Genomic DNA, 57671 nt, shown 5'->3' on the forward strand with positions numbered 1-57671 from the left:
TATCGACACAGGGATCCCCCAGCGTGAAAAGGTCCGATGACCGATCCGAGCGTTGGGCAAACAAAGGGCCGGGCCTGATCATGTCGCCGCTCATCGTGCGGTCACCACGGCAACCCGGGTGATACCCGCGCGCTCGATGGAGGCCATGGCCTTGGCCACTGCGCCATAGTTCACCGCGGTATCGGCCTGCAAACGCACGCGGGTTTCACTGTCGGTAGACTTGATCGTTGCCAGCTGCGCCTCCAACAGCCCGGCCTCGATCTCGTTCTTGTCGAGGAACAGCCTGCCGTCGCGGTCGACACTTACCGTCACCGGGTCCTTCTGCTGCAAAGGCGCCACGGCATCGGTCCTGGGCAAGGAAACCTTGATGGAGTTGGTCATCAGCGGTGCAGTGACCATGAACACCACCAATAGCACGAGCATGACGTCCACCAGCGGCGTGACATTCATCTCGCTGAGCACTTCGTCGCTGTCCTGGGTCGAGAAGGCCATTTCAGCTCGCCTCCTTGAAGATTCTTGCATTCTGCACAATCGGCTGCTGGCTGATGGTGAACACACTGCGCTGGGCCAGGCTGTAGAAGTCATGGGCGAAGTCGTCCATGTAAGCGATGGACAGCTTCAGACGACGCAGGAAGAAGTTGTAGATAAGCACCGCCGGCACAGCGACCGCGATGCCCACTCCGGTTGCCAGCAAAGCGTGGCCGATGGGCCCGGCGACCGTCTCAAGACTTGCGGAACCGGTCTGACCGATGACCTGCAAGGCATTCATGATTCCCCACACCGTCCCGAACAGGCCAATGAAGGGCGAGGTGCTGCCAATACTGGCAAGCACCGCAAGCCCGGCCTCGAGGTGCCGACGCTCTTTCTGAATCTGCTGTTTCAAATGCCTTTCGACGCGCTCGGAACGATCGATGGACTGCGCCAGTGCGCTTCGCGAATTTTCCTCCAGGTTCATTGCGTCGACACCAGAGGCGACGATACGCGCCAGACCGCCAGGTAGCTGGCTGGCCTGCTTGACCGCGGAAGACAGATCAGGCGACGCCCAGAACGCCTTTAGAAAGTGCCGGCTTTCACTTTTCTGCCTGCCGAACTGCACCACCTTGATCATCAACAGCGCCCAGGTGACAACGGAAAATGCGATCAACACCCACAGAGCGGCGGGGACGATCAGCGGAGTCAATGAGTCGAGCATGTAGGTTTCCTCTTGAATGAAAGGTTCAGGATCACTTGGGCAACTTGAAGTCGATGACTTGGGTCGCTGTTCCGGAAACTGGCGTATCCCCCCGCTTTGCCGGCAAAAACTTCCAGGTACGCACCGTTTCTACGGCTGCGCTGTCCAACAACTCATGACCGCTGGAGCGAGTAACACTTACCGAAGCCGCGCGGCCTTCCGCGGTGACGCTGATACGCAACTCCACCCGGCCTTCCCATAAGCGGCGTAGGGCCATCTGCGGATAAGCCGGTGCCGGATTGCCAAGGCCCGCAAGGCCAGAGACAGCGGCAGTTTCCTTAACCGGCGCCGGTGCGGGCGCCGGGTTCGGAGCTGGCGCTGTGCCAGGAGCCGCGGAAAGCGTGGAAGGCTGCGTCGGCTCAACATGTTTCGTCGCTGGCAGGGGTTTGGGCCTGGCTGGCTGTGCTTTCACTGGCTCCGGTCTGGGAGGTGTTGCCACTGCCTCGGCGTCTTCTGGAGCAGGTGACTGCACCGGCTGCTCGACCGGCTCTGGCGCCGGCTCGGGAGGCGGCGCAGGTGCTGGCACGGCCTCAGCGGCAAATTCGATGGACATCTCTTGAGGTTGGGCCGGTGTGATGCGCTCTTCGGACTGATAGCCCCACCACAACAACGCGCCGTGAACGACGATGGAAAGCAGCGCCATCAGGATGATCGTCCGTAGCAGCAAGCCGCTTGCCGGTACGTCCAGTACGGTCAGTCGAAACGGCACAGCAGCAGCCTCGTCGCCATGCGCGGGGAAAAGAGCTTCATCGTCCAGGACGAGGCTTGCAGAGTGGTTGGCCATGGGCAAATGCCTGTCTCCATGTTCACATCGAACGAACCGAATGCTCGTCGAACACGAACAGAGCACCGGGCACCTTGTTGACCAAAGGCAACGATCATACCAATTGGTACGTACCTTTATTGTCACAAGGCGAATATGCGAAATATGCCGATGCAATGTGACATTGCGGCTACAAAAGTCCCTTCATGAACATTATTTTCTTATAGAGGTACGTACCTATAAAAGAAAAAAGAAACAAACCGGTGCAACGCGAACGACCCATGCCCGCTTTTTGCCCAGGCAATCTGCGTTTTTATGAAATTTCAGGGAGATGAAGAGGCGGCAGAACTGCCGTGCAATGCGCCCGTGGCTGGCGCATTGGTTCGTACCTTGAGGGAGGTTGATGGCAGGGTGCGGTTGCTGGCGGCTCAGTTGCCGCCCCACTGCGTCACCTTGTTTTTGTAGCGATAGGAGGGCCCGTAGCGCATTTCGCAATACTCGATGGGCACCCGCCTTTCAGACATGGTGACGCGCTCGCACAGCAGCAGCGGCGCGCCCTTGTCCAGGTTCAGCAATTCGACGTCCTGCTCCGAGGCCAGTATCGAACCGATACTCTCCAGTGCGAGACTCGGCTGTATCTGCAGCTCCTCGACCAGCAAGCGATACAGCGAGCCCTTGCGCTCAAGCTGTTCACGGGTAAACCCCAGGCCCTTGGGCAGACACAGCCAGGAATCCTGGATACCAATAGGTTCGCCGTCGATCAGACGCACGCGCTTGACATGATGCAGGACAGTATCGGGTTTGATATTAAGGACACTGCCAATCGCCATACCCGCAGTTACCTTCTCGAAGACCAGCACTTTCTGCCCAGGCACACCGCCACGCTTCAAGGTGTCGAGGGTAAAACTGCCAATGGCCTTGGCCATGTCCCGCAAGGGCGCCGAGGTAATGAACGTCCCCCGGCCATGATCGCTGTAGATCATCCCCTCTTCATCCAGCAAACGAATCGCCTTGCGCACCGTGTCCCGGCTTACCTTGTAATGCAGGGCAAGCTCTCGCTCCGGCGCCAGTGGCTCCTGATCATTCAGTTCTCCCGACTCGATCTGCTGGCGCAGGGTCTCGGCCAGTTGCTTGTAGAGAGGTACTGCGACCTCGTTGCTCGGGATGGGATCCGTAAGGGGCAAGTTAACTCTTCCGTAATGACTGTTGGCGGACACAGCATGTTATATCTACCGAATTGGTACATACCAGTTAATCCAATTTTTCCCTATTAGGCAACTCGCGATGGCTGAACGCGCTAGCTGTGTATCCGAAAAATGCGCATGGAGATTGATTGCTCGCGCATCGCGCCTAGCCCCCCCGGAAAGCCGTTTCCTCAACAGATCGCCTTGTACCAAAGCGAGGGCTCGTCACCCGAAAAACACCTCATCAACCTCTCCAACCCCATCGGCCGGGCAAAGTAATACCCCTGCGCCTGCCCCGCCCCCATCTCCCGCAACAACTCCAAGGTCGCGGCATCCTCAACCCCTTCAGCCACCACACTCAAATCCAGCGATTCCGCCATCCGCACAATCGCCCGGACAATCGCCCGACTGCGGGAACTGCTGGTCAGCTCAAGAATGAATGACTTGTCGATCTTCAAGCCGCTGAAACGGTACTGGTGCACATAACTCAGGGAAGAAAACCCCGCCCCGAAGTCATCGAGCACCACCGACATGCCGTTGTCGGCCAGTTGCTGCATGGTGCGCCGGGCCATCGCCGGTTCGGCCACCAGCGCGCCTTCGGTCAGTTCCAGGCAGATCCGCGACGGCTCGACGCCGTGCCGCGCCAGCAGGGCCAGCACTTCACTGGCGAAGTCCGGGCGCGTCATGCTGTAGCTGGAGCAGTTGACGTGCACCGGCGGCCAGTTGGCGTGCTGGGGTTGGGCGAGGATCACGGCAATGCTGGTCAGCATGTACAGGTCCAGACGCCCGATCAGGCGCAGGCCCTCGAAGTCCGGCAGGAACTCACCCGGCGCGACCACCCGGCCACCCGGCTGGTGCCAGCGCACCAGCGCTTCCAGGGCCAGCAGTTCGCCGCTGTCGACGCTGACAATCGGCTGGAAATACGGTAGCAGTTCGTCGGTGCGCTTGAGAGCGTTGCGCAAGGCCCCTTCCCGCTCGACCTGGTCGGAGACCTCGCGGCGCACCTCCTGGTTGAACACCGCGTAGCTGTCGCGTCCGGCGCTCTTGACCCGGTACATCGCCGCGTCGGCATCGCGCAGCAGGTCCGCCGGTTCTTGGTGGAACTGGCTGTCGGCACTGACGATACCGATGCTGCAGGACGAAAACACTTCATGGCCATTGATGAAAAACGGCAGGTCGAAGGCCACCAGGATCCGTTCGGCGATGTCGATCACCACCTCCAGCGGCGCCTCGGGCGCCAGCACCGAAAATTCGTCGCCGCCCAGGCGCGCCAGCATATCGGTGTCGCGCAGGCAGCCACGCAGGCGGTCGGCGGCCTGCATCAGCAGCAGGTCGCCAAAGTGATGGCCGAGACTGTCATTGACCATCTTGAAGCGGTCGAGGTCGATGAACATCACCGCCAGGTGCCCGCCGTCGCTGTCGAACCGCGACCAGGCCTGGTTCAGGCGCTGTTGCAGGTAGGTGCGGTTGGCCAGTCCGGTCAGTGCATCGTGGGAGTTTTCGTGTTGCAGCTTGGCGTTGGCATGATCGAGTTCGCGGGTACGGTTCTGCACCCGGGCTTCGAGCATGAGATTGGCAGCGTGGATGGCTTCGGCGGCGGTACGGCGCGACAACGCGGTATCGATATGGCGCGACACGAAGGTCAGCAGTTCCTGGTCGCGCAGGGTGTAGCTCACCTGCGAGGTGTAGCTCTGGACGGCCAGCACGCCGCGCACCACATCGCCCTCGAACAACGGAATACCCAGCCAGGAGTACGAGCGGACGGACTTGTGGCCCAGGACGATTTCACCGTTCGCCGCCAGGCGATGGGCTTCGTCGACGTCGATCAGGCACGGGCGACGCTGGCGGATGATGTACTCGGTCAAGCCCAGGCGCCCGCGCCGTGCCGCCGGGCGGACCGTCTGGCGCTCATCGACGTAGTACGGAAAGGTCACTTCGCCGGTGGCGTCGTCGAACAGGGCGATGTAGAAGTTCTGCGCAAACAGCAGCTCGCCGACGATACCGTGCAGGGTTTGAAACAGCTCGGCCATGTCGCCGGGCTGACTCGACAGTTCGGCAATCTGGAACAGCGCGCTCTGCAGGTGCTCGGCGCGCTCGCGGTCGAGCACTTCCTGCCTCAGGGCATCGTTGAGGGTCGACAGCTCCTGGGTGCGACGCAGCACGGTCTCTTCCAGGTCCGCCCGGTGCAGGATGCGGTCAAGGGCCATGGCGACGTGGCGGGCCACCACCAGGAACAGCGCGCGGTCTTCGGCGCTGTAGATACGGGCAACGTCGTAGACCTGCATCGCCAGCATGCCAAACACCTCGTCCGAGGCGTTTTTCAGCGGTGCGCCCATCCAGAATTCGGGACGGTCGCCCACACAGTGAAAACGCCCCTCGGCCTGGGCTGTGAGAATGCCGGCGGAGTCGATCAGCAAGGGCTGGCCGCTGGTCAGCACCTGGCCGGTCAGGGACAGGTGCGACATGTCGAGGTATTCGTAGTTCTCGGACTCCAGGGCATCCACATCGATGATGTCGACATAGTACGGGTAGTCGATCTTGCCGCTGAGCGGGTCATACAGCGCGAGGTAGAAGTTCTCGGCGTCGATCAGGCTGGCCAGCAGCCGGTGAACGCCCACCAGGAACACCGAGCGGTCGCGGGTCGAACTGGCGAGGTAGGTGATTTCATAGAGCACACGCTGGGTGATCTGGGCACGGGCCAGGGTATTGGTCTGGACCTCGATGCCCAGGCGCTGGGCGAACTCGGCGAGCGCCGGCTCCGTGGACTCGCTGGCAGGCGCGAGCAACCAGCCCAGCACGCTTTCGCCCCTGCCGGTCGGCCAGCGGTGCAGCTGGCGGGCCTGACAAAAGGCCTCGAACTCGTCATTGGCGATGCTTGAAGGCCATGGCAGCGACGGGTCGCCCTGCCCGACCCGATGCAGCTGTTCACCGGCACGGTAAACCACCCAGGCGGTGGTATGGGTCCAGTGCCGTGCTGAGTCCAGCAGCTGTTCGATCGTATCTTCGTTGCCGACGTAGGCCATGCCAACCGTATCCGGAGTCCCTTGGAATTGAGAGGCGACAACATCGCAATCGTTCGATTGCCTCGGGGAATCGGTCAACGGACGGACACTCATCAACGCTCCCTGAGCCAAAAACTGGCGATAGTCACTGACTGATTACTAGCAATGTGCTTCTCAAGTAAAGCCTATAGCGTTTTTTTTCAATCGTTTATTCGCTTTGCTGGCAAGCCTGGCTGAAGCGCGGGCACATTAATGGCATAATGCCTCCATTCAATAGACAACAGGACGTCCCATGCACGCGTTGAAAGCCCTTTTCCTGACCAGCATTCTCGTCATTGCCGGTTGCGCCACCCAGCCCTCCCTGCCACCGCCGGAATTTCCGGGGCTCGATCAGTCCAGCAAAATCACCGTTCAGGACTTGCGCCCCCACAGCGAGGGTGAAAAGGAAATCTTCAGCCTGCTGATCACCAGCAGTGCCTATGCCATTTATCGTGTCGCGGACGACGCGACCAAACCGACAGGCCCGCGACTGCTGGCCCACCGCGCCTATGAGAAATTTCCGGAGTTGAGCAACCAACCGACGATCAAGGTGCTGCACTTCGTGACCTACGCCAACCTGCAGTCGCAACTGCGCAAGACTTCGCTGCTGGCCGGGTTCACCGGTCCCATCGGCGTGGCGCTGCTGGCGGACAAGGAGTTTCCTGCCGGGGACGTACTGACCACCCAGATCGATGGTCAACAGTTGGAAAAAACCGCCGGTGATGAGGAATACACCCGTGCTTACTTCAGCGCCGAGGAAAACCCGAAAAAGTCGCCGGTGAACCTGATCTATATCGATACGGAAATGCTGGGCAAACGCGTGACCACCCGTTGCCTGGTTCCGCCCATCGCGTCCAAGCCGCACCTGTTCCTGGTCGAGGCATACGATATGTGCATCGCCAACCATCTGGCGCTGTATGGCAACGGTGGTGCGCCAAAGGACACGGCTGCCAAGTGATGGGGGTCAGCCCAGGCGCTCGCGCAGAAATTCGATAAACCGTTGGGTCTTGGCCGGGAGCAGTCGCGTCTCGGTCATGGCATACACCGTCATCGGGTTGCCCTGCCATTCGGGCAGCACGCGACACAGCAACGCCTTGTCCAACTCATCGGCAACCACCTCCTCGGGCATCAACACGATGCCCTGCCCCAGCGCCGCCAACCGTCGCAGCATGCCGACGCTGTTGACCCTATAGCGCCCCGCTGCCGCCACCGACCGCGTCTGGACGCCATCGCTCAGGGTCCACATTCCGCTCTTCTGAATATTCAGGCACTGATGCCGTTCAAGATCAGCCGGTGTGCCAGGCATGCCAAAGGCATCGAGATAAGCCGGCGAGGCATACAAACTGGACACCAGGGTAAGCAGAGGCCGGGCGATCAATTGGGAGTCTTCGGACTCGCCCATCCGGATCGCCACATCGAAGGGCTCGCTCACCAGGTCGACGCGACGGGAAGTCAGGTCGAAATCGAAACGTATCTCCGGATAGAGGCTGGCGAATTCGGCAATCAATGGTGCGAGATAAGTGATCGCAAAATCCACTGGAAAGGATACCCGCAGTACGCCTCGGGGTTGCGCCACGATGTCTCCCAGTTGCTCATGGGCCAGCCGAGCCTCGTCGACAATACGCTTGCAGCGCTCGAAGTAGATTTGCCCCGCTTCCGTCACCTCAACCCGGCGTGTGGTGCGATGCAGCAGGCGCAAACCGATGGCCTTCTCCAAGGCGCTGATACGCCGCGACAGCGTGGAGTTGGGCATGCCCAGCACCTCGGCTGCCCCGCGAAAGCCCTTGGCTTTCACGACTTCGACAAACAGTGCCATATCGTTGAGAAGTTCCACCCTATTGCTCCATATATGGATCAATCAAATCCATAAACCCATATTTATCCCAAAAACAATAGATCGGATGATGCGGCTACAGCAAGCGCCCTTTGCTGGTCGCCGTCGAATCATCGGTTGCGCGAACACCTGGGCCTTGTACCCGACACTCTTGAGGATCGCATTATGAGCCCACTGTTCACACCGATACGCGTTGGTAACAGCACCTTGCCGAACCGCCTGGTCATGGCACCCATGACCCGAAGCCGGGCAGCACCCGATGGCACACCGGGAGAGTTGGCCGCCGAATACTATGCCCAGCGGGCCAGCGTCGGGCTGATCGTAACCGAAGGCACCCAGCCATCGGAGGACGGTCAGGGCTATCTCACTACGCCGGGTATCCATAGCGACGCACAGACGGCGGGCTGGAAAGAGATCACCCGTGCCGTGCACGCCAAGGGCGGCCATGTGTTTATTCAGCTGATGCACGCCGGACGCATGTCCCATCCGGATAACACGCCCCATCACCGCCAAGGCGTGGCCCCGTCGGCCATTGCTCCGAATACGCCGATGTTCACCGTCAGCGGCATGCAGGATATTCCCGTGCCGCGGGCACTGAGTACCGAGGAAGTGCGCCAGACCGTGGCCGACTTTCGCCTCGCGGCGCGGCGGGCCATTGAGGCCGGGGCAGATGGAGTGGAAATTCACGGCGCCAACGCGTACCTGGTCCAACAGTTCCTTGCCGCCAGTGCAAACAGCCGCACGGATGAATACGGGGGATCCATAGAGAACCGCGCACGCTTTGCCATCGAGGTCGCGACCGCCATCGCCGAAGAAATCGGTGCCGACAAAACCGCCATCCGCCTCTCGCCCGGCATCACGATGTGGGGCATTGATGAAGGTGAAGAAGGCCCGGCACTGTACCGCTATCTGGTCGACGAGTTGAACAAACTGGGCCTGGCCTACCTGCACATCCTGCATGCAGGCAACGAAACGCTGCTGGCGGACATTCGCAAGCTATGGAAAAGCGTGCTGATACTGAACCGTCCGGGCCGGCCACGGGAGCAAATCGGCGCCGACCTGGCGACCGGACTGGCGGATATGGAAGCCTACGGTCAGATGATCCTGGCCAACCCGGACTTTGTCGAGCGATTGCAGGTCAATGCGCCTTTGAACAGCGCTGACAATACGACTTACTTCGGCGGCAATCAGAAGGGCTACACCGACTACCTCACGCTCGGCGCCTGAGGCAGTCCTATCAAAGGTAATCAGGCGTCAGGCGCGCCCATGTACTGGCTGAAGTTGTTGATATGGTCGTCGAGGTTGTCCTCGAGCATCATCCGGTACTGATTGCAGAAGTAGTTCAGCATCGCCTCGCGGGCCTGGGCCATCTCCTCGCCGGACTTGAAGCCGCGCGCGCTGACCCAGGCGTTGAAGCGGGTGGTGCCGAACATCATCGAGGCGTTGACCTTGCCAAAGTCGTCGAACCGCTTGAGTTGCTCGTTGGACAGATGGATATGCTCGTCCGCGCGGTCGTAGAACGAATCATCGGTGGTTTCTGACATTGCTGGAGATCTCGTTGCTCATTTTCATGATTGCCCGCTAACGGGAGACGCCCTGACACAGGCGGCTAAAAACACGGTGAAGGATAATCACCGCGCCTGATCACCGCACGTGCTTTCGGTTCTATGGGTCATCAACCTTTCGAAGGCGGGATGCCGGGGAACTGGAAGGTGTCGTCCACTTTTATAGCGCTGTAGACATTCTTGTTCTCGACCGACCTGTAGCGGAATTTCCCATTCTTCAGTTCGAGAATCTGGTAGGCATCTTCAAGATCAGCCAAGCCTGGCGGGGCCGGGATGAACTTGGAACCCTGGATCCAGCCCTTGGTGATGGTAAAGTAGATGTTCCCGGCCGTGCCCCAGAAACCTGCTTCCTGGGAGTCCTTCACCTTGCCCGTCTTGTCGATGACACGAAAGCTGACCACGTAGGTGCCATTGGCACGATGCTCGGCAATCTCCATGACATGCCCACCTTCAGTGGTCGGCGAGTCGCTGTACCATTTACCGACAATCAGCGGACGCTGTTTCTGCCGCAGCCCATGCCCGGCTTTGTCCAGCACAACAGGTCCTGGTTTGCTGCAACCGGCGAGACAGACCAGCGTCAGGGCAATACAGAGTGCTTTGATCAATCATGGCTCCTTGAAAAGAAATTCACGCGGCAGATCCGCCGCGCAGATTACTTGCCGAGATATCAAATAGCCACTCTCCTCAACCCTCGCAACACTAAGCCAGCAACAAATGCTCCGCAACTGTCCCCTCCCAAACCTTCTCCACCCGTCCGCTGAGGATCACCCCGCCGCTACCGTCCCATTTCACGTTCACGGTGCCGCCGTCACATTCCACGTCGACGCTGTCGTCCAGCAGCCCACGCCGAATGCCACCGACCACCGCTCCACAGCAGCACGAACCCGAGCCCTGTGGAATACCGCCGCCGCGCTCCCATATACGCAGGCGGATATGGCCGCGATCGATGACCTGGACGAAATGCACGTTGGTCTTTTTCGGGAACAACGGGTCGATTTCGATCTTCGAGCCCAGCGCGGCGATGTCGATAGCCGCGAGGTCCTCGACAAAGAAGGTGCAGTGGGGATTGCCCATGCTGCAGGCCACCGGCTCGCCCGCCAGCGGCAAGACCAGGGTATCCATTTCCCTGGCCAGCGGCACGTCCTGCCAATGCAGCGAAGGCTTGCCCATGTCCACCGAAACACCGCCGTCCGCCTGCCGCACGCAGCTCAGCAGCCCGCGGTTGGTTCGCAGCAGCACCGACGAGGTATTACCCTGGCGCATCAAGGTGTCGGCCACACCACGGGTGGCGCTGCCACAGGTGTCGAGAGGCGTGCCGTCGGGATTCCAGAACACGATGCGGGCGGCGGCATCCTCGCAGTCGAGCACGACGGCCAACTGGTTGAAACCGATACCCCGGTTGCGATCCCCCAGCCGTCGGGCCACGGCGGGCGTTATCGGGTCAGCCTCGCCGCGGCGGTCGATGATGACGAAGTCGTCGCCATGAGCATGCATCTTTACCAAGCTGAGGGGCATACGCTGTCCTGTTACCTATTCATCATTCTTGTGCAGATTCGCACGCGGGAAAAGCATACGTGCACGACGAACAGCCCGTCATCCTTCGGGCGCAAATTGCCGGTTGATTTCAAGGCCTCGACAACGAACACTTCACCCGCCGCCAATACCCTGGTCGCCCCTCCTTCCGGACGCCGTCGGGAACTCACAACAAGGTAGTTGTACTCATGGAATCCACGATACAACCTGGCGCTGTCACTGAAATGGGCAGTCGAATGATCAAGGTCGATCACGCCGGCGAGCACGGCGCGGTGAACATCTACGCAGGGCAAATCCTCATGGCTCACCTCACCGCTCGCAGCATGCTCCATGAACTCAGGGAGTTTCGCCGCCATGAACTCAAGCATCGCGCCCTCTTTGCAGCCGAGTTGCAACGCCGCGGACGCCCGCACTGTCGCAGCTACTGGCTCTGCGGTTTTGGCGGACTGATGCTGGGGTTGGTGACCGGACTGTTGGGACGCAAGGCCATCGCTGCCACCACCATCGCCGTGGAAAGCGTGGTGCTCAGGCACCTCGAACATCAGTTACAGGTGCTCCGCGACAGCGATCCATCAGCGGTCACGGCCATTTCCACCATCGTCGTCGAGGAACAGCAGCACCACGATCAGTCCACCGCCCACCTTGAATCAAGCGATCCGTGGTACAGGCTGTTGAAACCCGTTGTCTCGGCTTCCACCGAGGCCGTGATCTGGCTGGGCATGCGTCCGTAGATCCTCAAGCAACTGCACGAATACCCTCAGGTTCTGCGACACGGTGCCTCGCCGCCAGATCAGCCAGGTCTGCAGGAAACGGAATTTCTGCGACAACGGCCAGACGCTCACCGTGCTGCAACCGGGCATGCTTTCGAGCATGCTGCGGGGCATCAGCGCCAGGCCGGCGCCGGCGCTGACGCAGGCGAGCATACCGTGGTAGGACTCCATTTCGAAGATCTTGCCGGGCACCGCCGCGTCCTCGGTGAACCAGCTTTCGAAGTGATGGCGGTACGAGCAGTTGGCCCGGAACGCATAGATGCTCTCGCCGTTGACATCGCCGCCGCGGGTGATGGGCGCGTGGTGCAACGGCGCAATGATGACCATTTCCTCGTCGAACACCGGCACGCCTTCCAGGGTCGGGTGCAGGATCGGTCCGTCGACGAACGCCGCCACCAGCCGCCCGGACAGCACGCCCTCGATCATGGTCCCGGAAGGCCCGGTGGAAAGGTCCAGCTCGACCTTGGCGTATTGCTGGTTGTAGGCCGCCAGCAACGCCGGAATGCGCACCGCCGCCGTGCTTTCCAGCGAGCCGAGGGCGAACGGGCCCTGGGGTTCTTCACCGGACACGGTCAGGCGCGCCTCGGCCACCAGATCGAGAATGCGCCGGGTGTAGTCCAGGAAGCTCCAGCCCGCCGGCGACAGGCGCAGGCGACTTTTCTCGCGGATGAACAGCTCGACGCCCAGGTCCTGCTCCAGTTGCTTGATCCGCGTGGTCAGGTTCGACGGCACCCGGTGAATCAACTGCGCGGCGGCGCTGATGCTGCCCTGCTCGGCAACAGCCTTGAAAATCTCCAACTGGACCAGATCCAAGTCATTCTCCAATCGTGAACGTTTCACTCAGTATTATTCAGTTTCCAGAAAAGCAACAGCCCCGTACGCTGGATTCATTACCCACCCAGCAGGACGGTGCCATGACTACTGTGTCGAACCAGACCCACGCGCTCTCGATCAACCCGCTCAACGGCGAGCAGATCGGTCACTACCCCTATGAGTCGGCCGCGCAACTCGATGCCGCGCTCTCGCGTTCTGCCAAGGGCTTCGCCAGCTGGCGCCGCAAGTCCGTGGAACAGCGCGCGCAATTGTTGATCACCCTGGGCAAGGCGCTGCGCGACAACGCCACCGCAATGGCCGAGATGATCACCCGGGAAATGGGCAAGCCGATCACCCAGGCCCGTGGCGAAATCGAGAAATGCGCCCAGCTCTGCGACTGGTACGCCGCCCAGGGCCCGGCCATGCTCGCGCCGGAAGCGACCCTGGTGGACAACGGCAAGGCGCGGATCGAATACCGCCCGCTGGGTCCGATCCTTGCCGTGATGCCCTGGAACTTCCCGATCTGGCAGGTGCTGCGCGGTGCGGTGCCGACCCTGCTGGCCGGCAACACCTATGTGCTCAAGCACGCACCGAACGTGATGGGCTGCGCCTACCTGCTGCTCGATGCCTTCAAGCAGGCGGGCTTCCCCGAGGGTGCGTTCGAGGTGATCAACGTGACGCCGGACGGCGTGTCCAAGGCCATCGCCGACCCGCGCATTGCCGCCGTGACCCTGACCGGCAGCGTGCGTGCCGGCACCGCGATCGGCTCTCAGGCCGGTGCGGCCCTGAAGAAGTGCGTACTGGAACTGGGCGGTTCGGACCCGTTCATCGTGCTCAACGATGCCGACCTCGATGCGGCGGTCCGGGCCGCGGTGATCGGTCGCTACCAGAACACCGGGCAGGTCTGTGCGGCGGCCAAGCGCCTGATCATCGAGGAAGGGGTGGTGCAAGCTTTCACCGAGAAGTTCGTCGAGGCGACCCGTCGCTTGGTGGTCGGCGATCCGCTGCTGGCCGAGACCTATGTGGGTCCGATGGCGCGTTTCGATCTGCGTGACGAACTGGACCAGCAGGTCCAGGCCACCCTGGCCGAGGGCGCGACCCTGTTGCTGGGCGGCGGCAAGATCGCGGGGCATGGCAACTTCTATGAGCCGACCATCCTCGCCGATGTCACCGACCAGATGACCTCGTTCAAGCAGGAACTGTTCGGGCCGGTCGCCTCGATCATCACCGCGCGGGATGCCCGGCACGCCGTGGAACTGGCCAACGACAGCGACTTCGGCCTGACTTCGACGGTCTACACCGCCAATGTCGCGCTGGCGCAGCAGATCGCCGACGAACTGGAAACCGGTGGCGTGTTCATCAACGGCTACAGCGCTTCCGACCCACGGGTGGCCTTTGGCGGCGTGAAGAAAAGCGGCTTCGGTCGCGAGCTGTCGCACTTCGGCGTACGCGAGTTCTGCAACGCCCAGACCGTGTGGCTGGATCGCAACTGACGGCACGCGCGTACCGGTGGCGAACGGGCTTTGCCGTTCGCCACCCTGTTGATCTGGCGTGAACTCACGCCAGAACACCTCCCCTCCCCATCTGATCCGTATTTTTCTGCACTACCTGCCTCTGTATCGAGATCAGATTCCCCCCGACAATAAGCCTGCCACCCGGCCTCGGGCGGCGCTTCAAGGCAGAGTTCTCCAAGACTCTTTTTCCGCTGTACCGCAACCCTGTGATTCAGGAGGCCTGAAATGGGCAAGATGGCGCTTTTTCTGGGTGGTTTTCTCTTACTGACAATCGCAATCGGCCTGCTGGCCACCATCTCTCCGACCTGAGCCGACTGATACCGCTCATTGGATCGTTCCCGCGCTGTGGGAGCGGGCTTGCCCGCGAAGCTGTGACCTGTGACGCAGAGCGTCACGGGCTGCATTCCCACGCAGAGCGTGGGAACGATCTACTGAGCAAGTCATTGACGACAGGATCTTGCGGATCCCGAGGGGGCTGACTCAGGAACGTTCGTATCGCCTGTCGATGTTCTTCTGAAAGGTTGTGCATACCCGCCAGTGCCCGGGCAGCCGCGCGGGCCACCTCGAAACGCGGCCCCCCCTCGTCCGCCTGATAATCCCGACAATCCGAGAGCAGGGAAATCAGGCATTCCACTCCGTCCTGCCACTTGAAGTGGCCAATGACCTTCGCCAACTCCAGACGAACGTGCGCGCTTTTATCGCTGGCACCGTTGTAGAGCCAATATCTGTTCAACCCCAGGGGCTCGACCAGGCCGGCAAAAAAACTCACGGCATGCCTGCGTACATCGGCATGATCATGCTCCATGAGGCTCGGAAGATGCTTGCGCACACTCACGGCATCCATACGCCCGACGGCCTCTCTCAAGGCCTTGGCGACTGCAAGGTTTTCCAGGTAGTACATTTGCTCGATCAGCTCATGGGGATCGCCATTGCGCTGTGTCTCCAAGCTCAGCAGTTCTTCAACAATTTTCATCGGCTCAAGCTGGAGGAAATCATCGATATCGGGGATATCCAGGTCTTCGCAAATACCTTCGAGATCATGATCAGCCAGGATCAGGGACTGATCATAGGCACGTTTGAGCAGCTCAAGGCTCTCCCTCTCCAAGGCAGACACCTGCGAGGATTGTTCATCCAGGGTCATCGACCAGGCGGGGAGAATCAGATCATGGCGTGGGTGGCCCTCAATCCATTGATACCCTTCGTTCCGGCGGCGCATCTGGACGTAAGCCATGGTAAGACGATGAACCAGTTCCTCATCCTCATCCAGCATGGTCCTGAACAGGCGCTCAATCGACGCATCGTCAATGCCCTGGAAACTCTGCTCCTCGTAGTCACCCACCTCGTCCCGGTGTTCACGTAGCCCGTCCTCGATACCCTCAATCAGACTGAACATCTCATCATCGTAATGAAAAGCACCGGCCAGCGCCGCGCACTGGAAAAGCGCCAGTGTATTAGGTTGGTTGCGACCTGCCGGGGTCGCCCAGTGACAAGACTGTGCCCAAGCCTCCCCGAGGTCCCCACCCAGCCCGGCGAGCCAGGTAAAAAGCTGCGGACCGTCATAGACAATGTCGCCATCGATAAATCGATAACGTATCCATGAACTCAAGAGCGGCGGTATCAATGGCTCTCTTTCCAACTCTTCCCTGAACTCCGGACTCAGCACCGGTACACTCCAGTACTTCACCACTCGCCCGGATGCCACCGGCTTGAATGCCGTCAAATCGCGTAAGAACCGGGCAATGGAGCAACGCTGCGAACCCCATCTGATGACCCGCTCAAAATAGTAAACGAACTGAAAATCATTGGTGGTAGCAATGCACTGGCGCAGGAACTCATCGACCTTGTCCTGCTGAATACGATTCAGGCACAGCTGTTGGGGCCACCGACTGCTGATTGCTTCAAGCAGATTTATCAAGGCGTTGAGACAGGCCGGGTCATCGCACCACTGCGCATACAGGGCCTCCACGCACCGGCCCAAGGTCCGTTCCAATACAGCGGGACTGTCGGTAATCACTTCCTCAAAGGCCTCAATGACCTTACCGTGGGCACCGATCTCCTCTTTCTCATCCTCGTCCAGTGTTGAGATCAGGAAATGCTTTACGAAGCGCTCGAGATCAATGGAAAGCGGCGGGCTGAGGTCATCCAGGGCACGCCGGATCGTACTCAACCCCTCAAATGAAATACGTTGGTTCCGGCGAATCATCGCCCAGATCACCGTAGCGCACTCCACGCCGCGTTCCGGCCATCCCAGAACTTGCTGACGGACAATCTGGCGAATGCTGGAAACCTGTGCCTGATCGACCAGTTGTTCGATCAATGCAACCGACTCGTCCCCGCAAGCCAGCAAGCCTTTGCAGAAGCGATCGATTGCCAGGGGACTTTGTAGATCCTGGAGCAGCCCGGAACGATACCGCTCAGCGAACGGCAGCATCCATGCCTGGGCTTGCTCAAGCTTCTTTTCCAGGATGTTCCATTTGACGTCATCGCCATAATCGCTATCCGATACTTCACAGGTCAGCGAACGCCACGGTTCTTCATCCTCCCCGACCCGACTCTGACGAAGAATATCGGTACGCGAAGTGATGATGAACAGCTTGTCGGCAGAGGCACGCGCCAGCAACCGAGGGAGTTGAATAACCCATTTGTCCGCATCGGCTTCAAGCTTCGATTGCCCCCAGGGGTCGTCGAGATGAAAGACATACAAGCCCCTCTGCGCCAGATAGTGCTCGATTGCGGCAAGCCCTGCCGACTCCCTCACAACCTCATAGGGTCGCGGTCTTTCACGCAGGGCATGAACCATGTTTTTGGCAATCAACGATTTGCCGTAGCCTGGCGGTCCGATCAGCATCACCGCATGCAACGTGTCCAACAGCGACTCTGCTCGTGCCAAGGCAGGCGGTGCGATGAACTCGCGCAACTCCTGGTCGCGTACCGCTCCCCCGCCTTCACTGGTGATGACATCCCGAACATGATCACGCGTCAGGGGCTCCACCAGCCCTGCCATACGCCGCTCGACCAAGCGCTCCAACTTATCTATCGCCGCCGGCAGGTTCGAAATCGGTACCTTGCCCCTGGATTCAAGCAAGTCATGAATACGTGCCCGCAGGTCATTTTCAGTCAGATTCTGGATAAGCCCCCAACGACCGGTCAACGCCTGTTGTTCGGCCTCTATCTCTGTCAGCTTCGGAGGGAGGAACGAAGGGTCCAGTGCCTCATCGACATTTTTAAGCTCGGCTGCCGCCAGTTCCCCAGCGACACTGCAATTGGTAATAAAAATATAACGCCGGGAGGGATCCTCCAGCAGCAGTGCCTTTCCCCTGGGCCTGGTACCTGGCCCCGAGGCACTTCGTGCAACCCGGTCCTTGACCAGTTCCGAAAACGCGCTGGCCGTCCAATAGCCCTTTCCGCGGTTTTTTATCTGAATCAGTAGTTTATGGACGCCACCAATGCTGACTGTCGATTCCTCGTCATCGATGCAAGCCTCGACGTCTTCCTGCGAGACTGGCTCAACGATGATTTCGTTGCAGCCATCGACACGATTCAACAGCAGTTGCAACGCGATCCATACGGTGACTTTTTTCTGATAGATGAAGCCATGAAAAGCCGGATTGCCATCGCTCCCCTGAGCCCCCCTATCGTTGTAATCATCCATTATGCAATGCACCTTCAACCTTGAATCGATAAACGTCAGGGTATTTCCTGTTTGCGCAATTGTTACAGGCCACCTTCACGGAGGTCCAGTCGCTCACGCAGGAACTCACCAGCACTTTCGCAGGAGTCAGCGCGGTGCGATAGGAGACGCCTCAGCCCACGGCCGCCGGTAACCAGACCGAAACGCTCAGGCCGCGCTGCCGTACTTCATCGCTGTACCCCAGGCGGATACGCGCGCCGGTGCGCTCGGCAATGGCCTTGATGATCGACAGCCCGAGCCCCGAGCCGACCTCGGTATTGCCCAGGCTGCGGTAGAACGGGTCGAACACCCGCTCGCGCTCCTCGATGGCAATCCCCGGGCCGTTGTCCCGGACCTGCAACAGCACGCCGCCCTGCTCCGCGCTCACCGACAGGTCCACCCGCCCGCCTTGCGGGGTATAGCGGATGGCGTTGTCCACCAGGTTCCTGACCAGGGCCAGCAGGTCGATCTCGTTGAGCGACACCCGCATGTCCTGCTCGCCTTCCACGCCGACATCGATCTGCTTGAGTTCGGCCAGTGGCAGCAGGTCTTCCAGCACGCGGCGGTAGATGCCATGCACGGAGATCGGCGCGGCGGGGGTTGTCGACGTCGATTGCGCCGTGGCCAGCGCCAGCAACTGATCGATCAGGCTCTTGCCGCGCTCGATGCCCCGCTGCAACGGCACCAGCCGCTCGCGGGCGTCCGGCGACAGCTCGGCGGCGGCCAGGCGCTCGGCCTGCAGCGACAACGCGGTCAAGGGTGAACGCAGTTCGTGGGCGGCATCGGCGACAAAACGCCGCTGACTGTCCATCGAGCGGGCCACCCGGTCGAACAGGCGATTGATGGCGAGCACAAAGGAGCGGATTTCACTGGGCAGGTGTCGTTCGTCGATGGGATGCAGGTCCTGCTCGCTGCGCCGGTCGATGTCCTGCGCCAGGACCGCGATCGGACGAAACAGCTTGCGCACCAGGTCGGCCACCACCAGCAACAGTACCGGCAGCAGGATCAGAAAAGGCAGCAGGCCGCGCCAGGCACTTTCCCGGGCATCCTTGTCCCGTGCACCGGTTTCCTGGGCCACGGCGATGCGCTCGCCCGTGCCCAGGGTCTTGACCAGCACGCGAAACGGCTCGCCGCCGACGGTCAGGGTCGCCAGGCCATCGGACAGGCTCGTCGGCAATGGCAGCGGGCCGCCGTCATCGATATTGCCCGAAGCCCGGGCCCCATCGCGCAGGTACTGGACGACCACCCGCGACTCCTCGTCGTCGTCCCTGATCGACATACCGGGGGCCGACGGACTCAGGGTCATGTTCTGGCGCTCGACCAGCACGGCGACCTGGCGCAGGGTATTGTCCTGCAACTCCAGCGCTTCATCGAACGCCGAGACAAAGGCAAAAATACCCGCCACCACCGCAACGACCAGGATCGCCAGCGACAGGCCGACGGACAGCCTGAGCTGGACGGACTCGCTCAGACGCCTTTTGAAACCATCCATCCCATCCCCCTGACATTCTTGATCACCTGGCTGCCCAGCTTGCGCCGCAGCGCGTGGATCAGAAACTCCACGGCATTGCTTTCCACCTCGTTGCCCCAGCCATAGAGACGATCTTCGAGATCGGCACGGGAAAGAATCGCCCCCGGACGGATCAGCAGCGCCTGGAGCAGCGAAAACTCGCGATTCGACAGTTGCACCTCGGGGTGCTCCGCCGTACTGGCCTGCTTGGACACCAGGTCCAGGGTGACCAGGCCATTGCTCAGCAGCGACAAGGCACTGCCGCCCTTGCGCCGCAGTACCGCACGCATGCGTGCCAGCAATTCGGCCATTTCAAACGGCTTGAGCAGGAAGTCATCGGCACCGCCATCAAGGCCGCGCAGGCGTTGATCGAGGCTGTCGCGGGCGGTGATGATCAGCAACGGCACGGCATTGTCGGCGGAACGAATGCTGTCCAGCACCGCCAGGCCATCCTTGCCGGGCAAGCCCAGGTCCAGCAGCACCAGGTCGTAGTGCTGGGTGTCCAGGGTCGCCAGTGCGGTCAGGCCATTGTTGACCCAGTCGGCGGCATAGCCGGCATCCTTCAGGGCCCCCTGGATCACCTCCCCGATCATCGGGTCATCTTCGACCAGCAGTATGCGCATATCCCTCTCCGACCATCAGCAAGGCCCGGCACCCGCGACGCGGATGCCGAGCCTCTATTGAAGCATCTGTCGCCCGCCGCGTGCAGCGTTTTGACCTGGATGCATGCGGCGGGCGAGCTGGCTGGCGATCACTTGCCGCCTTGCAGGCTCGCGAAGGTCTTCAGCAGATCGGTCATGGCGACCTTGCAGTCGCTCTGCTTCGGCGAACCCGCGCGCAGGGCTTCAAGGGCATTGTCGATGGCCTTGTCCAGCAGGTGCCAGTCACTGGCGGCACGGGGCTTGATCCCGGCTTCGGCGGAGTCCCAGGCCAGCTCCAGGTCCTTGATCCGTGTTTTTGCACCGGCCAGGTCGTTCTGCTCGACCAACCCGGCAACCTGGCTGGCGATGCCCTGGAAGGCCGACAGATCGCCCAGCTTGGAGGGCGAGGCATGGCTCGAATCGGCCTGTGCATTGGCCGTGCCGGCCTTGGGGGTATCCGGCGATTTCGAGCAGGCGGTGGCCAGGCTCAACAAGGCGATGGCGCCGACAATGGCGGCTTTGCGAATAGCGCTACGAACGGTCAGCATGATGATTCCTTGATAATTGAAATGAGTGAGGTTGAAGACGGGGTCAGTCGGAAACCGGCTTGCGCTGGCCGACGCCGAGCTGGGCGACGATGACCAGCATCAGGATGACGCTGAGGAAGATCGCGCTGGTCCATGCCGCGCCCATGCCGAGGCCGCCATAGGTCTTGGCCTGGGTCAGCAGGTCCCCCAGGGAAGCACCGAACGGACGGGTCAGGATGTAGGCGATCCAGAAGGTCAGGACCGTATTGCCGCCCAGGCGCCAGGCGGCGAATGTGGCGCCGATCAGCACGGCGAAAATCACCGAGCCGAGGGTGAAACCCAGGCCCAGCGCCTCGGTCGCCAGGTCGCCGGCCGCCGTGCCCAGGGCAAAGGTGCAGAGCACGGTCGCCCAATAGAACAGCTCCCGGCGCGGGGTGACGATATCGGCAATCGACAGGCTGCGCTCCAGCCTGAACCAGACCAGGAAATTGATCGCCAGCAGCACGCTGAACACCGCCGTGCTGGCATACAGGCTGATACCCAGCTGGTCGGTGAGCACATCGGTGATCTGCGTACCGACGATGCTCACCAGCACCACGCTCAGCCAGTAGATCCAGGGGGTGTAGGCGCGGGTACGGAGTTGAGCGAACAACGCGATGGCCAGCAGCACGGCCATGCCGATACTGGTCAGGCCCTGGCCCAGCCCGGCATCGACGGCAAGGTAGTCGGCGGCGGTTTCGCCGACGGTGGTGGACATGATCTTGATGACCCAGAACGACAACGTCACTTCGGGGACTTTGTTGAGCCAGTCGGCTCCGGTTAGCGGCTTCATGTGAAGGTTATCTCCCTGGCAGCGCGGCAACTGGCGCTGGGGGGAGACTACCCGGGCAAACTTAGCCGGGACTGAGGCGCGGCGATTTGCCCGTCCGGGCGCTAGAGGCCGCCATCGTCACGCGCCAGGCTTTCGCGCAGGAACTCGATGAACGCCTGCACCGGCCGCGACGCCTGGCGGTGCTGCGGATACACCGCCGACAAGCGCAGTGGCTCGGGGCGCAGGGAGTCGAGCAAGGTCACCAGGCGGCCGTCGCGCAAGGCCGCGTCGACGATAAAGGTCGGCAGGTAGGCGATGCCCATGCCGGCGATGGCCGCATCCCTGAGCAATTCACCGTTGTTGACCCGCATGCGCCCCGTGACATTGACCACCACCGGCTTGCCCTGCCCCTCGAAACGCCACTGCACCTGACGGCCATGGCCATAGGGCAGGCAATCGTGGGCATGCAGGTCGTCGGGCTTGAGGGGTGTACCGCGTTCGGCCAGGTAGGCCGGGCTGGCGCAGTACACCCGGTCGATGGTGGCGATACGTCGGGCAATCAGGCTCGAGTCCTCCAGCACGCCGATGCGCAGCGCCAGGTCATAGCCCTCGCCGAGCAGATCCACCGGACGGTCGCTGAGGTCGACTTCGACAGTGACGTCACGGTAACGCTTGAGAAATGCCGGCAGCAGCGATCCCAGGTGAGCCAGGGCAAACGACAGGGGCGCACTCAGGCGAAGGGTCCCGCGCGGCTCGGCGGTCTGACCGGCGATGCCCTGCTCCATGTGCTCGACTTCGGCGAGCAGGCGCAAGGCGGATTCGTAGTAGCTCTGCCCCAGGGGCGTGACATCCAGGCGGCGGGTCGAGCGATTGAGCAGGCGCACCCCGAGGCGTTCCTCCAGTTGCATCAGGCGACGGCTGACGAACTGCTTGGACAGGCCCAGTTGATCCGCTGCCGCGGTGAAACTGCCCGAGTCCATGACCTGGCAGAACATACGCATGTCTTCGAAAGGGTTCATTGTCACGCTCGGGTTGACAGCAAGCCCCTTTATAACGACTTTTTCCTTTCCCCACATCTCATAATCGGTAACCACGAAACCTGTGGGGGCCTTAGCGCCGAGCCACTTCCTGTTCCCGACCACTGCAGGAGCCGGCTTGCCTGGACGCCGCATCGCAGCGATGAGGCCCTTGAGCCTTGTGCTGCCCGTGCGTACGCCATCGCCAGCAAGCCGGCTCCCACCGGTCGGTGCCTCACCGCCAGGTCCCGTGCGGCACCGACATGACCGTTACTTGGCTGTCAGCGCCGAGTAGCTGTTCATCAGGTTGCGGTAGTTAGGGATGCGCGGCGACAGCAGGTTCGCCAGGCCTTCCATGTCGTTGCGCCAGTCGCCTTGCAGCTCGCACGCCACCGAGAACCAGTTGACCAGTTGCGCACCGGCGGCGGTCATCCGCGCCCAGGCCGCCTGCTGCACGGTTTCGTTGAAGGTGCCCGAGGCATCGGTGACCACGAACACTTCAAAGCCTTCGGCCAGGGCCGACAAGGTCGGGAAGGTCACGCAGACATCGGTCACGACGCCGGCGATGATCAACTGCTTGCGGCCGGTAGCCTTTACCGCCTTGACGAAATCGGCGTTGTCCCAGGCATTGATCTGGCCTGGACGGGGAATGTACGGGGCGTCCGGGAACAGTTCCTTGAGCTCCGGCACCATCGGGCCGTTCGGGCCATTTTCGAAGCTGGTGGTGAGGATGGTCGGCAGTTTGAAGAACTTCGCCAGGTCGGCCAGGGCCAGGACATTGTTCTTGAACTCGTTCGGCGAAAAATCCTGCACCAGCGAGATCAGGCCGGTCTGGTGGTCGACCAGCAGGACCACCGCGTCGTCTTTGTTCAGGCGTTTGTAGGGAACGTTGCTCATGTGAAACTCCTTGGTGACGTGAGAGTACAGTGGGCGCCGGCCATACGGGTCCGGCGCCGATGGGGAATCAGAAGGCAAAACACGAGCAGCCGAATGCGCCCCAGAATCCCTGGAAGTCGCTGACCGGCGCATTCGACAGGCGCGCCCGCTCATGGCTGTGGGAGTGCACGGCGCAGGGACCGCTGCACTGGTGGACCTGGGCCTGCAGCGGCGAAGTCGGACGCCAGTGCCCCGGCACCTTGGCCACCGGTGACCAGTCCGGCAGCACCGGCAGGCCTGCCGGGCCGAGCTTCTCGAAGTCGCCGGTGGCGTAGACCACCTTGCCACCGACCACCGTCAGCACCGACTCGATCCACTTGATGGCCTCTTCCTCGACCTTGAAGTAGTCCGCGCTCAGCGCCGCCAGATCGGCCAGCTGGCCGACCTTGATCTGGCCCTTGCTGCCCTGCTCGGAGGAAAACCAGGCGCTGCCGTGGGTGAACAGTTCCAGGGCGGTCTGGCGCGACAGGCCTTCCTCATGCAGGGCCAGGCCGCCGACCGTGCGTCCACTGACCATCCAGTACAGCGAGGTCCACGGGTTGTAACTGGACACCCGCGTGGCATCGGTGCCCGCGCCTACCGGCACGCCTTCGGCGAGCATGCGCTTGATCGGCGGCGTGGCCTCGGCGGCCTTGGCGCCGTAGCGCTCGACGAAATATTCGCCCTGGAACGCCATGCGGTCCTGGATCGCGATGCCGCCGCCCAGGGCCCGCACCCGCTCGATGTTCTGCGGGGTGATGGTCTCGGCATGGTCGAAGAACCACGGCAGGCCGTTGAACGGGATATCGCGGTTGACCTTCTCGAACACGTCGAGCATGCGGCTGATGGATTCGTTGTAGGTGGCATGCAGGCGGAACGGCCAGCGCTGTTCCACCAGGTGGCGGACCACCGGCTCCAGCTCGGCTTCCATGCTCTGCGGCAGGTCCGGGCGCGGTTCGAGGAAATCCTCGAAGTCGGCGGCGGAGAACACCAGCATCTCCCCGGCACCGTTGTGCCGCAGGTAGTCGTCGCCCTGGTGCAGCTTGACGCTGCCGGTCCAGTTCTTGAAGTCGGCCAGTTCTTCCTTGGGCTTCTGGGTGAACAGGTTGTAGGCGATGCGCACCGTCAACTGCTGGTCCCTGGCCAACTGCTCGATCACCGCGTAGTCGTCGGGGTAGTTCTGGAAGCCGCCGCCGGCATCGATGGCGCTGGTCAGGCCGAGACGGTTGAGTTCGCGCATGAACTGGCGCGTCGAGTTGACCTGGTATTCCAGGGGCAGCTTGGGGCCCTTGGCGAGGGTCGAGTAGAGAATCATCGCGTTGGGGCGGGCCACCAGCATGCCGGTCGGTTCGCCGTTGGCATCGCGGACGATCTCGCCACCCGGCGGGTTCGGCGTGTCGCGGGTGTAGCCGGCCACGCGCAAGGCGGCCCGGTTGAGCAAGGCGCGGTCATACAGGTGCAGCACGAATACCGGGGTATCCGGCGCGGCCTGGTTCAGCTCCGCCAGGGTCGGCATGCGCTTCTCGGTGAACTGGAATTCGTTCCAGCCGCCCACCACCCGCACCCACTGGGGCGTCGGCGTGCGGTCTGCCTGGTCCTTGAGCATGCGCAAGGCATCGGCCAGGGACGGTACGCCTTCCCAGCGCAGTTCGAGGTTGTAGTTGAGGCCGCCACGGATCAGGTGCAGGTGCGAGTCGTTGAGGCCGGGAATCACGCAGCGGCCCTTGAGGTCGATGACCTGGGTGTCGTTACCGCGCAGGGCCATGGCCTGGGCATCGCTGCCGACCGTCACGAAGCGCCCGTCGCGGATGGCCACGGCACTGGCCAGGGGCTTTTCACGGTCGACGGTATGAAATTGACCATTGAACAGAATCAGATCGGCGTTCATCGCGTTTCCTTCGACAGAGTGAGCATGGAGAAAGGATCGTCCCTGGTATCAGGCATGGCGCCAGGCCCCGGCAAGGCGCTCGCCGAGCGCCAGCCGTCCGGGGCCGGCAATCAGAAGACTGGTGAACAGGATCAGCAGCAGCCAGCCGAACTGGCCTTCGGCGATCGTCCATTGCGGATGCACGATCAACAACGCCACCCACAGCACACAGAGAATAGGCAAGCAGGCCAGACGCACCAGTACGCCGGCGATAATCAGCAGCGGGCAGAACACCTCGGCGAAGATCGCCAGGCCCAGGGTCAGGTCGGCGCCCAGGTGGAAAGGATCTTCGATGTTCTGCAGTTCGCTGCTGTAGTGCAGCAGTTTCGGCAGGCCATGGACCCACAACAGGAACAGCCCGGCGCTGACCCGCAGGAACAACCATCCAAGATCCCGAGCCCGTTCATCCCGGCGCAAAGCGTCCATGAGCCACCCATCGCAATGAAAAACCACCGGCGTGGTGACGCCGGACTGTCGGTGGATAGTGCGGCGACGGGGCAGGGAAAAATTGAATGTACGTGCTCTCTTTCCCGTGGGCGCCCCTAGGGCGTCCGGATGTCCAGCGGCGCGGACATGAACTGCGCGATCCGCGAGCGCAGCCAGCGTTCCGCCGGGTCGTTGTCGTGGACCCCGCTCCAGGCCATGGACAGTTGCGCAGCATCGATGGGAAACGGCGGATCCTCGGCCCGCAACGCACAGCCCTCGACCAGGGCACAGGCGGCGTAGTCGGGCACGGTGGCGATCATCTCGGTGCCGGCCAGCAGGGCGCGCAGGCCACTGAACTGCGGAACACCCAGGACCACGCGCCGGCTGCGGCCGACCTTGGCCAGGTCGAGGTCGATATTGCCGCTCAGGTCGCCGGAGAACGACACCATCGCGTGGGGCCGCTCGCAGTACTCATCCAGGGTCAGCAGGCCGGGTCGCTTGTCCCCGCGCAGCACCTTGCAGGGAATGTCGCGCAGGGTCTTGCGCTTGGCATTGGCCGGCAGTTCGGTGGTGTAGCTGACCCCGACCGAAATCTCCCCGGAGGCCAGCAGCGCGGGCATCAGCAGGTAGTTGGCCCGGCGTACCACCACGACTATCCCCGGCGCCTCCTCACGCAACCGGCTCAGCAGGGGCGGAAACAGGCCGAACTCGGCGTCGTCGGAAAGACCGATGCGAAACACATCGCCGCTGGTCGCCGGATCGAATGCCTTGGCCCGGCTCACCGCCCCGGAAATGGTGTCCATCGCCGGTTGCAGCTCCTTGAGGATGGCCTGGGCCCGTGCCGTCGGCTCCATGCCACGGCCATTGCGCAACAGCAACGGATCGTCGAACAGGTCGCGCAGGCGCCCCAGGGCGGCACTCACCGCCGGCTGGCCCATGAAGAGCTTTTCGGCGACCCGGGTCAGGTTCTTCTCGAACATCAAGGCCTCGAAAATCACCAACAGGTTCATGTCGACGCGGCGCAGGTCGTTTCGGTTCATCGGCGCAATCTCCTTGCAGGTTCAGTCGGGCTGGCGCCTCCAGTCTGCGCCTGCGCCCGCCTTCGATACTTGCAGCGGTGTGCTGACTTGCGCGGGGGCGGCCCCGCGCGACGAGCACGACCCGAAATTAACAACGTTTAACTCGCCGGTTCGCGCCCCCCGCCCAAGAATGAAGTGCCCTGCCCTCTCATCGGTTTTTCCGGAGCAACGGCGCTGACCCGACGTGCTGTGCGCCAGCGCCTGCTCCCGACACGGACATTGCTTATGATTCCACTTCAGCACAACAGCGTCCCCTCCTTTGCCAGCGAAACGCGGGCACCCACCCCGGGCGGCCTGGCCCCCTGGCGGGAAAACCTGGTCAAGCAACTGATTCTCGAGCGTCTGAGCGAGCCCCTGGAAGTCACCGAGCTGGCCCGTGCCTGTGCGCTGTCGCGCAGCCACTTCTCCCGCGCCTTCAAATGCACGACCGGCCTGTCCCCCCAGGACTGGATCCGCCAGCAGCGCATCCTGCGCGCCAAGCAACTGATCCGCGACACCGACCTGAGCCTGACGCAGATCAGCCTGGAATGCGGTTTCTGCGACCAGTCGCATTTCTGTCACATCTTCACCCGCAGCGAAGGCATCAACCCGTTTGCCTGGCGTTGCCAGAAGCTGGGCACCGCTCCTGCCCCGCAGGCGACACGCCACCTGTGCTACGTAGAACGGCCGGTTTCTCGATAATCCGCCAGGTGCCAAAGGGCCTCGACCCACCGCGCCACCCTCGCCCCCTGTGACAGCTCCCCGCATTGCCCATCGCCCGGCCCCGCGGGCCTGTTCGTCCGTTGCCTGCCGGGAGATTGCGCAGCGGACAAAACCTGAGGAATATACTCGGGCACCGCGACAGGCCACGGCGGCGACCACAGGACATGCAGCAGGAGCCAACCGTTGAACCTTTCCCCCGAGCAGACCGTGCGTTTCGGGCCCTACCGGATCCACCCCGGGCAACGCCTGGTCATGGAAGCCGAGCGCCCCCTGCGCCTGGGACGACGAGCCATGGATATCCTGTTGATCCTGCTGGAGCACGCGGGCCAGGTGGTCAGCAAACAGACCCTGATGACCCGGGTCTGGCCCAACAGCGTGGTCGAGGACATCAACCTGCGAGTGCACATGGCCGCGCTGCGCAAGGCCCTGGGCGACGGTCAGGCCGGCCAGCGTTATATCGTGACCGTCGCCCAGCGCGGCTACAGCTTTGTCGCGCCGTACCAACTGGACGTCCGTCAGGTCCCGCCGCAAAACCTCGCCCCAACGCTCCAGGGCCATAACCTGCCGGTGCGTCGGACCCGCATGATCGGCCGCCAGCCGTTGCTCGACAGCCTGTTGCAGCACCTGCCACGCCAGCGTTTCATTACCCTGGTCGGCCCCGGCGGCATCGGCAAGACCACCCTGGCCCTGAGCGTGGCCGAACAACTGATCGGGGCCTACCGCGACGGCATCCGCCTGCTGGACCTGGCACCGCTCACCGACCCGGCCATGCTCGGCAGTCACCTGGCGACGCTGCTCGGGGTCGGCCTGCCCGACGGCGACGCCATTGCCCTTCTCGTCGGCGCCCTGCGCGAGCGCCAGATGCTGCTGGTGATCGACAATTGCGAGCACCTGCTCGACAGCGTCGCCCTGCTCTGCGAAAGCATCCTGCGCGGCGCGCCCCAGGTGCATATCCTGACCACCAGCCGCGAGAGCCTGCGGGCCGAAGGCGAATTCGTCCAGCGCCTGGAGTCACTGGATTGCCCGCCCGCCATCGCGCCCCTGGATCGTCGCCAGGCCTTGGGCTTTCCAGCCCTGCAACTGTTCGTCGAACGCGCCATGGCCAGCCTGGACAACTTCGAACTGACGGAAGCCGAACTGCCGCTGGCCATCGAGATCTGTCGCCGCCTGGACGGTATTCCCCTCGCCATCGAACTGGCGGCCGCCCAGGTCGACCGCTTCGGCCTGGGCGGCCTGCTGGCGCAGTTGCAGGGCAGTTTTCGCCTGCTGGCCCAGGACGGCCTGACAACGCCCGCGCGCCATCAGACATTGCGCGCCACCCTCGACTGGAGCTTCGCCCTGCTCAGCCCCGGCGAACAGATCTGCCTGCGCCGGCTGGGCATCTTCAGGGGTGGCTTTACCCTGGCCTCGGCCGCGGCGGTGGTCATCGGCGCGCACGTCGAAGCCCGCGAGGTCTTCGCCTCGATCACCCAACTGGTCGCCAAATCCCTGCTGAACGTGGAGGTCGGCGATGAGCAGGTGTTCTACCGCCTGCTGGACACCACCCGCGACTATGCCCTGGAAAAACTCGACCTCGCCTGCGAGTTGCCCGGCACCCGCCGGGCCCACGCCGAACGTTGCCTGGCCCTGATGGAACAGGCCCAGGCCGAGTGGCCGGACACCGCCACCGAGGTGTGGATCGAGCGCTACGCCCGGAGCCTGGAAGACCTGCGCGCGGCCCTGGAATGGGGACTGGGCCCCCGGGGCCCGGAAGCCCTGGCGGTCAGCCTGACCGTGGCCTCGACCCCGCTGTGGCAGGAGTTGTCGTTGCTCAGGGAGCATGGCGACCATGTGCGCAAGGCCCTGGCACGCCTGGAAACCTCGACGCAACCGTGCCCGCGCCTGAGCATCGCCCTCAAGCTGGCACTGGGCAGTTCCTGCTACCACACCCAGGGCGGCAGCCGCGAAACCATCGATGCCTTCAGCAGCGCCCGTGACCTGGCCGAACACCACCATGACGTGAACGGCCAGCTGCGCGCCGTGTCCGGCCATATGGCGGTCAATCTCAGTTGCGGCAACTACCATGAAGCCCTGCGACAGAGCCGGCAGTTCGATCGACTGGGCTTGCACGACGACGCGTTGCTGTCCCTCAGCACCCATCGCCTGCGGGTCCTGGCGCTGCATTTCGCCGGCCACCAGGAACGGGCCCGCGATCACGCCGAACAGGTGATCCAGCGCATGGCCCACAGCGGCCACCTGAACCGGTTCACCCATGGTTTCGGCGTCCAGTACGATCAGAGCGTGGCGTCGTTGACCATCCTGGCGCGCATCCTCTGGTTGCAGGGCTACCCGGAACAGGCCTGGAAGACCGCGCGCCAGGCCCTGGACATCGCGTTGCAGATCAATCACGGCACCTCGGTGTGCTACACCCTGGCCCTGTCCGGTTGCCCGATCGCCCACTGCAACGGCGATACCCGCACCGCCCGTGACCTCCTGCGGCTACTGCTGGAACGGGCCCGGCAGCATTCGGTGCTGCTGTTCCACACCTGGGGCCAGCACTACGCCCAGGTGATCGACAACACGGTATCGGCATCTGCGCCGTCGCCCGCCAGTGGCCTGGTCAAGGAGATCATGGTCACCCTCGACCACCGTCTGGTCGACGACGCCTTGCTGGAGCGGGCCGAGAGCGGCGCGGCAGGCTGGAGCACCGCGGAAATCCTGCGCGCCAGGGCGCAGGTGCTGTTGGCGGAACAGGCCCCGGACGCGGCGCAGGCGCTGCTGCTCAAGGCCCTGGAGGTGGCACGAGCCCAGGGGGCACTGGCCTGGGAGCTGCGCAGCGCTGTCACCCTGGCCCGGCTCTGGCGGCAACAGGGACGCGTGCAATCGGCCCATAACCTGCTCGCCCCGATCCATGCCCGCTTCAGCGAGGGTTTTGCCACGCCGGACCTGATCAGCGCCCGGCAATTGCTCGATGTGTTGCCGCTGCGCCAGTCAGCCTGAAGCCCGTTGCGCCTGGCGAAGGTAGTCGGCATGACGCCGCTCCAGGGCGGCCTTTTGTCCACTGCGCTCAAGCCGTTCCAGGGCGTAGCCGCGGGTGGTGTTGAGGAACCGATAGCGGGTCACGCCGCCGCGGCGCGTCACCGCCAGCAAGGACTTGTGCGCCAGCCGTGGCACCAGTTCCAGCAGTTGCGCCGGGCCCAGTCGTGCGCAACCACAGACCGCGAGGACGGCGTCCAGGGTAAAGCCCGGCTTGAACACCGCGAGGCGCTGCAACAGCGTCTGTTCATCGGCGCTCAGGCGTTCATAGCTCCAGTCCAGCGCCGCCTTCAGGCTCTGGTGCCGTGATACGGCGGTCCGTCGCCCCTGGGTCAGCAACTGACAACAGTTGCCCAGTTGGGCCTGCACGCCAACCAGTGCCAGGGCGTCGATCTGCGCAGCCGCCAACTCGATGGCCAGGGGCAGGCCGTCGAGTCGCCGGCAAATCTCGCGCACCGCCACCAGGTCGCGTTCGCGCAGGACAAACCCCTGCTGGCAGGCCCGGACCCTGCTGACAAACAGCTGTACCGCCGAATAGCCCATCACCTCGGCGACGCTGCCCAGCGCGCTAGCCGGCGGCGTCGTCAGGGCCGGCAGGCGCTGGACGGTTTCGCCGATGGCCAGCAACGGCTCGCGGCTGGTGACCAGCACCGCCAACCGCGGCGAGTCGAGCAAGAGTTGCTCGACCAGGTGGCGACAAGGCTCGAGCAGGTGCTCGCAGTTGTCCAGCACCAGCAAGGCCTGCCGGGGCACCAGTGCTTGCAGGCCGCCCTGCAACCCCAGGGTCTGTACCAGGTGATCGACCAGGTGTGCCGGATCATCGACGGTCGACAGGTCGATCATCCAGACACCGTCGCGGTAATGCTCCAGGAGCAGTTCGGCGACCCGCAGGGCCAGGGTGGTCTTGCCGATACCGGCCGGTCCCACCAGGGTCAGGCAGCGCCGGACCGGCAACTGCCGGACCAGACTGCCGACCAGCGCATCACGCCCGATCACCGCTGTCAGCCGCGACGGCAGGTTGTGCCGGGGCGGGTGCAGCCCCTCGACGGCCATCGGCAGCGCTTCGTGTTCGTGCCGGACCGGGGCAACGAAACTGTAGCCGCGCTGGGGCAGGTTGACGATGTAGCGCTGGCCGTCCTGGCCGTCACCCAGGGCCCGGCGCAAGGCAGCGATATGCACCCGCAGGTTGATGTCCTCGACCACCGAGTTCGGCCAGACCCGGGCGATCAGTTCGTCCTTGCCGACCACTTCGCCAGCGTGTTCGAGCAGCACCTGGAGAATGTCCAGCGCCCGCCCGCCCATGCGCAGCGGCCGATCCCCGGCCAGGACCAGGCGCCGGCCCAGGTGAAAGGCGTGGTTGCCGAAATGCAGCACCGTGGCGCCGTGTGACTGTCTGAGACTGTTCATGCCCGTTCACTTGCTGATGGACCCGGCCAGGGTTGACCGGCACGAGGTGAGTGTCGCCAGAGAATACAGCATCGGCGTGATAAAACTGTCAACTTGAAAGAGACAGTCTTTCAATTTCCATCTACTTATTGCACCAACGGGTAAACATTAACCTTCTCTCCACTCGGACGAATTCACGTCCCGCAGAGGAGAATTCATCATGCTGACCCTTCGTAAAGCCACTGATCGCGGCGTCGCCAATCACGGCTGGCTGAAGTCGTTCCACACCTTTTCCTTCGCCAACTACCGCAACCTCAACGAACAGGGTTTTTCCGACCTGCTGGTGATCAACGATGACCGGGTCGCGGCCGGCAAGGGCTTTGGCCAGCACCCGCACCGCGACATGGAGATTTTCTCCTACGTGCTCGACGGCGCCCTGGAACACAAGGACACCCTGGGCACCGGCTCGGTGATCCGCCCCGGCGATGTGCAATTGATGAGCGCCGGCAGCGGTGTAGCCCACAGCGAGTACAACCACTCGGCCAACCGGCCCGTGCACTTCCTGCAGATCTGGATCGTGCCGCAGGTCAGTGGGGCGCAACCGCGTTATCAGCAGGAGCATTTCAGCACCCAGAAGAAGCGCGGGAAAATGGCCTTGATCATCTCCCCCGACGGTGCCCAGGGCTCATTGCAGGTGCGCCAGGATGCGCGGGTCTACGCCGGTCTGATCGACGGCCAGGAATCCACCAGCATCGAACTGGCCGCCGACCGCTACGCCTACGTGCACGTGGCCCGTGGCAGCGTCGAACTCAATGGCCTGGCCTTGCAGGAAGGCGACGGCGTACGGGTTCGCCAGGAACGCCTGTTGACCCTGAGCAACGGCGTGGATGCCGAAGTGCTGGTGTTCGACCTGCGACCGCAGGAGTTGCCGCAAATGCCATGAGCGTGAACCGCCCGGGGGCCCGATGCCCCCGGGCTTCATGCTTCGGCGACGGCGAACATCTCGACAGTCTCGTCGATGACCATCCGCCCCGCGCGCGGTGGTGATCCAGATGAAACCCGCAGACCGGTGCGTTCGACCCTGCGCGATTGTATGTGACTGTATCCCCGCCGCCTCCAGCCAACTTCGCATACAAATCCCGACCTGCACGACATGCGCGCGATACACGACGGGTGCCTGATGGGCTCGCCGTATCCGCGGTGTCCCGCGCGGCCCAGCCGTGCATGTGCAGGAGAACCATGATGTCCGTCATTGCGTCCCGTAACCCCCTTGGAACCTTCGGCCTGGTCCTGGCCGTCACCGCCCTCGCCGCCTTCTCGAACTTGTCCCAGGCCCAGGAAGCCACCGCGCCGGCCATGAAAAGCTGGCAGACCGGACTGCACCGTACCGACCTGGTGCAGAAGGACCTCGACGCCACGTCCGGCCGCGAAGTGATCCAGACCCGGGTCGACTTCGAACCCGGCGTAGCCGCGCCCCGCCACTCCCATCCCGGGGTGGAAGTCGCCTATGTGCTCAAGGGCACCATGCAATATGAGCTCGAAGGGCAGCCGCCCGTGACGCTCAAGGCCGGCGATTCGCTGTTTATCCCCGAGGGCGTCGCCCACCTGGCGAAGAACATCGGCAAGGACCAGGCCTCGGAACTGGCCACCTACGTGGTGCACAAGGGCAAGTCGCTGGTGGAACTGAAACCGTAACGCCAATTCAGGCAAACGCCACCCCAAGCGCGTGGCGTTTGCCTGGCCGCACGGCAGCGAATCCTAATTTCTCGATATCGCCGCCTAGTTTTCAAATTGCCCTGGCGCACCCGAGGTGGCCTAATCGGAGCTTTGTAATCTAAGGCTCCCACATGGAAAACGTTAGAGCTTCAAGCGCTCATGCCGTCTGGCTGATGGTCAGCGTGGTACTGGTCGCACTCAACCTGCGGCCGTCAATGGCCGCTGTCGGCCCGCTGCTGTCGGCCATTCGTGGCGATATCCCACTGAGTTTCAGCGCCGCCGCGTTGCTGACCATGCTGCCGGTCATGGCCATGGGCCTGGCGATGTTCCTCGGCATGCGCATCGCCCAGCGCTTCGGCGAGCACCGCACCATTGTCGTGTCGCTGCTGGTCATCGGCCTGGCCACCGCTTCGCGGCTGTACCTGGACAGCACCGCCGAACTGATCCTCAGCGCGGTACTGGCCGGCCTCGGCATCGCCCTGATCCAGGCGGTGATGCCGGCGCTGATCAAGTCGCGCTTCAGCAACAATGTCTCGTTGTTCATGGGTGTCTACGTCACCTCGATCATGGGCGGCGCGGCACTGGCGGCGTCGTTCTCGCCGTTTGTCCTGGCGCAGACCGGCAGTTGGCGGATCAGCCTGGCGGTCTGGGGACTGCTGGCACTGGTGGGCCTGATCGTCTGGTTCGCCCAGCGCTCGGCGGTACCGCACCTGCCCCAGGCACCGGCCAGCGGTCGCCAGGAATCGTTCGTCGGTAACTCGCGGGCCTGGCTGCTGGCGATTTTCTTCGGCCTCGGCACCGCCTCCTACACCTGTGTGCTGGCCTGGCTGGCGCCCTACTACGTGGAAAAAGGCTGGAGCGAACAGAGCGCCGGCCTGCTGCTGGGCCTGCTGACCGCCATGGAAGTGGTGTCCGGCCTGGTGACCCCGGCGATTGCCAACCGCAGCCAGGATCGCCGCCTGGTGCTGGCGGTGCTGCTGTTGCTGATCATCGCCGGCTTCTGCGGCCTGATCCTCAGCCCCGAACGCTTCACCCTGCTGTGGCCGTGCCTGCTGGGCCTGGGGATCGGCGGCTTGTTCCCGATGAGCCTGATCGTCTCCCTCGACCATCTGGACAACCCGCGTCGCGCCGGTGGCCTGACCGCCTTCGTGCAGGGGATCGGCTACCTGATCGCCGGCCTTTCGCCGCTGATCGCCGGGATGATCCGCGACCAGCTGGGCAGCTTCGAGTGGGCCTGGTGGTCCCTCGCGGCCGTGATGGCGGTAATGATCGTGATGGTGCTGCGCTTCAATCCCAAGCATTACGCACAGCATATCCAGTAAGCGTCGACGGTCCTTCCAGGGTCTCCCCAGCGGCTGCCCGGCCAGCCTTGAAAGGACCGTTTCCCGTCTCCCCGCGCCACTGCGCCACGCCTCTTCCCACCCGTGCCCGCAGGCCATCATGGCCACGCACGCCCAACCCTGGAAACACTCATGAAACCAGCCAGTTTTGCCACCGCTCACGGCGGCATGTTGATCTGGGCGATCCTGATCGCCGCGTCTTTTTTTGCCGCCGCCGAGGTCGGCCAGTCGATCGACCCGATCCTGCTGACCGGCCTGCGCCTGTTGTTTTCCGCCCTGCTGTTCCTGCCGCTGCTGTTGAACAACACCTCGCCGATCTCGCTCAAGGGCCTGCTCGCCCATGGAGTGCTGGGCCTGTTGCTGGCGGCGTATTTCGGCTCGCTGTTCGAGGCGTTGCGCTACACCACCGCGGTCAATACCGCGACGCTGTACACCTTGGTGCCGCTGATGACGCTGTGCTTCGAAGTGTTCTTGTTGCCCAGCCCGAACCTGAAGACCCGCCTGGCACCGATGGTGCTCGCGGCGGCTGGCGCCGTGATGCTGATCCTCAAGGGCGCGGCGCCGGGAGAATTGCCCGCGCTGTATCCGGTACTGGTATTCGGTGTCGGTTGCCTGGCGATGGCGCTCTACTCGCCCTTGAGCCAACGCTTCAAGGCCGGCGTGTTGAAGGGCCGCGATCCGGTGGCGATGACCTTCTGGAACATGCTCTTCGGCGCGCTGTTCCTGTTGGCGTTCTGTCTGTTCAGTGGGGGCTGGCGCAGCGGGACGCTGCTGACGGGGCGGGATATGTTCTGGCTGGTGTACCTGGCGCTGTTCGGCACCCTGGCCACCTTCTGGCTGCTGCATCGGGCCATCGGGGTGATCGCGCCGTCGACGGTGATTTCCTATGTCTACCTGAACACGCTGTTCGTGACCCTGTTCCACTGGTTCTGGCTCAGGCAGCAACCGACGCTGATCGAAGCCGTCGGTGCCGTGCTGGTGGCGGTCGGCATGGGGGTGCTGGTGATGACCAGTCGTACCCCCAAGCCGGTGCTGGCGTAAACGGCCTCAGGCAGTCGTTGCACCCCGGGGCATGACCGGGGTCCAGCGCTCCAGCTGGCGCTCGAGGAACGCGGCGACGGCCAGCAGGCGCTCTTCCTGCCAATGGGGCCCGACGATCTGGATGCCGATCGGCAAACCGCTGTCCGGGTCATGGCCGGCGCGAATCACCACCGCTGGCGAACCGGACAGGCTGAACGGGAAGACAAAGGCATAACGGTCACGGTCGTCCAGGGACTCGCCATGGGCAAAGGCCACGTCCGGGAACACCGGACAGATGAACAGATCGTGCTCGGTGAAGAACTTCGCCAACTGGTAGCGGAAGGTGTCGATCGCAATCCAGTCGCGCTTCATTTCGTCGACGCTCAGCTCGACCTCGCCACTGAGCCGGACCAGTTCCGCCGTCGCCGGGGTATAGGCCTGCTTGTTCATCGCCTGGAACAGCCGTTGCCAGCCACGACCGCCATCGGCGCCGGTGATGAACACCCGCCACAACACGTCGCAGGCCTCATCAAGCATCGGCGGTACCGCCGCAGAGAGCCCGGCGACCACCGTCCCCAGGCACGCCTCGACCCGCTGCAGCACCTGCTTCACCCCAGGGCTGACCCGGGTCCGCGCCGATTCCCAGGACAGTGCCACACGCAGCTCGGCCAGGGGCTTGCTCTCGACAAAGGGCACGTCGACGGTGTCCGGATCCTGACCGTCGGCACCGCTGATCAACGGCCCGAGCAAGGCCAGGTCATCGACATACCGGCCCATCACGCCAAAGGCCGAAGTCAGGTGGAAAAGGCCCGAGCGGTCATTGGGAAACTGCCCGGTCAACGGCACCCGGCCCTGGGTCAGCTTGAGGCCGCAGATGCCATTGAAGTGCGCCGGAATCCGCACGCTGCCGCAGGCATCCGAGGCCAGGCCGGCCGGCGAGCAGCCGGCGGCGATGGCTGCGGCTTCACCGCCACTGCTGCCGCCGGCGGAGCGCTGCGGATCATAGGGGTTGAGGGTGCGGCCATAGAGCAGGTTCTCGGTCTCGAAGGCCATGCACAGCTCGGGCACGTTGCTGATGCCGAGGATGATCGCCCCGGCTTCGCGCAGCCGCGCCACCACCGTGGCGTCCTGCTCGCTGGTCTCGCCGAGCAATTCCTCCAGGCCCCGCGACATGCGAAAACCCCGCACATGACAGACGTCCTTGATGGTCAGCGGGACCCCGTGCAAAGGTCCGCGCAGCTTGCCGATACTGGCCAGCTCGTCAGCCTCGCGGGCCTGGCGCCGCAGTTCGTCGACCGACTCCAGCTGGATCAGCGCATTGATCGACCGATTGCGCTCGGCAATGCGCTGCAGGTAGAACTCCAGCAGGTTCACGCTGGTCAGCGCGCCCCGGCGCAACAAGCCGGCCATTTCGCGCAGGGTCAGGGTGTCCGGATTGAACATGTTCAGCGCTCCCCCTTGCTGCGCAGCAGCTTGTTGGGGATCTGGTACATGTTGCGCACCACCAGGGAGAACGCCTTGATCCCCAGGGCCGGCCGCTGGGCGATGGCCTCCAGGGCTTCCTCGGTCATGGTCAGCACATGCCGCAGCGCCTCGGGAGTGATGTTCAACGGCGGATAGAAACGCAACACCGGGCGACTGGCCTTCTCGTTCATCGAATGCCCGGCATGAATGCCGCGCTTGCCCAGCTCCATGCTCATCAGCGCTTCATAGACCGAGCCGCGCAGGCGCAGGCCGGTCATCAGGCCGACACCCGGCACGTCCTCGACGATCTGCGGGTAGCGCTCGGCCAGCCGTTGCAGGCCGTGGCGCAGCAGGCCGCCATTGACCCGTGACTGCTCCACCAGGTCGTGCTGCTCGATGTAATCGATGGCCGCCAGAGCCGAGGCACAGGCCACCGGGTGACCGCCGTTGGTACGCTGGTCCGGCTCGATCTCGCGCAGCGGATGCTGCCGGGTCAGGCGCTGGCTGTACATGGCACAGGCAAACGAGGTGTAGCCGCCGGTCAGGCCCTTGGAAAGGATCATGATGTCCGGCACCACTTCGTCGTACTGCACGGCGAACCACTTGCCGCAACGGCCGAAGCCGGTCTGGATCTCGTCGGCCACCAGCAGGGTCTCGGTCGCGTCGCACAGGGCACGGATGTTGGCCATGTAGCCCACCGGCGGAACCTGCAGGTGCGCGCCGCCGAGGATCGGCTCGACATACACCGCGCACACGCCCTCGCCCACCGCCTTCTGCAAGGCGGCGAAGTCGCCGTACGGCACGTAGGTCACCTGCGGCGCATGGGTGCCGTAGCTGCGATGGTGCTGTTGCTGGCCGAGGATGCTCATCGCCGCCAGGGTCTTGCCGTGGTAGGAATCGCCCATGACCACGATGCCGCGACGATGCTTCTGTACCTTGAGCACGTAACGCAGGCTCTGCTCGATGGCCTCGGCGCCGGAGACCATGTACTGCACATCGCCCCAGTCGCCCGGGACCAGGTCGCGCAGGCGCTCGGACAGCGCCTCCTGCAACGGATGCACGCGCCCTTCCGGAACCCACGCCATGCGGTTCAGCTGGTTCTGCACCTGCTCGCGCACCAGCGGGTTGCGATGGCCGACGATAAACACCCCGTAGCTGCAGGCGCAGTCGATAAAGCGCTTGCCGGCATGGTCGGTGACATAGATGCCATCGGTGTGCTGTTCGACGCTGGTCTTGCCCAGGCGGTAGAGCTTGGCCGCCGAGGCACTCCAGTGACGCTGGCAATCATCCAGCAGTTGCTCATGAGGCAGGGTTAAGGACATGGCTGAAAGTCTCCTTGATAATCTGGGCGGCACGCTGGATGGGTTCGGCACGGGCGGTGATCGGGCAACGCAGGATCAGTTCGCGGCCCCGTGGTTCGCTGACGTAGACGCCTTGTTCGTACAGCGCCTCGCACAGCTCGGCCGGTGTCAGGTCGGCGGGCACGGGCACACTGACCCAGGCGCCGCAGGCCACCGCCCCGACCGGGGCCAGTGCCTGGGCCAGGAGCCGACCGTTCTCCAGGCACTGCCTGGCCGAATCGTGGGTGCGCACATAGTCCAGCGCGGTCAGCGCGGCCACGCAGGCCATCGGGTTGCCCGCGGTGGTGCTGCCGTGCTTCGCCGGGCTGCTGCGACCGTAGACGTCATAGGCCATCCGCTCGCTGCAGGTATAGGTGCCGATGGGAATGGCGCCGCCCCCCAGGGCGCCGCCGAGGACCACGATATCCGGCGTGTTGCGATAGCGCTGGAAGCCGAACAGGTGGCCCAGGCTGCCCAGGCAACTCTGCACATCGACCGCGATGACCGGCGCCGAAGCCTTGGCGGCCCGGGCATACACCTGGTCGAGCAGTGCCTGGTCGATCAGGCGCAGGTGACCGCTGCCATCGATCACCGTGCTGGTGTGGCAGACCGCGAAGCAGTCGTTCCAGTCGACCGTGTCCAGGTCACCGACCTGACTGATCGCCACCCGCTCGAAGCCGAGGAAGCGCTGGATCTCCTGATAGTCCTGGGACGCACTCAGGCAGCGCCCGTAACTCAGCGAGCCATAGTCGCCGCCCTGGATGAAGACAATCGTCTTGCCCTTGGGCTTGAGGCCCTTGCACAGCTTCAACGCACCCTCGAAGGCTTCGTCGCCGGAGCTGCACACATAGGAGCTGACCAGCGGCTCGGGCAACTGCTCGGCCAGGGTGCGGCACAGGGCGATCAGCGGCTCGGACATCAGCACCCGGTTGGACAGGCCCATGATGCCGGCCTGGCGGCTGACCGCGTCGATCACCTCGGGCACCTGGAAGCCGAAGCCGCCGCTCAGGTCGACGATCTGGCGACCGTTGCCGTCGGTGTAGGTCTCGTACTGGCCGGTGATGATTTGTTTGTTCCTGGTTTTCATAGAGAGGTCTCAGCGGTAGCTCAGGGCGTTGAAAATGCGCCGACGGTCGTCAACGATGGCTTGGCGGCCGTGCATCACCCTGCGGTTGTCGATCATCACCATGTCGTGGTCGCGCCAGCCCACCGGGTAGGTTTCCTGGGCGGTCACGGCGGCGATCTCGACCAGGAACTCACCCGGGATCGGCAGCCCGGACAGCGTATCGATCACCGGCGCCTCATAGTTGAAGGACGGTCCGAGGATGCTGTTGGCGAAGGCCGGACGCCGGCTGAACTCCGAGACCAGGATCGCCGAGGTGGTGAAGGCGTAATGGATCGAGTCGTCGGTCGGATTGAAGGAAATCTGCGTGCGCGGATCGTCGCCGATGACCTGCAGCAGGTCATCGATGACCACCGCCGCCGGGTCCGATAGCGTCGAGGAATAGTGGCAGACCAGGCGGCGCCACTTGTCGCCGGCAACGGTGCGGCTGTAGCGGATCGGGTTCAGTTCGAAGAACTCGCGGCACTGCGGCGAGAGTTTCGCCAGGACCCGCTCGCCATCGCACAGGGTGGTTTGCGAGCCCTTGCGCGGCGCTTCCTGGCAATAGAACCAGGTGATGTCCGGCCAGAACGGCGAGTTGCCGTTCTCGCAATGCAGGCCGACGGCATCGCGCCCCGCATCCACCAGTTGCGCCGCGCCACCGACCATGACCCGGGCCGGATCGAGGCTCAGCCGCGAGCTGTGCTGGCGGACAAAGGCACTGAAATCCTCGGCGTTGTGAATGCAGTTGCGAAACAGCACGACACCGTAGTGTCCGAGCAATTCGTACAGTTCGGTCTTGCCGAGGCTGCCGAAATGGCGCGGTTCGACAATCGAGATATCGGGGTTTTCAGAGTGATAGGCAGGCGTGTTCATGGTGTGCATTCCCTTGCAGAGTGGCGAAGACAGTGGCGATATCGGCGCGCTTCGGGCGGCCGGTCACGGTGTAGAGTTGTTCGAGCAGCGGATCGTCCTTGGTCAGCAGCCACAGGTGGCTCGGGCGCTCGATATCGGAGAAGCGACGGCCCGACCAACTGGCCAGTTCGGCGTGGTCCGGTTGCGCCTCGACACAGAGCAGGGCCACCAGGCCGTGATCCTCGTCGAAGAACACCGCGGCATCGCGCACCCCCGGGTATTCGCGGTATTCCAGCTCGACCTGCTCGGGGCTGACGTTGCGGCCATTGGGCAGGCAGATCACGTTCTTCTTGCGCCCCCGCACATACAGGTAGCCGTCGGCATCCAGTTCACCCAGGTCGCCGGTGTCCATCCAGCCGTCCGCGGACATCGAGCAGGCGCTCGGGTCCAGCCCGGAATAACCGCTGAACAGCGAACTGCTCTTGACCTCGATGGTCTGGTCGGCGCCGATGCGCACCTGGACATGGGGCAGTGGCTTGCCGACGCTGCCCAGGCGCTGGTGCTGCGCGGTGTTCATGCTGACCACCGAGGCGTTCTCGGACAGCCCGTAGCCCTGGAACACCGGGATACCGTCTTCGGCCAGGGCATTGAGGATATCGAGACCGACCGCCGCGCCACCGCAGGTGATATGCACACCCGAATGCAGGTAGCGCGACAGGCGCTCGCCCTGCGCATCACCCCGGGCCAGTTGCTCGTAGAAGCGATTGAGCATCACCGGCGGAACCGTCAGGGCTGTCGGCTGGACCCGCAGGATCCAGTCGATCAGGTTCTGGGGCGAAGCCCCCGGTTCACCCAGCAGCGGCTCTTCTTCCGGCAGGAAATACACGGTCCCACCTGCCAGCAGCGGCAGGTACGCGGCGGTGACCTGCTCCAGCAGCAGGCTCAGGGGCACCAGCGACAGATAGCGACGATGGGCATCGGCCGGCATGCCCTGGCGCAGGGACGTCAGCACCGCCCCCACCGCCGCCGTGCTCAGGCGTACACCCTTGGGCCGGCTGGTGGTACCCGAGGTGTGGATGATCTTGCAGATCCAGTCGCTGTCGTCCGGCTCGTGCAGCAACGGCTGCTCCAGGGCCGGCTCGCTGATACGGCGCAGGCGGTCGGCGGGGAAATCGAGCAGCCAGCGCTCGGCCAGGGTACGCAAGCCTGCGTTGTCGACCAGGAAACCGTCGCAACGCTCGGCCAGGTGCTCGGCCTGGGACTGACTGAAGGCCAGGGGCAGCGGCAAGGCAGTGATCCCGGCAAACAGGCAGGCCAGGTCGGCGATCAACCAGTCACTGCTGTTGCGCGTGGCAATGCCCAGTACCGCACGTTCGCCACCAGGGGTGACGTTGAAGCGGCGCTGCAGCTCGGCGGCGAGGTTCAACGCCCGGTGTTCCAGCTCGCCATAGGTCAGGGCAATCCCATGCTCGGGACCTGCGGCGACACAATCGACCGAGCAGACTTCATGACGGTTGACCTGCAAGGCCAGCCGCAAGTCGGCAATGAACGCACGGCTCATGGTTGCGCCCTCACTGGCAGATCGGTCGGTAGCTGGCTGAACAGGGTGTTCAGGGTCAGCGCGGCGAATCGCGAGCGCTGCGGGTCGACGCGGATAAACCCGGTGACCGGCAATTTCGAGTAGTAGCTGCCCCACTTCTTGCCGGCTTCATCGGCCAGTCGCTGCGGGTCGGCGGCGAGCAGAGGTTCGAAGACGATCTGGCAGCTCTCCATCATCTCCCGGACCCGAGGCGTGACCGTGCACAGCAGGTAGTGGGCCCCCATGCACCAGGCCAGCAGGGGAATCATGTTGACCATGATGATGCCTGCCGTCAGGTGATGGGAGATCAGGCTGCCGATCTCGGCGATGTTCGCGCGGTCGATGGTTTTCTCGAAGCGGCGCGACAGAATCGTCTCCACCGGCTCCGGCAGATACTGCTCGGAGAACAGTGTTCGATGGTCGGCAAAAGTTATACCGGCGCAAGAAAGAATCCGTTCCTCGGCGTCTTGCGTTAGTGCAAAATATTGCGGGTTTGGTTCCACGCTTGCCTTATAAGAGCTGCGAAATTTTTCCTTCACAACTTCCGTTGCCTGCGTCCACAAGGGTGTCTGGCTTTCCGTGACACGTACCAACATTTCGTCCTCCTCCGTCCCTGTGCAGGGGTTATCAAAATGTGAGCCGCGAATATATGGAGGAGGACTCCTACAGGCTATTTAAAAACTAAATTGCATCCGCTAATATACAAATAGGCAGATTTAGTAAAAACCTGAAGAAAAGTAATACCCATGGATATTCACCGAGACGGATTTTATGCTCAATAGCAATTTGCTCAGAAAGCTGGACATGCAGGACCTGATGGTATTCGTCGCACTTTATGAGCAGAACAGCGTCACCGAGGTCTCCGAAACCCTCTGTGTCAGCCAGTCCACCGTGAGCTACTGCCTGAAAAAGCTGCGCACCAGCTTCGAGGACGAGCTGTTCATCCACACCCGTAATGCCATGTGGCCCACCAGCAAGGCCACCAGCATGTACAGCCATGTCATCAACATCATAAAGAGCATCAACCTCTGTCATTCGGAGACCAAATCCTTCGATCCGGCGAAAAAAGAGATCACGTTCAATATCTGTGCACCTGAATATTTTGAACTATTGATTCTGCCCAGCCTGCTGAAGAGTTTTATCAAGAGCAGTTTCCCGGTCATATTGAACATCCACAAGTTTCATAAAGACATTCCGGTCGAGAAACTTGCTGATGGCCGTTTCGACCTGGTTATCTGCTCCGGCCCCAATTTTCATCGCGACGCGAAGAACTTCAAATCCAAAATACTCCTGGACGACGACCTGGTATGCGTGGTCGACAAGAACTTCATGCCACCCGACAACAAGTTCAACCTGGAAACTTTTGTCGAGCGTCAACATATCTTTCCGACGCCCTGGATGTCGGACACCAACATGGTCGACGGCTGGCTCGGCAAACAGGGTTATACCCGGCAGATAGTTGCTCGCTCCAACAGTTATGTCGCGGCGCTTGAGATGATCAACGGCACCGACCTGGTGCTCACCCTGCCCCGTCGCATCCAGGCGCTGATCTGCGACGAAAGCAAGTTTTCCTTCTGCAAACCCCCGGCGGGCCTGCCCAGCTTTACCATGGACATGCTATGGGACCGCAAGGCCGGCCAGAACAGTGCCAACACCTGGCTGCGCGAACAGATTGCCAAGGTCTGCGCCTAGGAGTGTCGCCGAGAGCCGGGACACGCGTTTGAGTGTGTACCGGTTCCGGTTAAATTGGTGCGGTGTCAATTAAAGGCCAAGTGGCGGCTTAGTTGTAAAAACGTCGGACAATCCGTCGATACTCATACTCCGGGCACGAGACACGGAAAACCTCTCGCCAGGCACTGTGCAAAAACATGTTACATACCCGCCGATATGCACGAATGCAGCCGTTCATGGGCATTTGCCGCAGCAACAAGGGACGTTGGCAACATATTGACGTCATTATTATGTTGATAATCTTTTGCTAAAACGCTCGTTCTTCCTTTTCGGGGGGCGTTGTACGTAACAGGTGGGCGGTCATAGGGTCCGACTAGTTGCAGCCAACTACTCCCGACGGTGACGAAACGCTCCCAAGGGATAGATCGAGGTTTAAACCCCAGCCAGGCATGTAGGCCTATTCACACCAAACCTGTCCGTCCCATCTGATTTTCGCCACGGTGCAACACCGCTAGTATCGGCCTGACAACTCCCTGCCATTGACCACCGCGAGGCTGCCTGCGCCCTATGCCCCAGACCACCCGCCTGGCTGAGCCACACACCGCCAGCGTGCAGATACTGCGCATCGAACTGAAAACCATCATTCCCACGATCTGGCGCCAGGTCGCGGTGCCTGACAGCATTTCCCTGGACACCCTGCACCGGGTCATCCAGACGAGCATGGGCTGGAGTGACACCCACCCGCACCGCTTTGAAATCGCCGGCAGGCACTACAGGGCTCCAGTCTCCGGCAGTCATCAGGACGGCTCGCCGGTCGCGGAACAAGGCAATGCCCTGGTTCACGTGTTGCAGCAGCACAGCACGTTCCACTATGTCTACGATTTCGGCGACAACTGGGAGCACCTGATCACTCTGGAAAAGACCCTGCCCGCCGAGGCCTGCCCTGCGTTGCCGTACTGCATCGACGGGGCCAACGCCTGCCCACCGGAAGATATCGGTGGCGCGCCCGGGTATGGCGAGTGTCTGGCCGCATTGACCGACCCCACTCATCCCGAGCACGGAAACATGCTGGAGTGGTTCGGCGAGAGCGGTTTTGATCCGGCCGCGTTTGACGCGGTCCGGGTCAATCGGTTGCTGAGGCAGATCGGCGCCTGAGCCCGCTATTGGCACGCCCCTGGCGCTATCCAGAACGTCTTCAACGAACGTTCGGTCAACACATCCGGCCCCACAGAGGGGAAATCCATTCGTCAATGCTAAGAATAAACTGGAATCTCATTCGCCAACCCCGAACCTGTCGCGGGGTTGCCACACGAGGAACCTTCCATGGCATTCACTCCCCTTGTCCAGGCCCGTCTCGACGCCTGGGTCGCATCGGCCGCCGACTTCGGCCCTTTTCTCCTGGGTCAGGAAACGACCACCACCCTTGACCAGCAGCGCCAGGCCTACGAACAGGTGCTGTCCTCGCACCCGATTCCCGAGGGCGTTACCACCCATGCCATCGATATGGGTGGCATCCCCGGCGCCGTGGTGATTCCCGACGGACTGCAAGGCGAGCGGATTCTTTTCTACATCCACGGCGGGGGTTACGTGGGCGGCAGTCCCAAGGGCTACCTGGGCCTCGCCGGGCACTTCGCCAAGCTGCTGGGGGCCAGGGTCTATCTGCCGGACTACCGGCTGGCCCCCGAACATCCCTTCCCGATCCCGATCGATGACACCCTGGCGGCCTATCGCTGGCTGCTTGAGCAGGGCAACGACCCGCGCTCCATCGTTTTCTCGGGGGACTCGGCCGGCGGTGCGATGGTCGTCTCGGTGATGGTCAAGGCGCGCAACGCCGGCCTGCCTCTGCCCGCAGGCGGCGCGGCGCTGTCGCCATGGGCCAACCTTGCGCATACGGGCGCCTCCATCGACAACCGCGACGGCCTCGACCCGCAGGCCTCGCGCCTGGGGTTGACGCTACTCGCCAAGGCCTTTCTCAACGGTGCGTTGCCTACCGATCCCGATGCCTCACCGGTGTTCGCCGATGTCCGGGGGCTGCCGCCGATTCTTGTGCAGATCGGGGAAAACGAAGTGATGCTCAGCGACGCCATGCGGCTCGCCACCCACCTGGGGGAGAACCGCGTACGGGTGTCGCTGGAGGTCTGGCCGCAGATGTTTCACGTCTGGCATCTGTTCGCGGCGATTCTGCCGCAAGGGATGCAGGCGCTGGAAAACGCGGCGCTTTTCCTCGACCAAGCCATCCTCGACCAGGCCATCCGTGACCAGGCCCCGGTGACTCAGGCCTTGCCCAGCAACTGGTAGCTCTGGTCGGCGCTGGCCGTGGACTGGCGGCCCTTGCCCCAGCCCACGGCCTCGCGGTAGCTGCCCAGCCACTGTCCGGCCTGCCGGGCGATCTCGGCATCGGTGGCGGGCCGATCAGCGTAGGGAGCGACGAACAAGGCATCTTCCGGGCAGTAGACTTCGCACATGTAGCAGGTCTGGCAGTCATCCTGCCGGGCGATCCGTGGTGCCTGCCCCGCCACCGGCGCGAAGACGTTGGTCGGGCAGGCCAGGACGCAGATGTTGCAGCCGGTGCAGCGTTGGGCGTCGATGAGTTCGATCATGCCGCCTGCTCCGCGAGAAGTTGTTCGTCCACCGGTGCCAGCGACTGGTGAGCGGTCCAGACTTCGTCCAGGCCGCCACTGAGCACGCGATGGCGCTGGGTCGTGTCGAGGCGGGTGTAGTCACTGCGCCGATGCATGCCCCGGCTTTCCGTGCGTTCCAGGGCACTGCGGTACATCCAGCGCGAGACGGCGAGCATCGCGCTGGCTTCGCGCAGGCGCAGGGTCTGCTCGCTGTCCGAGGCCGGTGCCGCCGTGCGTACCTGTTGCCACAAGGTATCGAGCCGGCCCAGCGAGGCCTGCAACTCGTCGCCACGCCGAAACCAGTTGCGCTGGTACGGGAAGACTTCGTCCTGCACCGCCTTGATCAAGGCGCCAGGGTCCAGCTGCCGACCCCGCGCATCGAGCAGACCGGCACCACCCTGCTCGCGCAGATGAATACCTCCCGACAGCCGATTGCCCTGGGCGAATTGCGCCGCCCCGGCCCCGGCCCAGAAGCCGGAAGACAAGGCCCAGGCGGCGTTATGGCTGCCGCCGCCGGTGAAACCGCCACAGATCAGTTCGCGGGTCGCCGCGTCGCCGGCGGCGAACAGCCCCGGCACGCTGGTGGCGCACTGCTCGTCGACAATGCGCAGGCCGCCCGTGCCGCGCACGGTGCCCTCCAGGCGCAAGGTCACGGGAAACAACTGGCTGAAGGGATCGATACCGAGACGGTCGAACGGCAGGAAGAAATTCGGCTGCGCCAGGCGCATCTGCGCCTGGGCCAGGGCATCGGCCTTGTCCAGCCGCGCATACACCGCTTCGCTCTGCAGCGCCTTGGCAATGACGCTGCGCCCTTGTGCGGAACCGGCGCCCTGCATGAGCCGGCCATCGCCATGATAGAAGTTCGCCCACTGGTAAAACGCCGACTTGGTCACCGAGGCGAATGCCGGGCACAGGCCATAGGCGTTGGAAAACTCCATGCCGGAAAACTGCGCACCGGCTTCGGCGGCCATCAGGTGCCCGTCGCCGGTCAGCACGTTGCAGCCGAGGGCGCGACTGAGAAACGCACAACCTCCGGTGGCGATCACCACCGCCGCCGCTTCCACCCGCCATGCCTGATGTTTCTGCCGCGAGATACCCGTGGCACCGCTGACGCGTCCGTCAGGGTCGGTCAGCAGTTGCAGGGCCGGACTGTGGTCAAGAATACGCACACCCGCCTGCTTCACCCGCTTGCGCATCAGGCGCATGTATTCGGGGCCCTGCAAGGACATGCGGCGTTGTTCGCCGGCACTGTCCAGCGGGAAGGGATACCCCCAGTCGGCGAGGGTCTGCATATTGCTGTAGGTCTGCGCGAGCACGCGGTCCATCCAGGCGGTCTCGGCCAGATAGCCACCCCGGGCATAACGGCTGGCCTTGGCCGCTTCGCGCTTGCGCGCATCGGGCTCGACGTACCAGACGGCGGTGCCCGACGGCGCGGTGGCCCCGGATGCGCCGCAGTAGCCCTTGTCGGCCAGTACCACACTGGCACCACGGGCGGCGGCGCTGATGGCTGCCCAGGTACCCGCCGGCCCCCCGCCGATGATCAGCACATCGGCACGCCACTCCCGGCCGCCCACGCGCTCTTGCAAACCTGACATGTTGGTCCCCTCGTTGGATTCGCTGAAGTACTGGATGGAGCGAGCCCGACGACAGTCAGGTGGTTGATGGCGTTGCAGCCGGTATTGATACAGCAACGCCGTCGCAGAGGCACCGGCCAAAGTGTTCTTTGCTTATAATCGGTCGTTCGAGCCGCCAATCGGACAGCGCTGGATCGAAACGACTCAGGCACCCGCCAGCTGGCGGCTATCGACAGGCAACTGACGCAGGCGCTTGCCCGTCGCGGCAAACACGGCGTTCACCAGCGCCGGTGCAATCGTCACCGTGGACACCTCACCAATCCCGCCGGGAGACTCGTCGCTGTCCAGCAGATGGGTTTCGATGGCCGGCATCTCGTTCATCCGCAGGACCCGGTAGGTGTCGAAATTGCCCTGCTCGACTTTACCGTCCTTGAAGGTGATGTTGCCGAACAACGCCGCACTCAGGCCGAAGACCGCCCCGCCCTGCATCTGCGCGACGATGCTGTCAGGCACAATCGCGCGCCCGCAATCGACCACGCAGGTCACCTTGTGCACGCGCACCTGCCCAGCGGCATCGACACTCACCTCCGCCACCTGGGCGGCGTAGGTGCCGAAGCAGAAGGTCAGCGCAACGCCGCGGCCCCGGCCTTTCTCCAGCGAGGTGCCCCAGCCCGAGTGCTGTGCGACCGCCTCGAGGACCTTGCGCGCACGCGGGTGCTTGTCCAGCAGCGCCAGCCGATAGGCCACCGGGTCCTGCCCGGCGCTCGCCGCCAGCTCATCGATAAAGCCCTCGACCATGAACACGTTCTGGGTATGCCCGACACCGCGCCAGAAACCGGTGGTAATGCCTTCGGGCGGTTCATGGCGGATGTAGCTGACGCCAATGTTCGGGAAGTCATAGGGACCGCTCGGGTCGCGTATGGCATCGCCATCGATACCGTTGGCAAAGCGTGCCGGCAACCAGCGCGCGAGGATCGACGAGCCCGTCACCTTATGGATCCAGGCCGTCGGCCGCCCGTGGGCATCCAGGCCGGCACTCAGGTGGTTGAAATGGTAGGGCCGCAGGGTGCTGTGACGGGTGTCTTCTTCCCGGGACCAGATGACCTTGAGCGGAAACTCGACCTGCTTGGCGAAAGCCACCGCCTGGGCGACAAAGTCCACGTCCAGGCGCCGGCCAAAACCACCGCCCAGCAAGTGGTTGTGCACCTGGACCTGGGATTCGGCCAGACCGGTCAACTGCGCGGCCACTGCCTGCGCCCGCGCCGGCACCTGGCTCCCCAGCCACAGGTCGCAGCCTTGTGCGCGGACATGCACGGTGCAGTTCATCGGCTCCATGCAGGCATGGGCCAGGAACGGCACCTGATAGACCACCTCGAACTTCCTGTCGGCCTGCGCCAGCGCCTGCGCGACATCACCGACATTACGCACCACGGCCCCCGTGGCCTGGGACGCCTGCTCGATCGCCTGGAGCATTTTTTCCGTGGAGAATTGCCCGTTGGCGCCTTCGTTCCAGCGGATATCGAGCAAGGTCAGGGCCTTGCGCGCCGCGCCCATATGCTCGGCCACCACGGCCACGGCGTTGTCGATACGGATGACCCGCAGCACGCCCTTGACCGCCAGGGCCGCGCGGTCGTCGACGCTGGCGAGGCTGCCGCCGATCACCGGACAGGCCGTCACCGCGGCGACCTTGAACCCTTCCGGCCGGGCGTCGATGCCATACAGGGCCGTGCCGTTGACCTTGGCCGGCGAGTCGGTGCGCTTGCTCGTCAGCCCGATCAGCTGGAAATGCTCCGGGCTTTTCAGCTCGACCTTTTCCGGCACCGGCAGGGTCGCCGCCTTCTCCACCAACTCACCGTAGGTCAGGGAACGCCGGCTAGCCTCATGCCGGACCACTCCCTCGCTTGCCACGCAACTGCTCGGGGCCACGCCCCATTGCAGGGCGGCCGCCTGGAGCAACAGGGTCCGGGCGGTGGCGCCGGCCTGGCGCAGGGGGTCCCAGGCGCTGCGGATCGAGGTCGAGCCGCCGGTGACCTGAAAACCCAGCAGCGGATTGGCATAACGCTTGTTGTCCGCCGGGGCATGCTCGATCACCACCTGGTCGAGACGCACCGCCAGCTCTTCGGCGATCAATACCGGGATCGAGGTGTAGGTGCCCTGTCCCATCTCGACCTGGGCAATAGTGAAAGTCACCTTGCCCTGGCGGTCGACGCGGATAAACGCGTTGGGTTCGAACAGTGTGTTGTCATCGGCCAGGCCGGCACCGATCGCACCGGGCAAGGCCAGGCTCAACAGCAACCCGCCGCCGGTGGCCGCGCCGATTTTCAGAAAGCCGCGCCGCGACACTCGGCCGCCAGCAGTCGTGTCGAACCTGATGTTCATGCGCCCACCTTGACGAAGCTCGCCCCGGCCGCCTGGCGGATCGCCGCATGAATGCGCGCATAGGTGCCGCACCGGCAGATGTTCCCGGCCATGGCGTTATCGATATCGCTGTCACTGGGATTGGGATTGCTTGCCAGCAGCGCCGTCGCCGACATGATCTGTCCGGACTGGCAGTAGCCGCACTGCACCACTTCCAGGGCCTGCCAGGCGTCCTGGATCTTCTTGCCGGCGACAGTCTCGCCCACGGCCTCGATGGTGGTGATCTCGGCCTGGGCCAGGGCACTGACCGGCATCAGGCAGGAGCGGATCGCCACGCCGTTCATGTGCACGGTGCAGGCACCGCACAACGCCATGCCGCAACCGAACTTGGTGCCGGTCATGCCTAGCACATCCCGCAGGACCCAGAGCAGCGGCGTATCGTCATCGACATCGACCGTGTGCACGGTGCCATTTATCTTCAATGTCTGGGTCATGTTCAGCTCCTGCCAGTCGATGGGTCAGCGGTGCGCCAGGCGTCGCCACTGATCAAAATGCTACCGAGCATCCTAGGGCCAACACCCACCCCGGAGAACCGATGCCGCCTTCAGAGCCTTTGAAGTCCGGCTAACAAGGCGCGCCGGACGTCGCGATGGATGACGGCGAGGCCCGTTGCAGGCCTCCCGTCTGTTCGGGAGCGGCTAGGCCCTAGAAGTTGCTCATGACCTGCACACCCAGTACCACCGAGTCGTCGACCTGATAAGCCCCCCCGGGATTGGCCAGGTACTGGATGTTCGGGCGCACGGTCAACCAGGGTGCCACCTTGATCCCGTAATGCAGTTCGGCGACGTATTCGGCGGTACGTTCAGGCTGATAGCGCGGGTCGTTGTAGTCGACCAGCCCCCGTACCTGGTTCTGCAGTTCGATGCGCTTGGCAAACGCCGGGTTGACATGGAGCGCCCCCACCGCGAAGCCCAGGTCATCCTCGGGACGCGAGGCGAACACCCCGGTGTAGATCGCCCCCAGTTCCACCTGGTAGTCCATCATCGAGGTGGCCTTGTCGTTGGCCGAGTAATGGGCGAAAAGGCTCAGACCGCGCCGTGGATCACCGGCGTCCGCGGTGATTTTCTGCCGGGCGTAGGCATACCAGCCCTGCTTGTTGTTGCGCTCTGCCAGGGGCAGGCCCGTCAGGGGTTGCGGCGCGCCATTGGCATCATCCAGGGCATCCGTGGTTTTTGCGGTGTTGTAATAGGCACCGAGTTTGTACATGCCCGGATAGCCGCTACCGAACAGTGGGTTCCAACCCAGTTCGCTCAGGTACGTCGTGCCGGTACGCCCGCTGGTATTGAGTTTGAAACCGTTGTTCGGCTCCAGCTCCGTGGGATTGAACTCGAACGCACCGACCTGCCAGTACGTATCCTTGTTGAAGTTGTACTTGACCCGTGCCGCCCACTGGCTGACGGGGGCGCTATACCACACCTTCGAACCATGTCCGCCCAAGGCACCGCAGAAGGCCCAGTTCTGGAACTCGCAACCGATGGTGTCGAAATCGTCACCCACCGGGATCCGGCCAAACTTGATATCCAGTGCCTTGTCGAAAAACATCTGGCGATACCACATCTTGGTCAGGCGCCAGGTCTGGCCGGCGCCATAGATTTCCTGGGTAGAGGACGAGATGTAGCCCGCTCGCGGGTCCACCAGCCGGTCGTTGGTGATGTCCCGGCCACTGCGCTCGGTTATCGTCAACTGAAAATCGGCATCCTGGATACCGAGAATCTTCTGCAGGTCGAAATGTGAACTCAGGGCGAACTGATCGGCATACCGCGCCGTACGATCATGGTCATAGCCGCCTTTGATATTGGTCGCCACTTCCGGAATATAACTGAGACCGAAGTCGTAACCCTTTTCCTGCAACTCCCGGCGCAAGCCGCCCCAATCGCCCAGCATCCAGGGAGAGGCCGTGTCAAAGGCCTGCGCCGATAATGCCGACTCGCTCAACATCACGGTCCCGGCCAGCAGAAAAGCGCTTGAGCGCGATGAAACCTTCATATTTGCCACCTTTTATTATTGGATTTATCAGACAAAAAGAATCCGCAGCTTCGAAGTACGAAACTGTTTTTTTAAAACGTTTATCGGGTTTGGGTTAACGCGTTGGATGAACTTTCATGACGGCCCCTGCTTGCACGTCGTGTTGCGCCGTCGGGCGACGCAACACGGGTGCGGCCGTGCTACAGGCATCGCCCTCCATCGACAATGATGTTCTGCCCGGTCATGAAACCGGGCGCTTCACTCGCCACCCAGACCACCGTTTCGGCGATCTCCTCGGGCTGCCCCAAGCGGTGTAGCGGGATGTTCGGCAAGTAGCGCTCCATGGCCGCGTCCCAGGCTTCATCCGGTTGCAGGAATTTCCTGAACATGGGGGTTTCCAGCGAGCCGGGAGCCACCGAGTTGACCAGGATGCCGGCGTCCGCCAGCTCCAGCGCCAGGGTCTGGGTCAGGGAGATCGCCGCGGCCTTGGCCGCGCAATAGGCACTCATTCCGGGCCGGGCGCGGCTGCCTGCCACCGAGGTGACATTGACGATGCGCCCGCTACCCTGCTCGCGCATAAGCGGTACCACCGCCTGGGCAAGGTGGACGATCCCCATGAGATTGACGTCCAGCACCTGGCTCCAGAGTTGCGCCGAAACCGCCTCGAAAGGCAGATTGGCCTGGGGCATGCCGGCGTTGTTGACCAGTACATCCACCCGTCCCCAACGCGCGCGTACCTGGTCGATGGCCGCGCGCACCTGCCCCGCGTCACAGATATCCACCCGTGCCGCCAATACGCTCAGGCCGCTCGGATCCAGGACCGTGGCCTGGGTCAAGGCCGCATCGCCATCGATATCCAGCAACACCACCCGGAAGCCCTTGCGATGCAACAACCCGGCGGTCTTGAGGCCTACGCCACTGCCGGCGCCGGTGACGACGGCGACTTTTTCAACTGACATGATGTTCTCCCTGTTGGCCGGCCCGCTTGTCCGGTCGGCCTGATCGACAAGATTCAGCGTGCAGCGCCGCGAACCGGTGGGTGTTGCAGGATGACCTTCTTGCGCAGGTACGCTTCCAGGCCCTCGATGCCCGACTCGAAACCATGCCCGGAGGCCTTGATTCCGCCGAACGGGGTTTCAGTGCGCGAAAGCACCGTGGTATTGACGCCGACCATCCCGGCTTCCAGGGCATCGCTGACGTAGGTGGCATGATCCAGGGACTCGGTAAAGACAAAGGAGCCCAGGCCATAGGCAGTGTCATTGGCACGCACCAGCACTTCATCGCGATCACTGAACGTGGTGATGGGCATGATCGGGCCGAACGCCTCTTCCACCAGCACCCGGGCCGCATCCGGGACATTGGCCAGCACGCTCGGCGCGAAGAAGTAGCCGTCGCGTTCCAGGCGCTTGCCGCCGGCCAGCAGGTCGGCCCCGCGCTCCCGTGCGTCATCGATCAGTTGCTGCATCACCGCCAGCCGCCGGGCATTGGCCAGCGGCCCCATCTGCGTGCCGGCCTCGACACCGGGGCCGACCCGCAGGTCCCGGGCGAACGCCTGAACCGTGGCGGCAAAACGTTCGGCGATGCGCTCATGCACATAGAAACGGCTTGGCACATTGCAGACCTGTCCGGCATTGCGGAACTTGGCCGTGGCGCATAACGTGGCGACCGCCTCGACATCGACATCGTCGAACACGATCACCGGCGCGTTGCCGCCCAGCTCCATAGTGGTCACCAGATCGTTGTCCACCGCCAGATGCCCGAGCACCCGGCCGACCGGCAACGACCCCGTCAGGGACACCTTGCGGATCACTTTGCTGCTCAACAGTCGCGTGGAAATTTCCGCGGGGATACCCAGCAGCAGGTTCGCCACCCCCGCCGGCAACCCGGCCTGCTCCAGGCACTGGAAAATGATCACGGCCGTCGCCGCGGTTTCCTCGGAGGCCTTGATGATGACCGTGCAGCCGGCGGCCAACGCGCCACCCAGCTTGCGGGCCACGGTGGTCGCGGGAAAATTCCACGGGGTAAACGCCGCCACCGCGCCGATCGCCTCGTTGACCACCAGCAGGCGACTGTTGGCCGCGCCGGGAATCACCCGACCGTAGGCGCGGCGGCCTTCCTCGGCATACCAGTCGAGCACGTCGGCGCTGACCTGGATCTCCATCCGTGCTTCAGCCAGCGGCTTGCCCTGCTCCAGGCTGAGGATCGTCGCCGCTTCTTCAGTGCGTTGGCGCAGCAGTCCGGCGGAGGTGCGCAGGATCTGGTAGCGCGCTTCGGCCGTCTTGCCGCGCCATCCGGGCAATGCCTCGTCCGCGGCGGCCAGGGCCGCGTCGATGTCGCCAAGCGAGGCGTGGCGGTAACGGCCCAGCACCTGTTCGGTGGCCGGGTCGAGCACCTGCTCGACGGTCTGCGCGCCGCCTTCGACCCAGCGTCCGGCAATGAATTGATAAATCTGCGGGTAACTCGCAATGCTCATGAGGGACTCCAGTGCGTTAAACGGTCGGCATCGGGCGATTGGCGGTTTCGGATACCGTCAAGGCCACCAACAGGGAAAGAAAGGCCATGGCCATCAGGATCCAGGCCGGGGCATGGGGCACGCCGGTTACCGAGATCAGCCAGGTGGCCAGGTAGGGGGCGCTGCCGCCGGCGAGAATCGCCGAGAAGTTGTAGCCCAGGCTGAAGCCGCTGGAGCGCACCCGGGCCGGGAACATCTCGCAATAGGCGGCCAGGATCACCCCCAGGTAAGCGGCTTCGATCTGACCGAGCACGATCTGCGAAAAGAACGCTGCGCCCACCGAACTCTGCATGAACAGGAACAACGGCCAGGCCAGCAGCAGGTTGGCGACGCACACGCCAATCAGGATCGGGCGCCGACCGATGCGGTCGGTGATCTTGCCCCAGACCGGAATGGCCACCGCCGCCAGCAGCAGTGTCAACGTCGTCGACCAGGCCGCCAGCCCCGGACGCATGATGCCCTGGCGCTCGAAGTAGGTGGCCATGTAGGTGAACACCAGGTAGTAGGAGGCGAAGGACACCAGCGTCAGACCGAACACGGTGAACACCGCCCGAGGGTGGGAGACCAGCGCCGACAATGCCGGGATCTTCGCGACCGCGCCCTGCTCCTCCACGGACTCGAACTGTTTGGACTCCTCCATCCTGCTGCGCACGATCAGCGCGGCGATCCCCAGAGGCAGGGAGATCAGGAACGGAATCCGCCACCCCCAGGACAGGATCTGCTCGTCACTGAGGCCCATGTGCATCAGGCCCACGCAGAGCGAACCCAGCATGGTACCGACCAGCGTGCCGACCTGGGTGGTGCTGGTGAGAAAGCCCCGCCGCCCATCCGGAGCCACTTCGGCCACGTAGGAGCCGGCACTGCCCAGTTCGCCGCCGGCCGACAGCCCCTGCACACAACGCAGAACGAACAGCAGCACTGGCGCGGCAATCCCGATACTGGCATAGACCGGCAACAACCCGATCAGCGTACTGGCGAACGCCATGCCGACCACTGCTACCGTCAGGGCCGGGCGGCGGCCATAACGGTCGCTGAGGTGTCCGATCAGAATCCCACCCAGGGGCCTGGCGACAAACGCCGCGCCAAACACGCCCAGGGTGTAGAGCAGCGCCGCGGTGGGATTCTGGGCAGGGAAGAAAACCGCTGCCAGGGTGGTCGCCAGGAAGGCATAGACGCTGAAATCGAAGTACTCGACCACCGTCCCGAATGCACCGGCCAATACCACCCGGCGAATGGACTGGCGAGTGGCGTCGCGCGCCGTTGCTGGTGAGGCTGGCGTGGAAGCCCCCGCCATCACCCCATTATTGACTGTGTTCATAAGAAAGCTCTCGTGTTGTTGTTTTTATTGAATTTCGCGGTCTCAGACCACTTCGAACAAACCGGCTGCGCCCATCCCTCCGCCGATGCACATCGTCACCACCACCCAACGCGCGCGCCGTCGTCGTCCTTCGATCAGCACGTGGCCGGCCAGGCGCGATCCCGACATGCCGTAGGGGTGACCGAGGGCGACCGCGCCGCCATTGACGTTCAGGCGCTCGTCGTCGATCCCCAGCCGCTCCTGGCAATACAGCGCCTGCACGGCAAAGGCTTCGTTGAGTTCCCAGAGATCGATATCGTCGACACGCAGGCCGTGCCGGGCCAACAGGCGCGGCACCGCCAGGACCGGGCCGATGCCCATTTCATCCGGCTCGCAACCGGCTACGGCAAAGCCGCGGAAATAGCCCAACGGCTGCAGGTTGGCGCGTTCGGCCCGACGGGCATCCATCAGTACGCAGGCCGACGCACCATCGGACAACTGGCTGGAGTTGCCGGCAGTGACGCAGCCGCCCTCGATCACCGGCTTGAGACCAGCCAGCGCCTCGACGGTGGTCCCGGGGCGGATACCCTCGTCCTCGCTCAGGCGACAGGCTTCGCCACGTACCTGGCCGGTCTCCTTGTCGCGCACCTGACGCCACACCTCCATCGGCGCGATTTCCGTGGCGAACCGGCCTTCGAGTCGGGCCCGCTCGCTGCGCTGCTGGCTGCGCGCGGCAAAGACATCCTGGCGCTCCCGGGAAATGCCGTAGCGCCCGGCGACCACCTCGGCGGTCTCGATCATGTTCAGGTAGATCGAGGGACGCCGGGCCAGCAGCCAGGGATCCTGCGCCATGAAATGGTTCATGTGTTCGTTCTGCACGCAGGAAATGCTGTCCAGGCCACCGGCGATCACCGTTTGCGCGTCACCGCAGGCAATCATCTGCGCCCCCATGGCGATGCTCTGCAACCCGGAGGAGCACAAGCGATTGATCGTCACACCGGGCACCGACACGGGCAACCCGGCACGCAAGGCCACCTGCCGGGCGATATTCTCGCCGGCGGTGCCTTCGGGGCGACCGCAGCCCATCAGCACATCGTCGATCTCGCCGGCCTGCAGACCGGAGCGTGCCAGCGCATGCTCCACTGCGTGCCCGCCCAGCGTTGCCGCGTAGGTGGCGTTCAAGGCGCCCCGATAGGCCTTGCCAATGGGGGTGCGAGCGGTGGAAAGCACCACGACCTCGTTCATGGACGTCCCTCCCCCTCATGGCTCGACAGCCTGCCGCCATGCGCCATCACATCGCACAGCAGCCGCGGCGGCGCCCAGA

51 protein-coding genes (2 of these 51 only partly in view) are annotated in these 57671 nt (G+C 63.3%); 13 read left to right on the plus strand and 38 right to left on the minus strand.

The genetic code is table 11. The features are described 5' to 3' along the window. The 6 genes from HX881_RS20670 to HX881_RS20695 form a co-directional block, all read right to left on the minus strand. A protein-coding gene (locus HX881_RS20670) for a carbohydrate kinase family protein (RefSeq protein WP_177086329.1) crosses the window boundary here: on the minus strand, positions 1 to 94 show its start. The gene continues 893 nt to the left of window position 1, outside the view; 94 of the gene's 987 nt are visible here — the first part of the coding sequence; the start codon lies at positions 92 to 94; its stop codon lies beyond the left edge, outside the window. Further along, positions 91 to 492 (minus strand): ExbD/TolR family protein, encoded by a 402-nt coding sequence (locus HX881_RS20675; protein ID WP_017128901.1) that lies wholly within the window; start codon positions 490 to 492, stop codon positions 91 to 93. Before HX881_RS20675 ends, HX881_RS20670 begins: the two co-directional genes overlap by 4 nt. 1 nt (position 493) lies before the next feature. Then, complete coding sequence (locus tag HX881_RS20680; protein WP_017128900.1) at positions 494 to 1192, minus strand: MotA/TolQ/ExbB proton channel family protein; 699 nt, start codon at positions 1190 to 1192, stop codon at positions 494 to 496. Between the two features lie 31 nt (positions 1193 to 1223). After that, on the minus strand, positions 1224 to 2015 hold the full coding sequence (locus HX881_RS20685; RefSeq protein ID WP_246356538.1) for an energy transducer TonB: 792 nt from the start codon (positions 2013 to 2015) through the stop codon (positions 1224 to 1226). A gap of 407 nt (positions 2016 to 2422) precedes the next feature. Then, positions 2423 to 3178, minus strand: coding sequence for a GntR family transcriptional regulator (locus HX881_RS20690; protein WP_177057986.1), 756 nt, complete (start codon positions 3176 to 3178; stop codon positions 2423 to 2425). A 191-nt stretch (positions 3179 to 3369) separates the two neighbouring features. Then, complete coding sequence (locus tag HX881_RS20695) at positions 3370 to 6294, minus strand: sensor domain-containing phosphodiesterase (RefSeq protein WP_177086331.1); 2925 nt, start codon at positions 6292 to 6294, stop codon at positions 3370 to 3372. 178 nt (positions 6295 to 6472) lie between these two features. Here HX881_RS20695 and HX881_RS20700 point away from each other — a divergent pair, with 178 nt between their 5' ends. After that, positions 6473 to 7177: a hypothetical protein gene (locus HX881_RS20700; RefSeq protein WP_177086333.1), complete on the plus strand. Its 705-nt coding sequence runs from the start codon at positions 6473 to 6475 to the stop codon at positions 7175 to 7177. 6 nt (positions 7178 to 7183) lie between these two features. On the opposite strand, the gene HX881_RS20705 is transcribed toward HX881_RS20700, so the two are convergent. Continuing rightward, positions 7184 to 8053, minus strand: coding sequence for a LysR family transcriptional regulator (locus HX881_RS20705; RefSeq protein WP_343054794.1), 870 nt, complete (start codon positions 8051 to 8053; stop codon positions 7184 to 7186). Positions 8054 to 8218: 165 nt separating this feature from the next. Here HX881_RS20705 and HX881_RS20710 point away from each other — a divergent pair, with 165 nt between their 5' ends. Continuing rightward, entirely contained in the window at positions 8219 to 9280 is a 1062-nt protein-coding gene (locus HX881_RS20710; protein WP_177086334.1) for an alkene reductase, read from the plus strand. 20 nt (positions 9281 to 9300) lie between these two features. On the opposite strand, the gene HX881_RS20715 is transcribed toward HX881_RS20710, so the two are convergent. The 3 genes from HX881_RS20715 to dapF all read right to left on the minus strand — a co-directional run bounded on the left by HX881_RS20715 (position 9301) and on the right by dapF (position 11133). Continuing rightward, entirely contained in the window at positions 9301 to 9597 is a 297-nt protein-coding gene (locus HX881_RS20715) for a DUF3144 domain-containing protein (protein ID WP_017128893.1), read from the minus strand. A 131-nt stretch (positions 9598 to 9728) separates the two neighbouring features. Continuing rightward, positions 9729 to 10223: a hypothetical protein gene (locus HX881_RS20720; protein ID WP_177086336.1), complete on the minus strand. Its 495-nt coding sequence runs from the start codon at positions 10221 to 10223 to the stop codon at positions 9729 to 9731. Between the two features lie 94 nt (positions 10224 to 10317). Further along, positions 10318 to 11133: a diaminopimelate epimerase gene (dapF, locus tag HX881_RS20725; protein WP_177086337.1), complete on the minus strand. Its 816-nt coding sequence runs from the start codon at positions 11131 to 11133 to the stop codon at positions 10318 to 10320. 254 nt (positions 11134 to 11387) lie between these two features. Between dapF and HX881_RS20730 the strand changes: the two genes are divergently transcribed. Then, positions 11388 to 11882 (plus strand): demethoxyubiquinone hydroxylase family protein, encoded by a 495-nt coding sequence (locus tag HX881_RS20730; protein ID WP_085983805.1) that lies wholly within the window; start codon positions 11388 to 11390, stop codon positions 11880 to 11882. Here HX881_RS20730 and ptrR read toward each other — a convergent pair. Further along, on the minus strand, positions 11799 to 12734 hold the full coding sequence (ptrR, locus tag HX881_RS20735; RefSeq protein ID WP_042936875.1) for a putrescine utilization regulator PtrR: 936 nt from the start codon (positions 12732 to 12734) through the stop codon (positions 11799 to 11801). The two genes, HX881_RS20730 and ptrR, sit on opposite strands and share 84 nt — an antisense overlap. 101 nt (positions 12735 to 12835) lie before the next feature. Here ptrR and HX881_RS20740 point away from each other — a divergent pair, with 101 nt between their 5' ends. Then, entirely contained in the window at positions 12836 to 14227 is a 1392-nt protein-coding gene (locus HX881_RS20740) for an aldehyde dehydrogenase family protein (protein WP_177086339.1), read from the plus strand. Positions 14228 to 14639: 412 nt separating this feature from the next. Here HX881_RS20740 and HX881_RS20745 read toward each other — a convergent pair whose 3' ends face one another. The 10 genes from HX881_RS20745 to HX881_RS20790 form a co-directional block, all read right to left on the minus strand. After that, on the minus strand, positions 14640 to 17900 hold the full coding sequence (locus tag HX881_RS20745) for an nSTAND3 domain-containing NTPase (protein WP_177086341.1): 3261 nt from the start codon (positions 17898 to 17900) through the stop codon (positions 14640 to 14642). Between the two features lie 151 nt (positions 17901 to 18051). After that, positions 18052 to 19410, minus strand: a complete 1359-nt coding sequence (locus tag HX881_RS20750) for an ATP-binding protein (RefSeq protein WP_177086343.1) — start codon at positions 19408 to 19410, stop codon at positions 18052 to 18054. Next, the gene (locus HX881_RS20755) at positions 19386 to 20051 is read right to left on the minus strand and encodes a response regulator (RefSeq protein WP_017128886.1); all 666 of its coding nucleotides are present in this window, start codon (positions 20049 to 20051) and stop codon (positions 19386 to 19388) included. The genes HX881_RS20750 and HX881_RS20755 overlap by 25 nt, the downstream gene beginning before the upstream one ends. A 128-nt stretch (positions 20052 to 20179) precedes the next feature. Continuing rightward, positions 20180 to 20617 (minus strand): hypothetical protein, encoded by a 438-nt coding sequence (locus HX881_RS20760; protein ID WP_177086345.1) that lies wholly within the window; start codon positions 20615 to 20617, stop codon positions 20180 to 20182. Between the two features lie 43 nt (positions 20618 to 20660). Further along, positions 20661 to 21428 (minus strand): COG4705 family protein, encoded by a 768-nt coding sequence (locus HX881_RS20765; protein WP_017128884.1) that lies wholly within the window; start codon positions 21426 to 21428, stop codon positions 20661 to 20663. A 101-nt stretch (positions 21429 to 21529) separates the two neighbouring features. After that, complete coding sequence (locus tag HX881_RS20770; protein ID WP_017128883.1) at positions 21530 to 22426, minus strand: LysR family transcriptional regulator; 897 nt, start codon at positions 22424 to 22426, stop codon at positions 21530 to 21532. Between the two features lie 267 nt (positions 22427 to 22693). Next, positions 22694 to 23320 (minus strand): isochorismate family cysteine hydrolase YcaC, encoded by a 627-nt coding sequence (gene ycaC, locus HX881_RS20775; RefSeq protein ID WP_017128882.1) that lies wholly within the window; start codon positions 23318 to 23320, stop codon positions 22694 to 22696. Positions 23321 to 23387: 67 nt separating this feature from the next. Beyond that, positions 23388 to 25226, minus strand: coding sequence for an amidohydrolase (locus HX881_RS20780; RefSeq protein WP_177086347.1), 1839 nt, complete (start codon positions 25224 to 25226; stop codon positions 23388 to 23390). A 48-nt stretch (positions 25227 to 25274) separates the two neighbouring features. Beyond that, entirely contained in the window at positions 25275 to 25691 is a 417-nt protein-coding gene (locus HX881_RS20785) for a DoxX family protein (RefSeq protein WP_042936721.1), read from the minus strand. A gap of 116 nt (positions 25692 to 25807) precedes the next feature. Next, on the minus strand, positions 25808 to 26731 hold the full coding sequence (locus HX881_RS20790) for a LysR family transcriptional regulator (RefSeq protein WP_017128879.1): 924 nt from the start codon (positions 26729 to 26731) through the stop codon (positions 25808 to 25810). A 264-nt stretch (positions 26732 to 26995) separates the two neighbouring features. Here HX881_RS20790 and HX881_RS20795 point away from each other — a divergent pair, with 264 nt between their 5' ends. Together HX881_RS20795 and HX881_RS20800 are read left to right on the plus strand one after the other, a co-directional pair. Next, complete coding sequence (locus HX881_RS20795) at positions 26996 to 27451, plus strand: helix-turn-helix domain-containing protein (protein WP_017128878.1); 456 nt, start codon at positions 26996 to 26998, stop codon at positions 27449 to 27451. A gap of 204 nt (positions 27452 to 27655) precedes the next feature. Continuing rightward, positions 27656 to 30451 carry an ATP-binding protein gene (locus HX881_RS20800; protein WP_177086349.1) on the plus strand — a complete coding sequence of 932 codons (2796 nt, stop codon included), beginning with the start codon at positions 27656 to 27658 and terminating at the stop codon, positions 30449 to 30451. Here HX881_RS20800 and HX881_RS20805 read toward each other — a convergent pair. Then, entirely contained in the window at positions 30443 to 31894 is a 1452-nt protein-coding gene (locus HX881_RS20805; RefSeq protein ID WP_177086351.1) for an ATP-binding protein, read from the minus strand. The two genes, HX881_RS20800 and HX881_RS20805, sit on opposite strands and share 9 nt — an antisense overlap. A gap of 199 nt (positions 31895 to 32093) precedes the next feature. On the opposite strand from HX881_RS20805, the gene HX881_RS20810 reads away from it, so the two are divergent. The 4 genes from HX881_RS20810 (at position 32094) to HX881_RS20825 (ending at position 35970) form a co-directional block, all read left to right on the plus strand. Then, a complete protein-coding gene (locus HX881_RS20810; protein ID WP_177086353.1) occupies positions 32094 to 32816 on the plus strand; it encodes a pirin family protein in 723 nt (240 codons plus the stop codon). A gap of 299 nt (positions 32817 to 33115) precedes the next feature. Further along, entirely contained in the window at positions 33116 to 33568 is a 453-nt protein-coding gene (locus HX881_RS20815) for a cupin domain-containing protein (protein ID WP_177086355.1), read from the plus strand. A gap of 152 nt (positions 33569 to 33720) precedes the next feature. Then, positions 33721 to 34911, plus strand: coding sequence for a cyanate transporter (locus HX881_RS20820; RefSeq protein ID WP_042936715.1), 1191 nt, complete (start codon positions 33721 to 33723; stop codon positions 34909 to 34911). A gap of 150 nt (positions 34912 to 35061) precedes the next feature. Continuing rightward, complete coding sequence (locus tag HX881_RS20825) at positions 35062 to 35970, plus strand: DMT family transporter (RefSeq protein ID WP_177086357.1); 909 nt, start codon at positions 35062 to 35064, stop codon at positions 35968 to 35970. Between the two features lie 6 nt (positions 35971 to 35976). Here the strand turns inward: HX881_RS20825 and HX881_RS20830 are convergent, their stop codons facing one another. The 6 genes from HX881_RS20830 to HX881_RS20855 are packed head-to-tail and all read right to left on the minus strand — an operon-like array spanning position 35977 to position 42885. Then, positions 35977 to 37392 carry an amidase gene (locus HX881_RS20830; protein WP_177086358.1) on the minus strand — a complete coding sequence of 472 codons (1416 nt, stop codon included), beginning with the start codon at positions 37390 to 37392 and terminating at the stop codon, positions 35977 to 35979. Positions 37393 to 37394: 2 nt separating this feature from the next. Continuing rightward, positions 37395 to 38735 (minus strand): aspartate aminotransferase family protein, encoded by a 1341-nt coding sequence (locus HX881_RS20835; protein WP_042936706.1) that lies wholly within the window; start codon positions 38733 to 38735, stop codon positions 37395 to 37397. After that, positions 38713 to 39840: an aminotransferase class III-fold pyridoxal phosphate-dependent enzyme gene (locus HX881_RS20840; RefSeq protein ID WP_177086359.1), complete on the minus strand. Its 1128-nt coding sequence runs from the start codon at positions 39838 to 39840 to the stop codon at positions 38713 to 38715. The genes HX881_RS20835 and HX881_RS20840 overlap by 23 nt, the downstream gene beginning before the upstream one ends. 9 nt (positions 39841 to 39849) lie before the next feature. Continuing rightward, on the minus strand, positions 39850 to 40731 hold the full coding sequence (locus tag HX881_RS20845) for a TauD/TfdA family dioxygenase (protein WP_017128860.1): 882 nt from the start codon (positions 40729 to 40731) through the stop codon (positions 39850 to 39852). After that, entirely contained in the window at positions 40706 to 42271 is a 1566-nt protein-coding gene (locus tag HX881_RS20850; protein ID WP_177086360.1) for an AMP-binding protein, read from the minus strand. The genes HX881_RS20845 and HX881_RS20850 overlap by 26 nt, the downstream gene beginning before the upstream one ends. Next, complete coding sequence (locus HX881_RS20855) at positions 42268 to 42885, minus strand: thermostable hemolysin (RefSeq protein ID WP_042936705.1); 618 nt, start codon at positions 42883 to 42885, stop codon at positions 42268 to 42270. Before HX881_RS20855 ends, HX881_RS20850 begins: the two co-directional genes overlap by 4 nt. Before the next feature lie 175 nt (positions 42886 to 43060). On the opposite strand from HX881_RS20855, the gene HX881_RS20860 reads away from it, so the two are divergent. The 3 genes from HX881_RS20860 (at position 43061) to HX881_RS20870 (ending at position 46258) form a co-directional block, all read left to right on the plus strand. Beyond that, the gene (locus HX881_RS20860; protein WP_177086361.1) at positions 43061 to 43981 is read left to right on the plus strand and encodes a LysR family transcriptional regulator; all 921 of its coding nucleotides are present in this window, start codon (positions 43061 to 43063) and stop codon (positions 43979 to 43981) included. Positions 43982 to 44527: 546 nt separating this feature from the next. Continuing rightward, entirely contained in the window at positions 44528 to 45115 is a 588-nt protein-coding gene (locus HX881_RS20865) for a plasmid pRiA4b ORF-3 family protein (RefSeq protein ID WP_177086362.1), read from the plus strand. 168 nt (positions 45116 to 45283) lie between these two features. Beyond that, a complete protein-coding gene (locus HX881_RS20870; protein WP_017128836.1) occupies positions 45284 to 46258 on the plus strand; it encodes an alpha/beta hydrolase in 975 nt (324 codons plus the stop codon). Here HX881_RS20870 and HX881_RS20875 read toward each other — a convergent pair. The 10 genes from HX881_RS20875 to HX881_RS20920 form a co-directional block, all read right to left on the minus strand. Continuing rightward, complete coding sequence (locus tag HX881_RS20875) at positions 46234 to 46560, minus strand: 4Fe-4S dicluster domain-containing protein (protein ID WP_017128835.1); 327 nt, start codon at positions 46558 to 46560, stop codon at positions 46234 to 46236. The two genes, HX881_RS20870 and HX881_RS20875, sit on opposite strands and share 25 nt — an antisense overlap. Then, on the minus strand, positions 46557 to 48176 hold the full coding sequence (locus tag HX881_RS20880) for an FAD-dependent oxidoreductase (RefSeq protein ID WP_177086363.1): 1620 nt from the start codon (positions 48174 to 48176) through the stop codon (positions 46557 to 46559). The genes HX881_RS20875 and HX881_RS20880 overlap by 4 nt, the downstream gene beginning before the upstream one ends. 183 nt (positions 48177 to 48359) lie before the next feature. After that, entirely contained in the window at positions 48360 to 50534 is a 2175-nt protein-coding gene (locus HX881_RS20885; protein ID WP_177086364.1) for a xanthine dehydrogenase family protein molybdopterin-binding subunit, read from the minus strand. After that, on the minus strand, positions 50531 to 51007 hold the full coding sequence (locus HX881_RS20890) for a (2Fe-2S)-binding protein (RefSeq protein WP_017128833.1): 477 nt from the start codon (positions 51005 to 51007) through the stop codon (positions 50531 to 50533). The genes HX881_RS20885 and HX881_RS20890 overlap by 4 nt, the downstream gene beginning before the upstream one ends. 211 nt (positions 51008 to 51218) lie before the next feature. Next, positions 51219 to 52559, minus strand: coding sequence for a carbohydrate porin (locus tag HX881_RS20895; protein WP_177086365.1), 1341 nt, complete (start codon positions 52557 to 52559; stop codon positions 51219 to 51221). 179 nt (positions 52560 to 52738) lie between these two features. Continuing rightward, on the minus strand, positions 52739 to 53497 hold the full coding sequence (locus HX881_RS20900; protein ID WP_177086367.1) for an SDR family NAD(P)-dependent oxidoreductase: 759 nt from the start codon (positions 53495 to 53497) through the stop codon (positions 52739 to 52741). Positions 53498 to 53550: 53 nt separating this feature from the next. After that, positions 53551 to 55011 carry an NAD-dependent succinate-semialdehyde dehydrogenase gene (locus HX881_RS20905; RefSeq protein WP_177086369.1) on the minus strand — a complete coding sequence of 487 codons (1461 nt, stop codon included), beginning with the start codon at positions 55009 to 55011 and terminating at the stop codon, positions 53551 to 53553. A gap of 16 nt (positions 55012 to 55027) precedes the next feature. Next, positions 55028 to 56368 (minus strand): MFS transporter, encoded by a 1341-nt coding sequence (locus HX881_RS20910; protein WP_052328599.1) that lies wholly within the window; start codon positions 56366 to 56368, stop codon positions 55028 to 55030. 42 nt (positions 56369 to 56410) lie between these two features. Then, positions 56411 to 57592 carry an acetyl-CoA C-acyltransferase gene (locus tag HX881_RS20915; protein WP_177086371.1) on the minus strand — a complete coding sequence of 394 codons (1182 nt, stop codon included), beginning with the start codon at positions 57590 to 57592 and terminating at the stop codon, positions 56411 to 56413. Further along, positions 57589 to 57671: the final stretch of a 3-hydroxyacyl-CoA dehydrogenase NAD-binding domain-containing protein gene (locus HX881_RS20920; protein WP_177086372.1), read on the minus strand. 1999 nt of this gene lie beyond the right edge of the window; 83 of the gene's 2082 nt are visible here — the last part of the coding sequence; its start codon lies off the right edge, out of view — the gene reads right to left on this strand; its stop codon occupies positions 57589 to 57591. The genes HX881_RS20915 and HX881_RS20920 overlap by 4 nt, the downstream gene beginning before the upstream one ends.

Origin of the sequence: Pseudomonas gingeri (assembly GCF_013386115.1) — a bacterium.
Classification (GTDB): domain Bacteria; phylum Pseudomonadota; class Gammaproteobacteria; order Pseudomonadales; family Pseudomonadaceae; genus Aquipseudomonas; species Aquipseudomonas gingeri.

Coding starts and splice junctions, on each gene's coding strand:
- HX881_RS20675 (WP_017128901.1), bottom strand. CDS start 492: ATGGCCTTCTCGACCCAGGACAGCGACGAAGTGCTCAGCGAGATGAAT.
- HX881_RS20680 (WP_017128900.1), bottom strand. CDS start 1,192: ATGCTCGACTCATTGACTCCGCTGATCGTCCCCGCCGCTCTGTGGGTG.
- HX881_RS20685 (WP_246356538.1), bottom strand. CDS start 2,015: ATGGCCAACCACTCTGCAAGCCTCGTCCTGGACGATGAAGCTCTTTTC.
- HX881_RS20695 (WP_177086331.1), bottom strand. CDS start 6,294: ATGAGTGTCCGTCCGTTGACCGATTCCCCGAGGCAATCGAACGATTGC.
- HX881_RS20700 (WP_177086333.1), top strand. CDS start 6,473: ATGCACGCGTTGAAAGCCCTTTTCCTGACCAGCATTCTCGTCATTGCC.
- HX881_RS20710 (WP_177086334.1), top strand. CDS start 8,219: ATGAGCCCACTGTTCACACCGATACGCGTTGGTAACAGCACCTTGCCG.
- HX881_RS20715 (WP_017128893.1), bottom strand. CDS start 9,597: ATGTCAGAAACCACCGATGATTCGTTCTACGACCGCGCGGACGAGCAT.
- dapF (WP_177086337.1), bottom strand. CDS start 11,133: ATGCCCCTCAGCTTGGTAAAGATGCATGCTCATGGCGACGACTTCGTC.
- HX881_RS20730 (WP_085983805.1), top strand. CDS start 11,388: ATGATCAAGGTCGATCACGCCGGCGAGCACGGCGCGGTGAACATCTAC.
- HX881_RS20740 (WP_177086339.1), top strand. CDS start 12,836: ATGACTACTGTGTCGAACCAGACCCACGCGCTCTCGATCAACCCGCTC.
- HX881_RS20745 (WP_177086341.1), bottom strand. CDS start 17,900: ATGGATGATTACAACGATAGGGGGGCTCAGGGGAGCGATGGCAATCCG.
- HX881_RS20750 (WP_177086343.1), bottom strand. CDS start 19,410: ATGGATGGTTTCAAAAGGCGTCTGAGCGAGTCCGTCCAGCTCAGGCTG.
- HX881_RS20755 (WP_017128886.1), bottom strand. CDS start 20,051: ATGCGCATACTGCTGGTCGAAGATGACCCGATGATCGGGGAGGTGATC.
- HX881_RS20760 (WP_177086345.1), bottom strand. CDS start 20,617: ATGCTGACCGTTCGTAGCGCTATTCGCAAAGCCGCCATTGTCGGCGCC.
- HX881_RS20765 (WP_017128884.1), bottom strand. CDS start 21,428: ATGAAGCCGCTAACCGGAGCCGACTGGCTCAACAAAGTCCCCGAAGTG.
- HX881_RS20770 (WP_017128883.1), bottom strand. CDS start 22,426: ATGAACCCTTTCGAAGACATGCGTATGTTCTGCCAGGTCATGGACTCG.
- ycaC (WP_017128882.1), bottom strand. CDS start 23,320: ATGAGCAACGTTCCCTACAAACGCCTGAACAAAGACGACGCGGTGGTC.
- HX881_RS20780 (WP_177086347.1), bottom strand. CDS start 25,226: ATGAACGCCGATCTGATTCTGTTCAATGGTCAATTTCATACCGTCGAC.
- HX881_RS20785 (WP_042936721.1), bottom strand. CDS start 25,691: ATGGACGCTTTGCGCCGGGATGAACGGGCTCGGGATCTTGGATGGTTG.
- HX881_RS20790 (WP_017128879.1), bottom strand. CDS start 26,731: ATGAACCGAAACGACCTGCGCCGCGTCGACATGAACCTGTTGGTGATT.
- HX881_RS20795 (WP_017128878.1), top strand. CDS start 26,996: ATGATTCCACTTCAGCACAACAGCGTCCCCTCCTTTGCCAGCGAAACG.
- HX881_RS20805 (WP_177086351.1), bottom strand. CDS start 31,894: ATGAACAGTCTCAGACAGTCACACGGCGCCACGGTGCTGCATTTCGGC.
- HX881_RS20810 (WP_177086353.1), top strand. CDS start 32,094: ATGCTGACCCTTCGTAAAGCCACTGATCGCGGCGTCGCCAATCACGGC.
- HX881_RS20815 (WP_177086355.1), top strand. CDS start 33,116: ATGTCCGTCATTGCGTCCCGTAACCCCCTTGGAACCTTCGGCCTGGTC.
- HX881_RS20820 (WP_042936715.1), top strand. CDS start 33,721: ATGGAAAACGTTAGAGCTTCAAGCGCTCATGCCGTCTGGCTGATGGTC.
- HX881_RS20825 (WP_177086357.1), top strand. CDS start 35,062: ATGAAACCAGCCAGTTTTGCCACCGCTCACGGCGGCATGTTGATCTGG.
- HX881_RS20830 (WP_177086358.1), bottom strand. CDS start 37,392: ATGTTCAATCCGGACACCCTGACCCTGCGCGAAATGGCCGGCTTGTTG.
- HX881_RS20835 (WP_042936706.1), bottom strand. CDS start 38,735: ATGTCCTTAACCCTGCCTCATGAGCAACTGCTGGATGATTGCCAGCGT.
- HX881_RS20840 (WP_177086359.1), bottom strand. CDS start 39,840: ATGAAAACCAGGAACAAACAAATCATCACCGGCCAGTACGAGACCTAC.
- HX881_RS20845 (WP_017128860.1), bottom strand. CDS start 40,731: ATGAACACGCCTGCCTATCACTCTGAAAACCCCGATATCTCGATTGTC.
- HX881_RS20850 (WP_177086360.1), bottom strand. CDS start 42,271: ATGAGCCGTGCGTTCATTGCCGACTTGCGGCTGGCCTTGCAGGTCAAC.
- HX881_RS20855 (WP_042936705.1), bottom strand. CDS start 42,885: ATGTTGGTACGTGTCACGGAAAGCCAGACACCCTTGTGGACGCAGGCA.
- HX881_RS20860 (WP_177086361.1), top strand. CDS start 43,061: ATGCTCAATAGCAATTTGCTCAGAAAGCTGGACATGCAGGACCTGATG.
- HX881_RS20865 (WP_177086362.1), top strand. CDS start 44,528: ATGCCCCAGACCACCCGCCTGGCTGAGCCACACACCGCCAGCGTGCAG.
- HX881_RS20870 (WP_017128836.1), top strand. CDS start 45,284: ATGGCATTCACTCCCCTTGTCCAGGCCCGTCTCGACGCCTGGGTCGCA.
- HX881_RS20875 (WP_017128835.1), bottom strand. CDS start 46,560: ATGATCGAACTCATCGACGCCCAACGCTGCACCGGCTGCAACATCTGC.
- HX881_RS20880 (WP_177086363.1), bottom strand. CDS start 48,176: ATGTCAGGTTTGCAAGAGCGCGTGGGCGGCCGGGAGTGGCGTGCCGAT.
- HX881_RS20885 (WP_177086364.1), bottom strand. CDS start 50,534: ATGAACATCAGGTTCGACACGACTGCTGGCGGCCGAGTGTCGCGGCGC.
- HX881_RS20890 (WP_017128833.1), bottom strand. CDS start 51,007: ATGACCCAGACATTGAAGATAAATGGCACCGTGCACACGGTCGATGTC.
- HX881_RS20895 (WP_177086365.1), bottom strand. CDS start 52,559: ATGAAGGTTTCATCGCGCTCAAGCGCTTTTCTGCTGGCCGGGACCGTG.
- HX881_RS20900 (WP_177086367.1), bottom strand. CDS start 53,497: ATGTCAGTTGAAAAAGTCGCCGTCGTCACCGGCGCCGGCAGTGGCGTA.
- HX881_RS20905 (WP_177086369.1), bottom strand. CDS start 55,011: ATGAGCATTGCGAGTTACCCGCAGATTTATCAATTCATTGCCGGACGC.
- HX881_RS20910 (WP_052328599.1), bottom strand. CDS start 56,368: ATGAACACAGTCAATAATGGGGTGATGGCGGGGGCTTCCACGCCAGCC.
- HX881_RS20915 (WP_177086371.1), bottom strand. CDS start 57,592: ATGAACGAGGTCGTGGTGCTTTCCACCGCTCGCACCCCCATTGGCAAG.